Below are 51,468 nucleotides of genomic sequence, written 5' to 3' on the forward strand. Positions count from 1 at the left end.
AAGTATTGTAGTTATTTCTTCGTGGAAAAGGAGGGAAACTGTATGGACAGTTTTATTCAGTTTTTTAGTGAAAATGGGACGGAATTATTAGAAAAAACGTGGGAACACATTTATATATCTTTAATTGCTATTGGTCTTGGGGTAATTGTAGCTGTACCGTTAGGGATTCTCTTAACTAGGGTTCAAAAAATAGCTAATTTTGTAATGGGATTATTGAACATATTACAGACTGTACCAAGTTTTGCAATTTTAGCATTATTTATTCCTTTACTAGGTGTTGGACTTATTCCTGCCATTGTTGCTTTGTTTTTATATTCATTAATGCCGATTTTACGTAATACGTACATTGGTTTACGAGATGTTAAAAGAGATTTAATTGAGGCAGGAAAAGGAATGGGGATGACGGAATGGGAGCGAATTCGACTAGTGGAACTTCCGTTAGCTATCCCGGTAATTATGGCGGGTATTCGTTTAGCAGCCGTATTTTTAATCGGTTGGGCAACATTAGCTTCTTATATTGGAGCAGGTGGTCTAGGAGACTATATTTTTAGTGGGATGAATTTGTATAAGCCTGAATATATTTTAGCCGGTGCAATTCCCGTAACAATTTTAGCACTAATAACTGATTTGTTATTAGGAAAAGTGGAAAATTGGGTTACCCCAAAAGGAATTAGAAGGACGAAAGCTCATGCTTAGGAAGGTGGAACATACATTGAAGAAATTAAAAAGATTAATAGTTATTTTAATGGTGTCTAGTTTTTTAAGTGCGTGTTCACTTCCAGGTTTATCAGGGGCGCCAGAAAATACGATAAAAATAGGTACGTTAAATACGACGGAATCACAAATTATGGGTCAAGTTATTAAACAGTTAATCGAACATTATTCTGATTTGGAAGTGGTAATGATTAGTAACTTAGGTTCTTCGATTGTCCAGCACCAGGCAATGCTTGACAAACAGGTAGACATTACCGCTACCCGTTATACAGGAACAGATTTAGCTGGTGCGTTAGGGATGGAACCGGTAAAGAACCCTGAAGAAGCACTTGCGATAGTTCAGCGAGAGTTTCAAGAGAAGTTTAATCAAAAATGGTTTGATTCGTATGGTTTTGATAATTCATATGCTTTTACGGTAACGAAAGCTTTAGCTGAAAAACACCGTTTGGAGAAAGTGTCTGATTTAGAAGCGCTAGCAGCTGATTTACGATTCGGTGTGGATAATTCATGGATTCATCGGGAAGGCGATGGATATCAAGGATTCGTCGCCACATATGGATTTGAATTTCCAAATATTTATCCGATGCAAATCGGACTTGTTTATCAAGCACTTGCAAATGATGAAATGGATGTAGTGTTAGCTTACACGAGTGATGGTAGAATTGCTGCATTTGATTTAAAAGTGTTAGAGGATGATAAGCAATTTTTTCCGCCATACGATACTTCACTAGTTGCTAGAAATGAAGTGTTGGAGAAACATCCTGAGTTAGATACAATTTTATCAAAGTTAATAGGTACAATTTCCACAGAAAAAATGCAACAGATGAATTATGAGGCAGATGGAAAAATGCAAGAACCAGCTGTTGTAGCACGGGAATTTTTAGAAGAAAACGGTTATTTTGAGGAGGTGGAATGATGGAGCTAATCCAAGATTTATTTAATTATTATGCACAGAATGCGTGGTATGTTTGGGAAATGTTTTATAAACAATTTCTTATGTCTGCATACGGTGTATTATTTGGGGCAATAGTAGGCATACCAATCGGAGTTGTTATTGCTCATCATCATAAGCTTAGCACGTGGGTCATTTCATTGGCAAATGTGATACAAACAATACCAGCTTTAGCGATGCTTGCAGTGTTAATGTTAGTAATGGGGCTAGGGCCTAATACAGTAGTGTTCGCGCTATTTCTTTATTCGTTATTACCAATTATTAAAAACACATATACAGGAATAAGAAACGTTGATCAAGCCATGTTAGAATCTGGAAAAGGTATGGGTATGACAAGATTTCAAGTGTTGCGCATGGTCGAGTTGCCACTATCGTTATCCGTTATTATGGCAGGTTTGCGCACTGCACTTGTTATTACTATCGGTGTAGCAACAATTGGGACGTTTATTGGTGCGGGTGGTCTTGGTGATATCATTTTGCGTGGGACAAATGCATCGGATGGAACAACTATTATTTTAGCAGGCGCAATCCCAACAGCCTTAATGGCCATCATTGCCGACTATGCAATGGGTTGGCTTGAAAAGAAATTTCGCGGCAAAGCGGGATCAAGTGCTTTAGCACGTTAACAGAGCGGGGGACTGACCCCAACAATTGTGAATGTTCGCAATTGTTGGGGTCAGTCCCCCGTGGTTTAACTTGATTTGTTTTCGTTTTATGGTATAGTTAGTTTGTATATTTGAATATTTGAATATACTAATTTAATGGTATAAGGAAGGATAAGCTTGAAAAAATTTATATTCGCGGACCAATTTAATAATTATTCCCTGCAGTCATTTCAAAAGGATTTAGTTTCCGGACTTATTGTCGGTGTCATTGCAATTCCTTTAGGGATGGCTTTTGCTATTGCATCTGGTGTAAATCCAGAATACGGAATTTACACAACTATTGTTGCAGGCATACTCATTTCTATTTTTGGTGGTTCAAAATACCAAATTGGTGGTCCAACTGGTGCATTTATTCCGATCTTATTCGGAATAGTTATGACGTACGGGTTTGAAAATTTATTAATTGCTGGTTTTATGGCAGGTATTATTTTAGTTCTAATGGGAATTTTTAAACTCGGTACATTAATAAAGTTTATTCCACGTCCTGTGACGATCGGTTTTACTACAGGAATAGCTGTCATTATTTTCTTTGGTCAAATCCCCAACTTTCTAGACCTCGAAGGTGTGGAGAGTAAAGAATATTTTATTGAAAATCTTCAAGAAATATGGTTACACATTACTTCTATTAATTTGTATAGCATATTTACCGCATTAATTTGTCTCGCAGTAATTTTAATAACACCAAAAATACTCCCGAAAGTTCCTGGGCCGTTAATTGGGCTAATTGTCTCCACAGTTATCGCTGCAACTTTCTTCCCAGAAAAAATTGCAACGATAGGTTCAACATATGGGGGCATACCTAACAAACTACCAAGTTTTCATTTTCCAGAAATAACAATAGAAAAAATTATCCTACTTCTTCAACCAGCCTTTATCATTGCTATGCTTGGATCAATCGAGTCATTACTATCTGCTGTTGTTGCCGACGGGATGACAAATAGTAAGCACAATAGTAACCGGGAGCTGGTAGGACAAGGAATAGCGAATATCATTACACCATTATTCGGTGGAATACCTGCTACAGGGGCAATTGCACGAACAGCAACAAATATTAAAACTGGCGCAGTATCACCACTATCAGGTGTTATCCACAGTGTAGTTGTGTTAATCGTGTTGTTGTTGTTTGCTCCTTTCGCTTCAAAAATTCCGTTAGCTAGTATGGCACCTATTTTAATGGTCGTTGCTTGGAATATGAGTGAGCGCAAAGTATTTGCCCACTTGTTAAAAACGAAGACAGGGGACACGCTCGTTTTATTGGCAACCTTTTTACTTACTGTATTCGTTAATTTGACAGTGGCAGTTCCCGTTGGGTTAATACTTGCCATTATTATTTTTACAAAGCGAATGAGTGAGGTAATGGTTATCCAACAAGCCTTGCCAAATTTACAACATAAAAATAAGAAGATTGAAAGTTTAGTTGAAAAAGATGGGCGAACTTGTCCACAAATTAGTATTTATAATATAGAAGGGCCTTTATTTTTCGGGGCGGCACAAAGTTTTGAACAAACAATTATGAGTACAATTAATTACCGACCGAAAGTATTACTGTTACGAATGGGGAAAGTACCGTTTATGGATACGACAGGTGCCTCCCATTTTTCTAGTATTATTAAACATTTTTCCCAACAGGGTACGGTTATTATTTCAGGAATTAATGCGCAACCGAAAGAAGTATTAAAAAGATTGGGGTTGTATGCTCTAATTGGTGAGGAAAATTTCTTTGACCATACGGGAAAGGCTATTGATTATGCACTTACAAAATTAGATGAAAATAAATGCATCGGATGTAAATATTTTGCTTTTTCTGAGTGTAACGGTTTATCTAGTGGGAAAAACAGTAAAGAAAAAGAAATTCATAAACCTGTCGTAGGTCACTAAAAAAGGAAGTTAAGTTGTGGTTACAAGGTAATGAGTGGATTTTTATATAAAATAATTGTTATGCTAGAGACAGTAGTGTTGTTTGGCGACATTTGGATTAATGTGTAATAAGGTGTTCATATTTTTGGAGTACTGGTGGAGTGAAAATGGTTGTTTTGGGTGAAAGTGGTGATTTCTTTGAATCTAGATATGCAGCAATTTAAGGCTGACTTTTTTAAAGCTTTAGCACATCCGCTTAGGATAAAAATATTAGAAGTGCTCTCAAATGGTGAGAAAAGTGTTAACGAAATTCAACAATCTATTGGCAGCGAAGGTTCTTCTGTATCACAGCAGTTAATGATCTTAAGAAGTAAAAATATCGTCATTGGTAAAAAAGATGGCAATCGCGTTATATACTCATTAAGTGATCCACTTATTATAGACTTACTAAAAATCGCGAAAGAAATATTCCAAAATCAACTGAAAAATACAATTGAAATACTAAAAGAATCCAACACAACAAAAATGTAATCAAAAGACGTTTAACACTTTAACGCTTTAAAGCGGTGGGGGACTGTCCCCAACAAATTGTAAGGAATTTTTGTATGCGGAGGAAAAATGGAAATGAAAACATTATTAATCGTTTCACATCCAAATATACTGGAATCTGGAAGTCAACAATTTTTTTTAACTGCGGTAAAAGAAAATGAAAATGTAACTATTCATCACTTAGAAGATATTTATCCTGATGGCAAAATAGATGTTGCTAAGGAACAACAATTATTGTGTGAACATGATCGGATTATTTTTCAATTTCCTTTTTATTGGTACAGCTCTCCACCGCTGTTAAAGCATTGGCAGGACGTTGTTTTGGAGGAAGGCTTTGCCTATGGAAAAAGAGGAAGGAAATTAGTAGGAAAAGAGTTTGGGCTTGTCATAATGATTGGAGTTCATGAACGAGAGTATCAAGCAGGTGGTAGTGAATTGTTCACAATAAATGAATTAACAAAACCTTTTCAAGCGATTGCCCATAAAACAGGGATGAAATACTTACGGCCGTTTACAGTATTTCAATTTTTTTACTGGACGGAAGATAAAAAGCTAGATATGGTAATGAAATACCAACAAATGTTAACGATGGAAAATAATTTGAGCCTTGAAACTCGTGAAAATTGGATTATTGAGCAACTTGAACGGGCGAGTAAAACAACAAAGGATGAAGATGCTGCAACAGTATTCCAATTTACCATATCAACAATAAAAGAAAACCGACTCACGTTGGATGAACTCAAAATCGTCCTCGACCAAATGTATGGCAATAACTAGCGGGGGACTGTCCCCTACAATTTTAAATTTTATAACAATTCAGATTAAATAGGGGTGTATGTTTTGGAAAGGAAAGAGTGGATTCTTCAAGAGTTACAGCGAGTATATGATCAAAGTCAAAACTACATGGAGGTTGCTCTCATTAAGGCAACTCAAAGTATATTGTTGGAACAATACAAACGTATAGAACAAATGGAAGGGGAAATGGATGGTACATTGTGGAGTCCAAAGCGTTGGAGTGAATAAGAGTAAATAAGAGTAAATAAGAGTAAATAAGAGTGAAAAGATCATCCAACATGACGGATTTCCCAGTTTTTTGAAAAAAATACGAGTATGGAAAATTTAGGCGAGATAAAAATCCCTTTCTCTTTGTAAAATAAGTCAAAAATTTTAGCGTTTAAAGTGGAGGGGGGCTAGGGCTCTCCTCCGATATTATGTACAGCCTTATTCTATTATTTTACAAAAAATGTTTTTCTTTTAGAAATTAATAGATTAAAATGGAAATTAAGAAATGGAGGGAGTGCATATGAAGTATAATAACACTTGGAATTTAGACAGTATTTTTCCAGGGGGTACAAAGTCAGCACAGTTACAAACAAAGTTGAAAACGTTATCCAGTACTATCGGTAAATATCAACAATTGATTGATGATTGGAATCCGGATATAGAAAAATCTGCTAATCCATTAAAAACAATTTTACAACAGCAGGAACAGATTGGAAAATCTCTAGGCCAGTCAGCAACATTTGTGCAAATGTGGCATGATGCTTATATGGATGATGAACATGCTAATGTCGTAATGGGACAAATTATCGACTTATATAGCGAATTACGTAAAATTTCTACTTCATTCACTAGAAAATTAGTTTCTATTAATAATCAAGACTGGTATTTACTTCTGCAAGATGAACAATTAAAGGAAATGTCGTTTGCGTTAAATGAAGAACGAGAACAAGGGAAGCGTCTCCTATCTGATTCCGAAGAAAAATTAATTGCAGAACTAAATAAGGATGGGCTGAATGCGTGGAGCCGATTATATGATACAACCGTATCCATCATGACCATTCCTTTTACAGACAACGAAGGGAAAACTACTGAACTTTCAGTCGGTCAAGCGATGAATCGGATGTATTCTGACCCAGATCCAGAAGTACGGAAGCAAATCTTTACAAATTGGGAAGAAACTTGGAAGAAATATGCGCCAATTTTTGCCAATACGATTAATCATTTAGTTGGTTACCGTCTAACTATTCAAAAGAAACGTGGGTATGGTCACTTTTTAGAAGAGCCGTTAGAGTATAATCGCATGTCGGAGGAAACTTTACAAGCGATGTGGTCGGCTGTTGCCAATAATAAACAGCCATTTATTGATTTTCTTAATCAAAAGGCAAAAATTTTAGGAATGGAAAAATTAGGGTGGCAAGATGTGGATGCTCCGATAGCGGTAGGATCTGTTAAGCCGACTCGCTTTACTTACGATGAGTCATGTGATTTTATTATTGAAAATTTTGCAACTTTCGGAAGTAAATTAGCAGATTTTGCTCGCACGGCACTAGAAAATCGATGGGTAGAGGCAGAAGATAGGCCAAATAAACGCCCAGGCGGTTATTGTACGGAACTACCGGAATTGGAAGAATCACGTATATTTATGACTTTTACAGGTTCCAATAGTGATACTAGCACGCTCGCTCATGAATTAGGTCATGCTTTCCATAGTTATGTAATGCGAGATTTGCCATCATTAAATCAAAAATATGCGATGAATGTAGCGGAAACAGCGAGTACTTTCGCAGAAACAATTATCGCGAATGCAACAGTTGCCAAGGCTAAATCAGAAGAAGAGAAAATTTCGCTCTTGAATGCAAAACTAGAAAATGCGACAGCAATGTTTTTAAATATACATGCTCGTTATCTATTTGAAAAGTCATTTTATGAAGAACGGAAAAAAGGAATTGTGTCAGAAAAAAGATTAAATGAACTAATGGAGGACGCACAAAAAGAAGCTTATAATAACAATTTAAGTGTATATCACCCGCATTTTTGGTGTAGCAAACTACATTTTTTCATTGATGAAATTTCGTTCTACAATTTCCCATACACATTTGGCTATCTTTTTTGCTTAGGAATCTATGCGGAATACATAAAAAGCCCTATTGGCTTTGAAGACAAGTATATCGCTTTGTTAAGGGACACCGGTACAATGAAAGTTGAAGACTTAGCAATGAAACATCTAGGTGTCGATCTTACGAAACAAGAGTTTTGGGCAGCAGGAATCCAAATTATGGCAAAGGACGTTGAAGAATTCATCCAACTGACTAATGGGTGACTGTCCCCAACAATTCGAAAAATTCAAAACAATTGACGTGTGACCGTCCCCTACGCAATTGCAAGGGATAGGCCCCCTTAAAGATTACTACTTTACTAGATGAAAGTATTAAGGCAGCAGATGTGACAAGTGCCGCTTTTTTTCTCCTGTCTGCTTGCCTTACTAATTGTTATTTGATTTCATCAGGTGTTTGACTTGCGCATTTATCCTCACCTAAAGTATCTTGTTGACTTTGCTAAATATTTGAGGTGTGGTTTTATTACCAGTTAATCAAAGGATAAAGGAGCAGAAGATTGAAGGAAAAAGGTGAAAATAGAAAAATCTCAATTAATGAAATAAGCCAACACGCAAACGATGAAGAAAAAAGTAACCCGATACAAGACAAAAAAAATAGTTGCCAACAACAAATAGATAGTACTAGAGAAAAAGCAGGCAATCAAGAAAAAACACAACTAACCGATTGGGATATGTCAAAATACTTTTTTGAAGATGATGAAGAATGGGAGAAACTGAAGCAGAAAAAAAAGAAACAGCGCGCTTTTATTGTGAAATCAATTAGTATAATCTTAGCACTTTCTTTAGTAGTGAGCGGAATGCAAGTTTGGTTTCACATCTTTAATATTCCTGCAATTGAATTTGTAAAAGTATCGAATCGTCTTTCAAAAAATAGTAACGTAAAAGAGTATAAAAAGGCTGTCGTTTCCGTAGAATGGGATAACACGAAAGGCACCGGCTTTAATATACATCCAGACGGATTAATTATCACGAATGAACATGTAGTCGGCAATTTTAATAAAGTTCAAGTTCATTTTACTGGATTTGGTTCTTATATAGGAGAGGTAATTGGCAAATTTCCAGAATTGGATTTAGCAATAGTTGATATTAATGGAAAAGATTTGCCTACACTTGAGTTAACTTTTGAGAAGGAATGGCAAACACGGATTGGAGAACAAATCCTTTTTATTGGCAATCCATTAGCATTTACACAAATAGCAAATGAAGGTACGATTTCAGGGGAAGTACAATTAAAAAACTGGTCTACCCGAGTTATGCAAATTACCGCACCTGTTTATCGGGGGAATAGCGGTAGTCCTGTAATCAATAAGGAAGGAAAAGTGCTTGGCATAATATTTGGAACCATTCGTCGTGAGGACCGTGCGAATAACGACATATTAGCTGTTGCAGTACCGAGTTATTACCTTGAAGAACGGTTATTGGAATTAGAGCAACAAAAGTGACTGTCCCCAACGATTTTGAATTTTCGCAATTGTTGGGGACAGTCCCCCTAAAGTGGTGCTTTTTGTCTTTCCGGGTCTTTCCAAAACATGGAAAGGACAACTCCAGCTATGATTACAATTGTTGAGAAATAGTATGGATAATTTAAATTGATGTCGAATAAGTACCCGCCAACAATCGGACCGAATACATTACCAATACTTGTAAAAGTAGAATTCATACCACCGATAAAACCTTGTTCACTTCCAGCAATTTTTGATAAATACGTTGTGATAGCAGGACGCATCAAATCGAAGCCAACAAATACAATAATGGTAGTTAAAAGAATCGTAAAATATTGATTAACTTCGGTAATTAAATATACAACTATCGCAGAAAAAATTAAGCAATATCGAATAAGTACAATTTCCCCAATTTTTTTCGTTAAGTAATCGAATAAAAAGATTTGACCAATTGCACCTAAAATACCGCCACCCATAATTATAATCGCAATATCTTTTGGTGAAAAACCGAACTTATGATCAATAAATAAACTAAATAACGACTCAAATGCCGAAAGTCCAAACGATGTAATGAAAATGAGTATTAGTGCAATAAAATAGATTGGTTTAAATACAATAGCCATCCTCGCTTGAAAGTTTAGCTGTACAGTTGTCTTCGTTTCCTCAGACCGGTTAGGCTCTTTTAAAAGAAAAAATGATAAGACTGCTGCTAACAATCCAAGAAATCCTGCTACAAAAAAAGGTAACCTTGTTCCGAATTCTGCTAACAATCCCCCTACACCAGGACCGACAATAAACCCAGTACTAATAGCAGCCGACATATAACCAAGTGCTTTCGAACGCTGTCCAGGAGTTGTAATATCTGCAATAAAAGCTGTTACGGCAGGCATAATGAATGCACTGCTTAACCCACCAAAAATTCTAGATAAAAATAAAACTTCTACTGTCTTACCGATACCGAATAAAAACTCAGAAAAACCAAAAATAACAAGACCAATAACAATCATTAGTTTCCGGCCATATCTGTCAGCCCAACGCCCTGCAAAAGGTGAGGCAATAAGCTGGACAAATGCAAATGCAGCAACCATATAACCAACGACAGTTCCGCTAATACCGAGTTCATTCATGATAGTAGGCAACACAGGAATAACTAATCCAATCCCTAAAAACGCCAAAAACAAATTGGCTAATAATATTGCTAACGTCAATTTTTGCTTATTATTATTCATCTCATTCTTCTCCTTATAGCTCAATATTATATTAAAATAACGTCACTAAGGTCAATCAAATAATTATTTTGCAAAACAAAGGGACATCCACTCATCCAATTCGGAAAATTAACAATTGTTGGGGACAGTCCCCCGCCGCTTTAAAGTGCTAAAGTACTTCGATTGCTGGTTTTGTTGGTGTTTTTGCTTTATAATTATATATAGAGGAAAAATCATAGAAGAAGGTTTTTAGGATGAATATAAGAGCAGCAAAGTATAAGGATGCAACAGAGGTTGCGTTATTAATTCACTTAGCTATTAAAGATATTGCTGAAAAGCTAACAGGAGAGAAAGAAGACCAAAAAATTCAAATTGCACTGGCTGAACTATTTACTACGAAAGGTAATCGACTTAGCTATGAAAATATAGCGGTAGCTGAAGAAGCTGGAAGTGTAGCAGGAATCATCATCGCTTATTCGGGTAGTGACGCCAAGAGGTTGGATCGACCGATTATCAATCAGTTAATAAAAAAAACAGGTAATCACTCGGCTACATTAGATAAAGAGGCCGATGCGGGTGATTTTTACTTAGACACTTTAAGCGTGCACCCAGTGTATCAAGGTCAAGGTATCGGTACGAAGTTATTAAGTTATTTTAGTGAAATAGCAATAAAAAAAGGGCACGAGATAATATCTTTAAACGTAGCGCAAAATAATTATAAAGCAAGGGCACTTTATGAAAAATTAGGCTATCAAAAGAAAAAGCAGATCATTATTAATGAACACCCATACGATTATATGGTTAAAAACCTATCGAACAAACCGATAACATACGGTATTCATTCAAATGGCCATTAATGTAACACAATTAGAAGTCCCAACATCGACAAACTGTTTCAATAATTCGAACAATAAAAGTAATTATAAGTGTATTATTTCACAAAAATCGAAAAAAACCGCAAAAACCGCAAAAACTGCAACAACTGCAACAACCGCAACAACCGCAGAAACTGCAATAACTGCAACAACCGGTAGAAACTGCAATAACTGTTTTGGCAAACCAACTTGCATAAAAATGAGTAAACACATCATAATATTTCTACATACAAATAGTCGAATAGTTACTCTCCAAACATATCTACTTCATTCATTTTATCAATACAGTTTATTGTTAAAATTAGTATAAAAAATTAAAGGAGGAAAGTACAATGGTTTTACCACATGATCCATTCAGACAGTTAGCCAACCTTGGCAAAGAGTTCGATCGATTTTTCTCTGAATTTCCAGCACGTTGGGAAAACGAAAGAAATCTTGGTGGAATTCGTGTAGATGTTTATGAAACAGACAATGAAGTGGTTGCAACATGTGATTTACCGGGCTTAGAGAAAAGAGAAGATGTGGAACTTAATATTGACAATAATATCTTATCCATTAGTGGCAGTACGAAAAAAACAGCTGAAGTTAAAGATGAAAACATGTATCGGAAAGAGCGTTATGTCGGTCGATTTTTTCGTTCTATTCCACTGCCAGTTGCCGTTTCTACAGAAGGAGTGAAAGCAACGTACAAAAATGGTGTACTAGAAGTCAGAATGCCGAAACTGGATAAAGATAATAAGAAAAAAATTGATATCGAATTTGAATAAAGCTTGCTTAAATGGAAGAATAAGTACCGATTATAGCAGAAGGGGATGTCGAATCCACTCCTTTTGCTTTTTTAATGCTTATAATCCGTGGGAATTGACATTACTAATATACAAAAATCCCCAACCACAACCCCAACCCAATGCCAACCCCTCCCCAATGCCAACCCCAACCCAACGCAACCGAACGCAACCCAACGCAACCCAACGCAACCCAATGCAACCCAACGCAACCGAACGCAACTCAACGCAACCGAACGCAACCCAACCTAAAGCCAACTTCAAAAGTATTTATAAGATTATTCTCAAACGGAATAATCGTTAAATATAACGAACTATTGGCCTAGGATAAAGCTCCCGCATGAAACAAGAAAATTACGAAAATTGTTCTTTATAAAAAACCAATAAAATCCTAAAACTCAACGAAAAAGTAAGGTAAAGGGAGAAAACGTAAGAAAATCAGCAGACTATCGTTCTTTATAAAGAATAATCCTTAAATTCAAGGTTTTCACCTTTTCGAAACTTCGATTATACTGTAAATAGAAGTTCTTTATAAAGAACAACCAATTTCTAAATGAAGAACGATTAAATGCCTGGTTGAAACGCTTGATGGGGCAGAGTACCTAGCTTACTCAAACCAGAAAGCTTCAATAATAAAAAAGTTAAAAAGGGAGAGGAATTAAATGAGTTTGAAAAAGAAATTAGGAATGGGAATTGCAGCAGCAGCACTAGGACTTTCATTAATTGGGGGAGGTACATACGCCTATTTTAGCGACACAGAAGTAACGAACAACACATTTACAGCAGGTACGTTAGACTTAGCAGTCAATCCATCGGTGATTATTGATGTTGATAACTTAAAACCTGGCGACGTTATGGTTCGAGAATTCGAATTACAAAATAACGGTTCTTTAGATATTTCATCTATTGACCTTACTACAAGCTATAATGTTATCGATGCAAAAAGTGACAACACAGATGATTTTGGGAAACATATTAAAGTATTATTCTTAGAAAATGCTGATAAAACTGGCGATGGATGGGTAATTGGAGATTTTAATGATGTTATTTCTGAAACGACTTTATATGATTTGCAAAATATGACTCCAGATGCTGTTGAAAATCTACAAAGTTGGATTACTTGGCTATTTGGATTAAATGGTGAAGGAGATGGACTAGAAGCAGGTACTAGTGACCAAATGTATGTTGCATTCGAATTCGTCGATAACGGGAATGACCAAAATGAATTCCAAGGCGATTCATTAGAACTTGAGTGGACATTCACTGCTCACCAAACAGAAGGTGAATTAAGATAATCGCTGAAAAGGGAGGAGACTATTCTCCTTCCTTCTCCTTATTTTTAAGAAATGAATCTAACGAAAATCGCCTAAACGGAGGAGGTCGAGCTGCTATCCTCTTCCATTTATATATATTTATAAAGAACGGCTATAAATAACTTTGTAAATATATATAAATTCCCAAGTTTAGCAATCTTGAAGGGACGGAGATTATTTTGCAAAGAATGAGCAGGACATTACGGACAATTAAAGAACGAAACTTTAAATCATTAGTTATGTTAAAAGCAGCCATTGTCTTTTATTTATTTCTTTTTATCGTTCATTATTTAACAACGACAACTACTGCCTTTTTTAATGCAGAAGAGAAAACAAATATTACTCTCACTGCTGGACAGTGGAAATATTGGGACGGGAGTAATTTAGAAATTATCGACCAAGGGGGATTACAGATTCAAGCTTGTCCCGCTGAACTTACGATTACGATAAAAAATAACGGCAATCCAATGGAAAAACAATCAAAATATGAAGTCTACTATGTGAATAACGGGGACCCGTTAACAGAAGGCGGTCCAGTAAAATTAACAAATAATGAAGCATCTATTCAACCATTACAAGCAGAGGAAACTATTACTATTACTTACAATGCTAAAAGATCTGGAGTTTATGCTTTTCTTATCCATCAAACAGAGGAACACCCGGAATATTCAACCGTAGCGAGTGATTTTATCACTGTTCAATGTGAAGAAAAGCAAGAAAAATCGCCAATAAATGAACAAAACAAAAAGGATGCCAACTACGATGGCGAGCAAGGTTTAGAAAAATCAAAAGAAAATTCATCCGAAGAAACCGACAAATCACGAAATAAAGACAACTCCAATCAAGCGGATGTCATACAAAGCACATCAGAAGAGGAACAATCAAACGAAACGCCGCCAGAACAGCAAGAAAAGGAAGGTAGTGAAACGGAAACGGACAGTGAAAATGTGGAAGAAGATGAAAATACAAATAATGAACAAACACCTTAATTGGCAACAAATTTTTAAAAAATGGGGGATATCAAGTGAAAAAAAACAAAGTATGGGTATGGGTTAATCGAATTGTTACTACACTACTATTCGTATTACTGCTTAGTGTTGCTACACTCGTCATTGCATCGAGAATTTCTGGTGGAGAACCGTCCTTATTTGGTTATCAATTGAAGACCGTATTATCTGGATCAATGGAACCTAGTATTAAAACAGGATCAATTATTGCTGTTAAACCGGGTGGCGATATGACGAGATTCCAGGAAAATGATGTTATTACATATAGAACCGAAGATGGAAAATTAATAACTCACCGCATCATTGAAGTAATAACTAATGAAAGTGGGACGATGTATCGTACAAAAGGTGATAATAACGAAACAGCGGATAATGAATTAGTCTTGTCACCAAACATCGTAGCGGAATACACCGGTTTTACTATACCGTTCGTTGGCTATTTCTCGGAATTTGCCAAATCAAAAAATGGCAACTTATTTCTATTAATCATTCCAGGAATTCTTATATTTGTCGGTGCGATGATATCAATGTGGAGAACAGTTACAAAACTAGAAAAACAGCAAAAAAACTCACAAACACCACCAATAGACGAAGCTAGTTAACATTTTTTTCATTAGTAACTGAAGAAAAATTGGAGGATTACTTCCAAATAATTCGATTCCCTTGGAAAGGGGAGGATTTTATGTGTAAAAAATATAGAGTTCCTATACTGTTTATCATCATCTATTTAATTTTCTTTACGCAAAGTGTGTCAGCAGAAGATAAAGAGATTGATATGATGACAACACCTGACAAGATCCTTTTTTCCATTGACAACTTTAAACCAGGTGACTGGGCGGTCCGAACAATAACAATAACTAATAGCGGGAAAGAAGACTTTCACTACGTAGCATCAGGAAAACTAACTAACGGGTCAAAAAAATTGTATGATGCACTCATTTTAACGATAACAAGCGGAGATGAACAACTTTATAATGGTCAGTTAGGCAATTTTAAAAAGTTACGAGAAAGACCGATTCCAAGTGGTGGCAAGGAAGAACTAACATTTCAAATCCAATTCCCACCATACTTAGGAAATGAATATCAAGGATTAACCTCTGAAGTGCAAATGAAATTTTATGCTGCAGGAACGCTAGGAGGGCTGCTTCCTGTAGATGGTCCAAAATTACCGAATACGAGCACTAATAGCTACACTTTATTATTAGCTGGCACATTGATGCTATTTAGTGGCTCAGGAATTTTTTATTACCGACGGAAAATGATTAGCGAAAAAAATAAGTGATTGACCTTGTTTAACTAATAACAAGGTTATTTTTTTCGAAAAATAGACAACAAGAGCATAAGTATAAATTATATCGGTACAGGAAATGGCTTAACTACTGGTATTCAAAAATAGTATATTAGGTGATGGATGATGAAAAACATTTTTCGCTATTTGGCAGGAGCAAATTTCCTTGACGGGGTATTCACTTACGTCGGACTTCAAAAAGACGCAATAAAAGAAGGAAACCCTTTGATGAATTTCCTTTATGCAATAGATCCGCATATATTTTTGTGGACGAAAATACTGCTTTCTTTTCTTTTACTACTGTTTTTAATTTATGATCATATCCCTACTTCATTATTAATAAAAATCATCTCTTTTTTTGCCGCGGTTGCCTATACAGTGATTTTATGCTTACACGGAGTATGGATTTTTAATTGGTAACGTAACTATTGTAAAAATTTAAAAGGGAATAGTGAGAGCAGTATTTCACCTTTTATTTGGTCTTTCGTAACTGGACCAAATTCTGAACTGCGGCTATCTAGACTTTCACCTACTTCCCGATTATCACCAATTACAAAATATTCATTATCATTTAGTATAACAGGTTCCATATCCATTGCAGTGCCTGCTGAATAATTTTCCTCTACTACATTGCCATTTACGAGTACCGCTCCATTTTGTATTTCAATCGTATCATTTGGAAGTCCAATCACTCGCTTCACTACATCAAATCCATTTCGGTCTTCAATCACTGCAACATCGTGTCTCTCTATCTGATAAAACACGTTATAAGATAAAATGACATGCTTATTTTCTAGCGTCGGGTACATCGAGTTTCCGCTTACAATAATAATCGTGATTGCATAACGGAAAATGAAAAAAATGCTCCCAATCACGAGAAGAAAAATTACCCAACTGCGTATATTAGCGGTCTTATCGGTTGTTTTTCCCTTGTTTATTTCAGCAACTTCTATTGTCATAAAATCATCTGCCTTTTAAAAATATATGTATCGTTATTTTACAGGATTAAAAAAGCTTGTTCCGTATAACATAGACATCCATGAAACCGATTTTTCACCATGGTGAATGAAAATAGCTGTAATTTTACGGTAGCTATGTAAAATAATAGGTCTGCCTGTTTTTATAAATATTATTGGAAGTCAGTACTGTTTTACTAATCCACAGTTATTGTGCATCATCGTCTGTTTTTTCTTCAAGTAATTTTTCCATTTCCATCATTGCTTGTTCCATAATTTTCGTTATTTCGGTTAAAATTTGTTCTTTTTCAGATGAATTATCGGTTGATAGTGCCTGTATCAAATTGTCCGTATAATGTTGTAACTCGACCGTGCGTTTTTCAATTTCTGCTTTCGTAAATTCATCTAACTGTTTTTCCGCTTGTTGGATTTGTGCGTGGATTTCTTGTTTTAGTCGCTCCGTTTGCCTTTGCTGTTCTTCGGTAATTGCTTTATCTATGGCAGTTATTGATTCTTCCTGTTTATTGGCAAACCATTTCGACAATAAACTTGCTATATCTTCCTTTGCAAATGCGACTGAAATGCTACTACTAATAATAGCAACTAATAGAAATGTAGAGAGGAGTATTTTAAATGAAGTTTTTTTTCGATTTTGATTTGATGAATTCATTATAACCCTCCTAGAAAAAGAGAGGCTGTCATCATCAGGGCATAATTATCTCATCAAGCCCATATACATTTGGACAGCCTCTTGTTAAATTTTTTAATAAAATAATAAGGTGTTAGCAAACAATAGTTAAACAGCAGAAACAGTATAGATCGTGAAATCCAATTGACGGGAATTAGTTGTTAATTCCAGAAACTACTTCGTCTAAAGCAGCCTTTGCTTCTGCTTCAAGTTGTGCCGCAGCGTCCGCAATTAATTCTTGTTGTGCTAGTACAAAATCAGCAATAATTCCTTCGACCGTTTCTCTTAAATCCTCAATCGCCCAATCAACTTGATTTTGTAAACTAGTTTTAGTGTATGCTTCTGCTGTTAATAGTTCACTAGTCAACTCGGCTTTTGCGGCTTCAATGGCAGCTTGTAAATCTTGAACAGCAGCATCCTTTGCTGTATTAATTTCGGACGTTAACTTTTGGATAGCAGCTTCCCCTTTTTGACTAGTGAATGCACTTAAATCATTAGTTGCAAAGTTTTCCGCTTCGTTGGCTTTTTGCACAATTTTTAAATACCCTTCTTGGAACAAATTATAAAATTGTAGCCCCATACTGTCCATAATTTCCTGCTTAGCTCCATCCAAAGCCGCTAAATGACTATTCTTTGCATTCTCGATTTCACTTTGAACGCGCCCGGATTCTTCATTTCCTTTTGTGTCAATGTCATTACCTGCATTTGATTTTGCATCATTATATTCGGCTTGTAACTCTCCAGTTCTTTCCTGAATATATTGATCTGTTGCTGCCTCAACCTTTGCCTTCGATTGATTGAATTGTGCTTCATACCAATTTCTTAGTTGCTCCCCAGCATCTGTATTGGCAAATGCAAACCCAACACCGCCTAGTAAACCTACTGTAGCAACCCCTGCAACAATTTTTCCTTTGACCGTTTTTAAAAACATAATTTCATCTCTCCCCTTTGTATTATTCATTATTTTTCAAAATTTCTTCAAGAAATTGTGTTACCTCTGTTGTAATCTCTTCTTCTAGCTGGGCTTTTTTTGCTTCTTCATAATCAGTTAAATTGACATTTGCTAGTTCTGCTTTCGTTTTTTCCAATTGTAGTTCATAATGATGTTTGTAATTTGCAACTTCATTTTTAGATGTTTCTGAACTGGCTTGGATAAAGTTGGATAGTTGATCTTGTTGAAAGTCTTTCAAGTTATCCATTGTTGTTTCAAAAGATGCCTCCATCGTGGAGAGGGCAATATTCATTACTAGTGCTATATTTTTCTCGTAGTTTTGAATAAACTTGCCAAACCAATCAGCTAAATAGAAATTTTCTTTTGCCTTCGCTGTAGAGAATGAAAAAAACAATAGAAAACTAATAAAAAATAGAACAATTACTTGCTTTTTCACTATCACCTATCCTTTCTCTGATAATGTCCCCCAACGTTTTTAGTAGAGTATTAGGTTTAGGTAAAAGTCCCTAGATGTTTTAGAAAAGGCTCTACTATTTATGTAGAGTATTCGTTATAAAAAACGACCTTAAACATATATTACTGAACAATCTAGTGATAATCAATAGAAATATTAGAATTTTTATAAAATAGATATAATTACCTATTTAATATAATATTCAGATAGTATGAAAGGACTATATTCTTGAAAAGTGAAATAATTTACAATCAACCATACTATATATAGATTTATTGGAATATAAAACACTATATGTAGTGGGTTATGGAGTTGGGCTGTAAGTGAAAATGACTATGTCAAAATACCTATTAGAGTGATTGGGGATTATATTCGTTATATTTTAGGATTAATGTCCTACCGGTTTTCTAAGATTAATAAATCCTTCATAGGACTGATCTCTCTAAACGAAGCGAAACTCTCGTCTATTAAACTTTCACTTTATTTGACAGATTATTTTGTAAGCCTTTACAATGAAATCGAGCTAGATTAACATTCATAAGATAAGTTGGTGGAGACGATGGGCAATTTTTCTAGTAATAATCGAACTGAATGTTTAACATTTGGGGTATAACGTGAAGGAACCTTTTCATGTTATACCCCTTTAATTTGATAAAGTGCTAAAGGGGAGAGGGAAATGGTTATTTTAACAGGGAAAAATTTGACGTGGGCAGATGTTAATAAAGTTTTATATAAAAATGAACAAGTGGAAGTTTCTGATGATAGTTTAGCGAATGTTGTGGAGAGTCGTAATTTAGTTGATAAAATTGTAGCAGAAAACCGAACTGTATATGGGATTAACACTGGTTTTGGTAAATTTAGTGATGTAGTAATCGAAGCAGACCAAGTAGAGGAATTACAAATGAATTTAATTCTTTCTCACGCGAGCGGGGTTGGTAAGCCTTTTTCAGAAAAAGTCTCTCGTGCCATGGTGTTATTGAGGACTAATACTTTATTGCAAGGTTTTTCAGGTGTTCGGCCGTTAATTATCGAAAGACTAGTTTATTATATTAATAATAACATTCATCCTGTTATACCAACACAAGGTTCATTAGGGGCAAGCGGAGATCTTGCTCCATTATCACATATTGCGTTAACTTTGTTAGGAGAAGGAGAAGTATATTATAAGGGTGAGAAAGTATGTACTAAAAAAGTGTTGGAAGCGGAAAATTTGGAGCCCATTCGCTTGCAAGCAAAGGAAGGACTAGCTCTTATAAATGGTACACAAGCAATGACGGCAACAGGGATTGTCGCATTGTTAGAAACGGAAAAGTTAGCCTATGTAAGTGAGATGATTGCTGCAATTTCTCTCGAAGGGTTACGAGGGGTGATTGATGCTTTTGATGAAAAGATTCATCAAGTGAGAGGTTTTTCAGAACAAATGGATGTTGCAGCACGAATTCGCAAACTGCTTTCGGATAGTAAGTTAACGACGAAACAAGGGGAATTGCGAATTCAGGATGCTTATTCTTTAAGATGTATTCCTCAAGTACATGGGGCATCGTGGCAAGCAATGAATTATGTAAAAGAAAAATTGATGGTGGAGATGAATGCAGTAACAGATAATCCGTTGATTTTTCCAGAGACTGGGCAAATAATATCCGGAGGGAATTTTCACGGTCAGCCAATCGCATTAGCAATGGATTTTTTAAAAATTGCGGTTGCCGAGCTTGCTAATATTTCTGAACGTCGGATTGAGCGATTAGTCAATCCACAGTTAAATGATTTACCACCCTTTTTAAGCCCTGAACCAGGTTTACAATCAGGTGCGATGATTTTACAATATGTGGCTGCTTCTTTAGTTTCTGAAAATAAAACACTTGCCCACCCAGCAAGTGTGGACTCCATTCCATCTTCTGCCAATCAAGAGGACCATGTAAGTATGGGGACGATAGCGGCAAGGCATGCGTATGAAATAATCCAAAATGTGCGCAGAGTGCTCGCCATTGAATGTATTTGTGCCCTGCAAGCTGTAGAATATCGTGGCATCGAAAAAATGTCTTCCGCAACACGAAAATTTTATGCAGAAGCGCGGAAAATCGTTCCATCCATTACGAAAGATAGAGTATTTTCCATCGATATCGAAAACATGACTCAATGGTTGAAAAACTTAGATATGGAAAATCTTCGCTCATAATGCGAGATGCCCAACTGCCTAGATAGAAAATAGTGTGCATATACACACTTTAGCACTTTAAAGCGGTGGGGGACTGTCCCCACTTAAAAAAATAGCCAAGAATGGATGATTGCCCACTCAAACCTCTGGACTTGTGCATACAAAGTAGTGTAGGCATTTGCTAGTAAAAAGGAGGTAGCTCAATTGCATAGAAATCCATTTTTTGGCGGGCCGTTTTTCTGGGGAGGCCCATTTATTGGCGGTCTATTAGGAGGAGTATTAGGAAGTGCATTAGTCAGACCGCGCCCATTCTATCCATTTCCACCACCATTCTATGGTCCAGGATTCGGCGGCCCATTCTTCTGGTAAAAACACTTTAGTGCTTTAAAGCGGTGGGGGACTGTCCCCCAATAATGAAGACCTCTTGTTGGAGGTCTTTTTTTCATTAATTTAATTCCAGCGCAAGATTAGTTCGAGGCGGCAGCAGTCGATGTTTTGGGATTTGCTGCGAAAGGTTAAGTGGATGCCGTCGGGATTAAAGGTCGCGGATGGAATATGTTTAATATTGGCTGTTTTTAGTAATTCGATCACTTTATTTGTTTGTGAACGTTGGGCAGCATCCATAACATTTGTCGCAAAGTCTTTATCTGTGGCAATTTTTTTTGATATTTTCTTCATGTCTTCAATCACTAAGTCTATCGCCGAGGCAGCACTCATGAACATTTGAGGATTTACTGGAGGAAATTGTGTAACTATACTTTCCCCCTTTACCTCATTAATTTCAATTATAGTCTCTTCATTTTCCATTCTTTCAACCTTATTTTCTTCATCAATTAACATTCTGCGTGTTTTCACGTATTCTCTCGGCCTGAAAAAAATCGTATCGTCTAACGTGTTTCTATCGAGTCTTTCTTCAACGTTAACGTTATTAGTGGAAAGTCTTTCGTATGGAAGTATTTCATCACCATTTGTAAGTGGTAAGTTATTTTCTCTTTTTAGCTCGCTATTTAATAAGTATGCACCTGAAAATAATAGAAAAAATATGGAAAGAACGACTACTATTTTTTTTCTCACAAAAATCACCACCTGTAATACAGCAATTATCTTTTAATTATTCTTTACATTTTTTGAAAAGCTATTCATTTTTACTTTGATCAAATTGAATAGAGTCGAAAAAAATACTGCCTATCGTGTAAAAAAGTGAATTTTTTTTGACAGATCATTCTCTTTCTACTTATTTAATAGTGGAGCTTATTTCCTATAAAACAAGCCTTTTATACATGAATTTTAGAAAAACATACGGTATAATGTTTTCTAAACATACAAATAGCTATCTTTGAAGAGAATCTTGATTTGTTACTTATAGAAATGACCCGAGAATGTAAGTCCTATTTTGGATTGTTCTTCACTTATAGAAGGATAAACTTGTATAATTGAATAGGTATAAACTATATGTAGCAAATATCAAGTTGTCTATAGCTTTTTTTACTATTTAGAAGGAGGGTAAAACTTGTCGGCATTACATTTTGCGATTATTTCGCCATTTATTTTTGCGATTTTCGTTCCATTTCTTTATAAGCTATTTAGAAAAATACATACAGGTTGGTTTGTTCTTCTACTCCCATCCATACTTTTCATCTATTTTCTCCAATTTATTTCAGTAACGAGAGATGGAGATACCTTTATTCGAACCGTTTCCTGGATTCCTTCGCTTCATATTGACTTCATAGCAAAAGTTGATGGATTAAGTCTCATTTTTGCTTTATTAATAACAGGAATTGGAGCATTAGTTGTTTTATATTCGATATATTATTTATCGAAAAATAAAGAGAAGCTTAATACTTTTTATGTGTATTTACTATTGTTTATGGGTGCGATGCTAGGTGTTGTACTATCTGACAACTTAATTGTTTTATATATGTTTTGGGAGTTTACCAGCTTTTCGTCATTTTTCCTGATTGGTTATTGGCATGAACGGGAAAAATCTCGTTACGGTGCACAAAAATCGATGTTAATTACCGTTTTTGGTGGTTTGTCGTTGCTTGGTGGAATTATTTTACTGTACATTATGACAGGCACTTTTAGTATTCAAGAAATGGTAGCTAATGTCGGGGTAATTACTGGGCATGCTTTATTTATTCCAGCAATGATTTTCGTCCTACTAGGTGCATTTACTAAATCTGCACAATTTCCATTTCATATTTGGTTACCAGATGCGATGGAAGCACCAACACCAGTTAGTGCTTATTTGCATTCGGCAACGATGGTTAAAGCAGGTATTTATTTAGTAGCTAGAATGACTCCGATATTCGCTTATGACCAAAGTGGTACTTGGATTTGGCTTGTAGCTGGTTTCGGTATAATAACGTTATTCTGGGGTTCATTTAATGCGGTGAAACAGACAGACTTAAAAGCTATATTAGCTTTTTCCACTATTAGCCAGCTCGGTTTAATTATGAGCCTCCTCGGTGTTGGTGCTGCTGCCCTTCACTTTAATGAATTATCGGAAAACATTTATACGATGGCGATTGTTGCTGCTGTTTTTCATTTGATTAACCATTCTACCTTTAAAGGCAGTTTGTTTATGATGGCAGGGATAGTTGACCATGAAACAGGCACTCGTGATATTAGAAAGCTCGGTGGTTTAATGACATTGATGCCGATAACATTTACGATCGCACTAATTGGGACTTTTTCGATGGCAGGTATTCCGCCGTTTAACGGTTTTTTAAGTAAAGAAATGTTTTTTACAGCGATGAAACATATTGCCAGTTTTGATTTGTTTAATTTCTCTTCATTAGGGATTTTGTTCCCAATTATTGCTTGGATTGCAAGTGTGTTCACATTTATTTATAGCATGATGTTAGTTTGGAAAACATTCACAGGTCCTTACAAGCCGGAAAAATTAGCTAAAAAGCCGCATGAAGCACCAATTGGTATGCTTATTTCGCCAATTATTTTAGTTTCATTAGTAATCATTATCGGTCTATTTCCAAACATTCTTTCTGCCACGGTTTTACCAGCTGCGGCGAATGCCATTATGCCAGAATTTATTTTTGATGTGCATATTAAAATGTGGCACGGTGTCAATTTGGAACTATTTATGACTATTGGTGTTATTGCAATTGGAACGTTACTTTATTTATCACTTTCAAAGTGGAGTCGAGTATATAGCCTATTTCCAGAGAAATTAACATTAAATAAATTATATGACGCCTTCATTCCGTCATTAGAGTCGAGTTCCAATGTCTTTATTCGCTCCCATATGACAGGATATATTCGAGCCTACTTAGCATACATTTTTATCTTCTTTATAGGAATTTTAGGAATCACGATATGGGGGAAAGATGCTTTTGTACTTAATACAGAAAACACCGCGAGTATTGGAGTTTATGAAGCTATTCTTGCCTTGTTAATAGTAATCGGTACAGTAACAATTTTAGCGTCCAAATCGCGATTAACATCCATTTTAGCGCTCGGGGCTGTTGGATATACAGTATCTCTTTATTACATTTTATTCCGTGCACCAGACTTAGCTTTGACACAATTAGTAATTGAGACTATTTCCGTTGCATTATTTTTAGTTTGTTTTTACTTTTTACCGAAAAAATTCCATCTCGAAAAAACACGGTTTAAATTAACGAACGCAATAATTTCAATCGGAGTAGGCCTTGTTGTAACGTTAATTGCTATAGCAAGTTCCAGCACAAAACTGTTCCCGTCCATTTCTAAGTATTATGAAGAGCATACGTATGATCCTGCGGGCGGTGAAAATATGGTTAACGTTATATTAGTTGACTTCCGTGGCTTTGATACGTTATTTGAAATATGTGTTTTAGCTGTGGCCGGGCTAGGTATTTATAGTTTAATTAAGCTTAGAATGACAAGGAGGAAAGAAGGATGAAAAACAAAGATATTATTTTACAAACGATTGCGAAAGTAGTATTTTTCATAATTATCCTTTTTTCCATCCACATTTTTTTTGAAGGGCATTATCGTCCAGGAGGCGGTTTTGTAGGCGGGTTAGTAACTGCTGGAGGACTTGTTTTATTACTTTTAGCCTATGATTTAAAAACGGTTAAGAAGTTAATGCCGATTAATTTTCGGATTTTAATTGGTATCGGTTTAGCAGTCGCATTATTAACTGCAAGTGCAGCGATGCTTTTCGATGTACCGTTTTTTACTCACGCATTTGACTATTTTGATTTACCACTTTTAGGTGAAACATCACTTCATAGTGCAGCATTATTTGATTTAGGTGTTTATTTGGTCGTTGTAGGAACTACCATGACCATTATTCAGACGATAGGGGAGAGTGAATAATGGAAATATTAGTAGCGATACTTGCAGGTTTTTTAATTGCAAGTGCAACTTATTTATTACTTTCCAAAAGTATTTTGCGGATGATTGTTGGAACAGGACTATTAAGCCACGGGGCACATTTGCTTATTCTTACGATGGGCGGTTTGAAAAAAGGAGCGGTACCGTTAGTAAATAAGGAAGGCCTTCCAGTATCGGATCCCCTTCCACAAGCACTGATTTTAACAGCGATTGTTATTAGCTTTGGAGTAACAGCACTTTTTTTAGTTGTTGCTTATCGCGGTTATCAGGAACTTGGTACGGACAATATGGACGAATTGAAAGGAACAGAAGGAAATGAATAATTTAGTAATACTGCCAATTGCAATTCCGCTTCTTACAGCAATCATCCTAATATTCTTTGCTAGAAAAATTGTTGTGCAAAGATATATATCCGCAATATCTATGTTATTAAATGTGATAGTTGCTTTTATGCTTATTCAACAAGTTTATGAAAATGGTGTGCAAACGTTGAATGTCGGAAATTGGCCTGCGCCATTCGGCATTACCCTCGTTTCCGATATGTTGTCGGCTTTATTAGTATTAACTACGACAATCGTCGGTTTTGCGGTCACACTTTATTCTTTTCAGTCTATTGGTGAGGATAGAGAAAAATATTATTACTATACATTTGTCCAATTTTTGTTGGCAGGGGTCATCGGTGCCTTTACAACAGGTGATATTTTCAACTTATTTGTATTTTTTGAAATTATGTTGATGGCTTCCTACGTATTACTCGTTTTAGGAGGTAGTAAAATTCAATTACGTGAAACAATCAAATACTTAACGGTGAATGTTGTTTCATCTGCGTTTTTTGTTATCGGAATTGCCTTCTTATACTCTATCGTAGGAACATTGAATATGGCACATATTTCTCAGCGTATTGCCGAATTAACGGAATTTCCAGGGATATTGACAGTGATTGCCGTCCTGTTTTTAATTGTATTTGGTTTAAAAGGAGCAATCTTCCCTTTATACTTCTGGCTTCCAGGTTCTTATTATGCTCCACCAGTTCCAGTTATGGCGTTATTCGGAGCATTGTTAACGAAGGTTGGGGTGTATTCGATTATTCGGACCTTTACTTTATTTTTCTATCATGATAAAGGTTATACACATGATATATTGCTCGTATTAGCAATAATTACTGTCTTAATCGGAGTCGTTGGTTCAATTGCTTATTGGGATATAAAGAAAATTATTATATATAACATTATTACAGCAATTGGTGTCATTTTGTATGGTGTATCTATTGCAACTGATACTGGTTTTTCTGGCTCTCTATATTATTTAATACACGATATGGTCATTAAAGCAGCGTTGTTTTTGTTAATAGGAATCATTATAAAAGTTACAGGCACTGCTAACTTAAAGCAGTTTAGTGGCTTAATTAAGACGTATCCTGTTCTTGCTTGGACGTATTTTATTGCTGCCATATCTTTAGCTGGTATTCCACCGTTTAGTGGCTTTTTTGGAAAACTGTTAGTTATTCAAAGCGGCTTTGAGGCAAATGAATTTATTGGAGCCGTCATTATTTTAATCACTAGCTTAATCACTTTATATTCTGTAATGAAAATATTTATTTACGGATTTTGGGGAGAGGCAAAGGGATATAATTCGGAACAAAAAATATCCTACAAAGCTCTGTTATTCCCAGCAATTTTATTAGTGGCCGTTTCAGTTATTTATGGGTTTGGTACCGAAGTGGTTTATCCATATATTTCCAACGCAGCGGAGACATTAACAAACCCGGATATTTATATTGAAGCGGTTTTAAAGGAGTAATGTCCGATGGCTTTTCAAATTTTATTAAATTTATTTATTGCATTTGTTTGGATGTTTTTGAAGGTAAGTTATGATCCAGCCACCTTTATTATTGGTTACTTAATAGGATTAGTGTTAATTTATTTGATGCACAAATCTTTTGCAGCAAGATTTTATTTAAGCAGTATATGGGCGGTTATTTACTTAATCTTACTATTTTTGAAAGAGTTAATTGTTGCTAACTTTAGTGTGTTAAAAATTGTATTAAAACCTAATATGGATTTCCAACCAGGAATTTTTGCTTATAAAACCATTTTAGAGAAGGACTGGGAAATTACATTATTATCTAACTTAATTACGTTAACTCCTGGAACTTTAGTTGTTGATGTTCATGAAGAGAATAATGAAAAAATCTTATATATTCACGCCATTCACGTTCCAGATGTAGACGATGCGATAGAAGGAATAAAAAGTTCCTTTGAAAAAGCAATCTTGGAGGTGAGCCGATAATGTTTCAGACAATTTTAATCATCGTTTTGGCGACTTTAACGGGTGCAATGGTCGGTTTTATTTATCGGCTCATTAAAGGTCCGACAACTCCTGATCGGGTTGTTGCATTGGACGCCATCGGAGTAACATTGATTAGCGTTACAGCGGTATTTTCGATTTTATTGGAAACAAGTGCTTTTCTTGATGTCATTTTATTGTTAGGAATTTTATCATTTATTGGAACGACGGCATTTTCGAAGTTTTTAGCGAAGGGGGTTATTTTTGACCGTGACAGAGACCGTTAAAATTATTGTAGTTGTTTTTTTACTGATCGGTGCATTTTTTAGTTTAGTGGCTGCACTTGGCGTTGTTCGATTACCTGACGTTTATACGCGTAATCATGCAGCATCGAAAAGTGCAACTTTAGGGGTTATGGTTATTTTAATTGGTACGTTCATTTATTTTTACGCTGCCGGTCATAGTAATACCCGACTGCTTTTAGCTCTTGTCTTTATTTTCCTAACTTCACCAGTTGGTGGGCACCTTATTAACCGAGCTGCATACTATTCCGGTGTGAAACTTTGGGATAAAAGTATTCGCGATGATTTAAAGGGAAAAGTGAAAATAAGAAATTTTGAAAAATAAGTAGCAAAAAAATGGCGATCTAAAAATAGAGAAGATCGCCATTTTTACATAAGTATTAGCTAGATTTTTAGAACAATCATACTTTGTTATTCTTTTTGTAGAAGTGTATAACTGATAATGGATCATCCGCTAGTTTTATCCTTTTGCACAACTGCTACTGTACATCGGGAAACGCAAATTAAGCGTTCTTCTTCATCTTTAATTTTTATATCCCAAACTTGAGTTGTCCGTCCTCTATGAAGGATGTTCGCCTCTGCTGTTACAACTCCATCTTTTTTCGCTCGAATATGATTGGCGTTAATTTCCATACCAAAACATATTTCTTTCTCTTTATCAAGTAAATGATAGGCACCGACACTGGCGACTGTTTCTGCCAATGCAACAGATGCCCCACCGTGCAAATACCCAAAAGGCTGACGTGTTCTTTCATCTACAGGCATTTTTGCCCGAACATACCCATCTTCTAAAATTTCTAATTCAATTCCGAGTGCATCTGATAAATTTTTTTCCACCCATTTATACCCCTTTCTTGTTTAGTCGTGATCGTATCGTCAATATATTACAGGCATTTATTAATTACTTCGCTACAAAGGTGAAAAATCCTTTTATGAAAAGGCATGTATTAACTTTTATACTCTGGAAGTTATTTAGGAGTTCGTTACAAGAGAAATTTTACGGTTGCTGAGAGAGCTGGATTTATGAAGGAACCGTATTTCTACGATGAGTTACTTTTAATTACTCCTTATTTTTAAAAGGTTAAAAAAAGAGCTGTCAGGAAAGATATGATCATATTCTCAGACGAACTTTTCGTTCTGATCAATCTTACGGACAGCTCGATATAAAGAATTTAATTATCTTGCTTTAGTTAACTGGCCAATTTTGGATTGGCTTGATGATGCTTCACTATCTTTTTTCGTACTCCACCAAAGCAGTAAGAACGCCGAGAATAGTATAGCACTTGTGACGAAGAATACAGATGAAATTCCGATATATCCAGAAATGATACCACCGATTGCTGGTCCAATGACATTTCCAAGAAAACGGAAACTAACATTATACCCCTGTACTTCTCCTTGAATAGATATCGGTGCGACTTGTCTTATATAAGCTGCCATACATGGGATAATACCCCCTGCAGCCATACCGAACAAGAATCGTAATAAAACAAGTTGCCAAAGGGAAGTGACTAGACCTTGAGGAATAAATAGAATTGCTCCTCCAATAAGTAACATCATAATTACTTTATCATGCCCAATTCGATCACCAAGTTTTCCCCAATTTCTTGTTGCGAGTAAATTACCAAAACCGGTTGCGGAAAAGGCTAAGCCTGCTAAAAATGCAACAGATTCTGTTTTTGTTAATTCATTCACATACAGCGCGAGTAACGGCTGAATGGTGAAGTTAGCTACTTGCACAAGTAAGGAAATGATCATAATTGTTAGCAAAACTCTTTTATGGAAGATGAATGACAAAACTTCTTTTCTAGTAAACTCTTTTTCTTGTGCTTTTTTACTCGTTTGTCTAACTTCTTTTACACCAAAAAAGACGACTAAAGTGGCTACACCAATAGCAATGGATGTGTAAATAAATGTATATTGGAAGCCGAATGTGTCTGCCAACATACCACCGATGATTGGCCCGAATAAACTTCCGGTAACATTACCAGTTTGTAATGTACCGAGTACTTGGCCAGCGATAGCTTTTGGTGTTTGTTTTGAGATCATAGCTAGAGAAGTTGGAATAAAACCTGTTACAGCGCCCATTATTAACCGTAGTATAAAAAGTTCATGAACGGTATCCATGAACCCCATTAAAAATATACTTGTAGCAATTCCTGATCCAGTTATTAAAAGGATTGGTTTATACCCGTATTTATCGCCTACTCTACCCCAAATTGGAGAAAAAATAAATGCTGTTATAAAGGTTACACCAAAAATAAAACCTGCCCAACGCTGGACATATTCCGTACTATAGTTTCCCATTGTCTCAATATACAAAGAGAGAAATGGCATAATCATCGTGGTACTTGAGGCTACCAAAAAGTTGGCAATCCACATTATGAGTACGTTCCTCTTTTCCACTTTGATTAGAATCACCTTCTTAATATTTCGTTTCTCTAAATATTATACAATAATCTACGTTAGAAAGAAAGCCTTTCGCAAACCTAAATTTAAGATTACCTAAATAATTCCGCTTATTACATCACATTTTTAAAACGCATTCTATAAAAGAAATATGAACGAAAGACGACATAGATGGCAGTTGGTGGAGATACTAACGTTTTTTCATCCGTTTATATAAAATTCATCAAAAGGTTGCATTGAATAGTATATTTGTTTTACTATCTTAAGAGGAGTTCTGTAAAAAAGTGTTAAGTATATACATATTCTTATTTTTAAAAAAATATGAGGAGCTGAAGTAATGGAAACAATTTATCCACAATTAACAGAATCTGTACAGGAAAATGAAATAGTAGCGGAAATGGAAACAAGCCAAGGTACAATTAAAATCAAGCTTTTTCCGGAGTATGCTCCGAAAACTGTAGAAAACTTTGTTACTCACGCAAAAAATGGTTACTATGAAGGAATTATTTTTCACCGTGTTATCAAAGATTTTATGATTCAAGGAGGAGACCCAACTGGAACAGGAATGGGTGGAGAAAGTATTTATGGTCAATCTTTTGAAGATGAATTTACTCCACAATTATTCAACTTCCGTGGAGCATTAAGTATGGCAAATGCAGGTCCGAATACGAATGGCAGCCAATTTTTCATCGTTCAAAATAGTGAACTAAGTTCTGGATTTCGCGAACAAATGGAAAAAGCTGGCTACCCAGCAGATGTAGTGAATTACTACGTAGAAAATGGCGGTACTCCATGGCTCGATTTCCGTCATACTGTTTTTGGTCAAGTAATCGAAGGGATGGATATTGTAGACAAAATCGCCTCCGTCCAAACAAATTCCCAAGATAAGCCATTGGAAGATGTTGTTATTCAAAAAATAATTATCATCGATTAATTTTGTAAAATTAGCCTCGGATGGAATTCGGATCAATGTGCCATTCGAGGCAATTTTTTATAAAAAAGAGAATTCCATTGCAACCGGTGCAAATTCCTTTGTTGATTTATTTTTCTGTTGTTATAATGAAAACAGTGATAATGTTTCGATGAAAGGACGGCTATTATGATCAATTGGGTATTGGGAGCAATGTTTCTGTATTTTCCAGAAGATAAAACGGAATATATACCTGCAGCAATCTCCTTTTCTATTTTTTTAATCGCTTGTATTTTCACATTTCGGTGGATTATAAAATATTCTAGAAAAGAAGAAGAAAAGACGAAGATTTTAGAAGAACAGGCGAAACTGGAGAATAAAAAGCTTTAAATGTTCGTACAGTAAAATGAAAAAAATCATTTTTTAAATCTGTTGTCATTATTCATGTTAACAAGCGGTGAATCATTGGTGTATTTGGGGGATATCGTCGTTTATTTAGGAAACGGGGCGTTTAGTTACGTTCTAAGCGCCCGTTCTGAGTTCGATTCGGACCAATGGGTTCATCCTAAATGATACAACAGCTTTGTTTGTTAAGTACGCTTTAGCTACGTCTATATGGAGTCAAAAACTTTATGTCATACCTTCAACTTCTAGTAAAGATTACAATTCATTATTAGGCTATTCATTGCAATGCTTTTTTCAACCGTTGCAATCCTTCAAGCAATGTTTCACGTGGGCATCCGATATTCATTCGGACAAACCCTTCGCCGCCGTCACCATATTTTATGCCAGGTTCTAAAGCAAGTCTGCCGATATTTATTAGGCGATCCTTTAATTGCTCATCTGTAAAGCCTAATTTGCGGCAATTAATCCATAATAGATAAGTTCCTTCTAAAGGTAACACTTCTAATGCCGGCAATTCATCTTTAAGGAATTGCTTTACATAATCTGCATTTGCCTTTACATAATCGAGCAGTTCTTCCAACCATTCTTCACCATGAGCATAGGCTGCTTCTAAAGCAACATTTCCGAATATGTTTAGCCCGTGGGAGCCAACTTTTTGCTGTTCTTTCATAACCTTTTCACGCATTTCATTGTTAGGAATAATCATGACTGATGACTGTATTCCAGGTATATTAAAAGTTTTGCTTGGTGCAATACATGTTACACTATTTTGTGCCCATCCCTCTTTTATTGAAGCAATCGGTATATGTACATGCGGTTTAAATACTAAATCACCATGAATTTCATCTGATAGGATTTGCACACCGTACTGTTCACAAAGACTGCCCATCTTATCTAACTCTTCTTTCGTCCAAACTCTGCCAACTGGGTTATGGGGATTACATAAAATGAACAGTTTTACTCCCGTTTTAAGTTTTTCTTCAAAATCAGCAAAATCTATTTCGTACTTGCCGTTTTCATATTTTAAAGGATTTTTAACAATTTCTCGGTTATTCATTTCAATCATAGAATAAAAAGGCGGATATACAGGCGTTTGTATTAGTACTTTACCGTTTTCCTTCGTTAACGCCCGGATAGTTAATGCAATGGATGTTACCACCCCAGAACTTAAAACAAACCAATTTTCATGAACTGTCCAATGATATCGGTTTTGTACCCAGTTTTTCACCGCTTGATGCAACGAGTTTGTAGGGACTGCGTAGCCGAAAACCCCATGTGCTACTCGACTCATAAGTGCCTCAGTAACTTCTGTCGGTGCTTGAAAGTCCATATCAGCAACCCACATCGGTAATAAGTCATTCGTTCCATAAATATTATCCATCATATTCCACTTAATAGAGTCGGTTTCTTTCCGATTCGTTATTGCATCAAAATTAAATTTTCCCAACCTCGTTCCCTCCTTAACAAATACTCATGAATATATTATCATAAACTATTGTAACCAGGTCATAATTTAGTCGGATTTTTCATTTCTAGCAGTGTTTTTTCTAGAATTGCCATCTAAGTACTGCCTTACAAGTAACGTTTTAGAAGAATTAAACGAGTAATAGAGGCGAAGTTCCCTCGATTAGTCTGCATTTTTGATAAACTGTTTTATATGTTTCGCTGTTGCTTCTGGCTTTTCCTCAGGAACTAAGTGGCCAGTATTTTTTAACACGATTAGTTTCGCATTTGGCAATTCCTGTGCCATCCTTTTTCCAGATGATAATGGAATGATTTTGTCAAATTCTCCCCAAATTAATAAGCAATGACTTTGTATTTTTTGCAATACATCACTGGATAAATCTCCTTCGCGATCACGAATAAATTTTGTCAGCCCTTGAAAAATTTCATTACTTTCAATGAAAGGTTGTAAATATCCCTTTACCATTTCATCGTTAATTAACTGCTGATCATATACTACCGATTCTAAATTTTTTTGTAATCCGGATCGTTTCAATAATTGTTTAACTAGTAAATAGGAAAAAGGCAAGTAACAACTCATTCGCAAACTTTGTTTCGCTTTTTTTAAGTAAGCTGAACAGGAAAGAAGGATGAGTGTTGGAAACTGTTGTGGCCAATTTTTTGCCATATATAAACAAATTTGTCCACCCATTGAGTGTCCGACTAAAATAGGGGAGTTGATTTGCAAAAAATGTAAAGCATCCTTCACCGTTCTTGCTAAATTTTCATAGGAGTATAGAAATTTCCTACCCTTCCCGCTCTTTCCAAAAGGTGGTAAATCGATAGTTACTATTTCGTAATCGTCCTTCAATAAAGGTATAAGAAACCGAAAACTAAATGAGGATGCTAGAAATCCGTGTAATAGGACGATTGTTTTAGTGGCGGTCGCGTGTGGATAAATTTCATAAAAAAGATCCATTCCATTTACATTTAAAGGTTCGTTCTTTTTCTTTAATGTGTCATTTATTTGATATTTGGACATTTTCTCCCCCCGTTGCAAAAATAACATGATCAATCTATTCCTACCTATATATGATATTTCCTTCATTGACGTTATTTTATGTGAAAAAAGAATTTTTTACGAGTAAAAGTGTAGCAGGGAAATGGTAAATGAAGGTTAATAGTAGATATTCTTTTCCTATTAGCTGAGAGACAATTAAAAAAGGACAAACACGATTGCTGTTTGTCCACTTCAAAAAGGGGGGAATACTAGAAAGCCTTGTATCAACATATTGTCCTATATCACTAAAGTTTATACATGGAATAATAAAAAAATAGAGGCTTTCATTCTATTGTTGGTTTAGGAGATACTAGGGTGTTTAATTAGAACACTAATAACTTCCCAATCATAGTTCGTCTGATTATTTAAATTTCACCAGATTACTTCTTAATCCATGTAATGCCTACCTTAGATATTTTTGATTAAACAAGTTGATTGTGATATAATTTCTCAATGTTAATAATAGACGTAGTACTGTAGATAAATTTTAGGAGTGTTTTCATGAGTGATAAAATTGAAGTGGGGATGGTTGTTAAAGGCCTAGTTACTGGCATTCAACCTTATGGTGCTTTTATCGCCCTTTCTGACAACAAGCAGGGGTTGATTCACATCTCGGAAATTACGAATGGGTACGTAAAGAATATTCATGACTTTATTAAGGTGGGTGAGGAAATTACTGTTAAAGTTTTGGCTGTCGATGAAGCAGAGGGAAAGATTAGCTTATCGTTAAAAGCTTTAAATAATCAAAGTAGTGTTAGTGAAAGAGAACGGAATAAATCAAAACTGGACAGCCTAACCGATTCATCTAACCAAGGATTTAATACGCTAAAAGAAAAACTTTCCGAATGGATTGAGCAGTCCAAAAAAGAAGGATTAATTAACAAGTAATGGACTTGCGTTCAAAACGTATTCTTCAAAAATTCAAGATAGTCTTTAACATCACAATTAAAGTATTGATTTTAGAAGAGGCTGGGACATAAGCATTTCAGATAAAGAAAAAACCGAACTATCATACGAAAATCTAGTTAAGTGCTTCGTAATAGTTCGGTTTTTTATTATTATTTATTAAAAGGCTACCCTGAAAATTCGGCTATTATCATTCACCATGGTCTATGTTAATGATGGTGTTGATTTCCGTCAATAAAATAACCATAAAAAAATGACTCTACTTTAACAACAGACAATTTAGTTTGCCCCATCTTTTTTTAATAATATAGTTTTTTCAAAAATGGATTGAGCACAACGGTCACTGCTAAATGTTTGCTTAGAACATACAAAGCGCTTTCATCATTTCCAACCCTTTGCTACAATAAATGTAAAAGCTCAATTGGGCTCGCATTTTGTATTCACCACTTACACTTTTTGGCCACTCGTTCATTTAACTTGGTAATGAACTCAATATAAGAAGGGGGAAATAGAATGAATACGACAAACAAAATCATTGAACAAACAGAAAAATTTGGTGCGAAAAACTATCATCCACTACCAATTGTCATTTCTAAAGCAGAAGGAGTATGGGTAGAGGATCCGGAAGGAAATACATATTTAGACATGTTAAGTGCTTATTCTGCGGTGAATCAAGGCCATCGCCATCCGAAAATCATTAACGCATTAAAAGCACAAGCGGAAAAAGTAACCCTTACCTCTAGAGCATTTCATAATGATCAATTAGCACCATGGTATGAGATGGTAGCAAAACTAACGAACAAAGAAATGGTGTTACCGATGAATACAGGGGCTGAAGCTGTAGAGACAGCATTAAAAGCAGCACGCCGCTGGGGATATGATGTTAAAGGTGTGGAAGAAAATCAAGCAGAAATCATCGTATGCGAAGGAAATTTTCATGGAAGAACGATTGCGGCAGTTTCCCTTTCTTCAGAAGCAGAATATAAAAGAGGTTTTGGACCACTCCTTCCTGGCATTAAGCTAATTCCATATGGAGATTTAGAAGCGCTCGAGCAGGCAATTACACCAAATACGGTTGGCTTTTTACTTGAACCGATTCAAGGAGAAGCAGGTATTATCATTCCACCAGAAGGTTATTTAAAAGGCGCCTATGATCTTTGCCAAACGAACAACGTACTATTTATTGCTGATGAAATACAAGCCGGACTAGGCCGAAGCGGGAAAATGTTTGCTTGTGACTGGGAAGGGGTAGAACCAGATATGTATATATTAGGAAAGGCCTTAGGTGGAGGAGTATTTCCGATTTCCTGTGTTGCAGCTAACAAAAATATTTTAGGAGTCTTTAATCCAGGTTCCCACGGGTCTACATTTGGCGGAAATCCGCTTGCATGTGCTGTATCCATCGCAGCCCTAAATGTTATTCTTGATGAAAACCTATCAGAACGATCTTTAGAGTTAGGTGAATATTTTACGGAAAAATTGCAAATGTTAAAAAACCCAATAATTAAAGAAGTGCGTGGCAAGGGGTTATTTATTGGTGTTGAACTATTTGAATCGGCACGTCCATATTGTGAGCAATTAAAAGAACTTGGACTGCTTTGTAAAGAAACACATGAAAATGTCATTCGCTTTGCCCCGCCATTAGTCATTACGAAGGAACAATTAGATTGGGCATTTGAAAAAATTGTCAAAGTATTAGGGTAAAAGATATACAATTATAGGAACTATTTTTCTATAAGCATTCCATTAACAATATGCCTTTAAATTTTAACAAGGAAGTTTTTATATGAAAATATTAATAGTAGAAGACGATCATACAATTGCCCTCGGCTTAGAGTATTCCTTGCAACAAGAGGGGTATTCTACCATCACATTTCATAATGTACAAGAGTCGAAGCAATTCATTGAAGCAAATATAGATGAAATTGACTTATGCTTATTTGATTTATCACTACCAGATGGGAGCGGCTATGAATTATGTAAGCTCGTTAAAAGTCTCCGTGACATCCCGGTAATTTTTTTAACTGTCATCGATGATGAAGTAAATGTTGTTATGGGGCTCGATATGGGGGCAGATGATTATATTACGAAACCATTTCGAATTCGTGAACTTATCTCCCGAATCAAAACGATTTTAAGAAGGTATAGCAAGCAGTCAATGAATCATTCGCTTAAGCAAATTGCAGGCGGAAACATTCAAATTAGTACGTTAGAAGGGAAAGTTTTTAAAAAATCTATAGAAGTCCCACTTACAGCAATGGAATATCGTCTCTTACTCATTTTAGCGAACCATCTCGGTCAAATTTTATCGCGAGCGCAATTACTGGAACAGCTTTGGGACGTGGCGGGGGACTTTGTTAATGATAATACGCTCACGGTTTATATTAAAAGATTACGGGAAAAATTAGAAGATGACCCGCAAAATCCAGTTGTAATCAAAACGATTCGTGGTTTAGGGTATAAAATGGAGAGATAGTTACATCAAAAAAGAAAATTTGTGAGGTTGCGCACCTCATTGTTAAATATATTTTTTTCAAAAGTTGGTGAATCTATGTTTCGCAACCGAGAATTAGTTCGATTTACGAGCATTTCAAGTTTAATTAGTTTAGCGGCTGCTATGGTGGCCGTCTTTTTTTCTTTTCAAATTGCAATTATTATTTTACTAATGTCAATTGTTCTTATATGTGCATTCCTCCTTTTTACATTTATCCGGTATCGAGAAATCGAGAAATTGACGAACTACTTGCGAAAAATTATGAGTGGAGAATTTCAACTAGACGTTCGAGATAACAAAGAAGGAGAATTAAGTATTTTAAAAAATGAGATTTACAAAATGACGATAATGTTATCAAAACAAACTGATGATTTAAAAGAAGAGAAAATGAAATTAACGGACGCTATTTCTGATATTTCTCATCAATTAAAGACCCCACTCACATCGATGGTCGTTATGACAGATTTATTAAGTAACGAAAATTTGCCAAAGGACAAGCGAAAAGAATTTACGAAGAAGATTCAACTTCAGTTGGAACGAATAGATTGGCTCGTCAGCTCCTTGTTAAAATTATCAAAAATTGACGCGAAAACAGCGGTATTTAAACGGGAAACGATTTATGTAAAAAAACTAATGGAAAAAGCAATAGAGCCGCTGTTAATTCCACTTGAAATAAAAAATCAAACACTCGACATTCGTGGACAAGACGACGTCGTTTTTACAGGTGATTTTCATTGGACAATGGAAGCAGTCATCAATATATTAAAAAATTGTATAGAACATACTCCAGAACATGGGATAATTAGTATTTCATTTGCCAAAAATGCCCTTTATACAGAAATAGTTGTAGAAGATAATGGGAAAGGGATTGCAAAAGAGGATTTGCCTTATATTTTTAAGCGATTTTATAAAGGTAAAAATGCCGGCGAAGATAGTGTTGGCATCGGGCTGGCAATGGCTTATAGCATTATAACTAGTCAAAATGGGGATATCGAAGTGCGCAGTGAGGAGGGTCAGGGAACCACGTTTTTCATAAAATTTTATAATAGAATTATTTAACCAATGCTCATTTAATTGGGCAAGCGAGAAAATTCCCGAAACAGGACGATAGGTTTAATTTAAATGGATCTAATGTTTCGTAATAAGACCGAAACAATATCGTATCTATTGTGATCCATCCCATTCCACCTTTTGAGAAAAGGAAAAAAATATTAAGTTTTACAAAACATTCTAAAAGCATTTAATGGGAATATGACAAAATTGTCACTGAAAAATTCACTTCGCAGTCATTTTAGACAGATAGACTGTAAATAACAATGAAATTCGGAGGTTGTTATAATGGAAATTTTAAAAATAGAACATCTGTCTAAAATTTATGGGAAAGGTGAGACAGCCGTAACTGCATTGAATGACGTATCTTTTACGGTAAAAAAGGGAGAATTTATTGCAATTATTGGTCCATCGGGATCGGGAAAGTCAACATTATTACACTTGTTAGGTGGTGTCGATCGTCCGACAAGGGGAAAAGTTTTCGTCGATAAAACGGATATATACGATTTAAATGAAACTCAACTAGCCGTTTTTCGTCGCAGACAAATCGGCTTAATTTATCAATTTTACAACTTAATTCCAGTCCTTACAGTTAAAGAAAATATGACATTACCTCTTTTATTAGATGGTCATCAAGTAAATCAAGAACATTTCAACAAAGTTGTTCAAGTTCTCGGCTTACAAGATCGGCTCGGTCATTTGCCGAACCAACTGTCAGGCGGTCAACAACAGCGCGTTTCGATTGGACGAGCATTAATGAACCAACCAGCCCTGATGCTTGCTGATGAACCAACCGGAAACTTGGATAGTAAGAACAGTAAAGAGATAGTAGATTTATTGAAACTCTTCAATAAAACATATAATCAAACATTAATTATCATTACACATGATGAGCGGATTGCACTGCAAGCGGACCGAATTATTACTATTGAAGACGGACGAATTCAAAAGGATGAGGTGATTCGTCCGTGAACATTGTTAATAAAGTAACGTTAAGAAATTTACAGCAAAACAAGCGGCGAACGTTAGTAACGATTATAGGAGTTATTATTTCAGTTGCCATGATAACAGCCGTATCAACGCTTGTCGCCTCTTTTATGGACTTAATGCAAAGACAGGCTATCGAGAATAATGGTAATTGGCATGTACTATATAAAAATGTCAATCACGATCAACTTGAAGCAATCAAAAAGGATAAAAATACAAAAGCGGTTATTATCTCCAGAGATATAGGTTATGCAGTTCTGGAAGGAAGTAAGAATGAATATAAGCCGTATTTATTTTTTAAAGAATATGACCATGCCGGATTCTCCCATTATCCGATCAACTTAATAGAGGGAAGGTTACCACTATCAGCAGATGAAGTTGTAATCTCCGAACATATTAAATCAAATGGCGGAGTTCTGTTGAAAGTTGGTGATGCATTAAACATTGAAATTGGCGAAAGGATTATGAAGGAAAATGGGGAAACGATCAATTTAGACCAATCGTGGAATTTGCAAGTAAATGATGGGAAGAGCATAGAAGAAATTATTAACAAGCGTAAACGAACTCTTACTATCGTGGGTGTTATCGAACGACCAAATTTTGAAGCCTTCTGGTCACCTGGATATACAGTGCTTTCCTTTGTTGATGAGTCTTCTTTAACAAAAGAGGATAGCTTTAACGTAGCAGTCGAGTGGAATAAAGTGAAACGTTCACTATTTGATCAAACAGAAATATTTGCCGAACAGAATAACATTGCTGAATTTAGTTTCAATCATGAACTATTACGCTATTACGGTGTCATCCGTGATGATAATCTAAACGGAGTACTTCTATCAATTGGAGCAATCTTAATGCTCGTTATTATGATTGGTTCCATATCTTTAATATATAACGCCTTTGCAATTTCTGTTTCTGAGCGGTCGAGGTATTTAGGGATGCTTTCGAGTATTGGAGCAACGAAAAAGCAAAAACGAGATTCTGTATTCTTTGAAGGATTTGTCATTGGAGGAATAAGTATTCCATTAGGCGTTATTGCTGGAATTACAGGGATTGGTATTACTTTAACGTATATTAACCACTTTTTCCAAAATGCGATGGATACGGAGTTAAGACTGAAACTAACGATAACACCAGTTTCCATTATTATTGCGGTCTTATTATCCGCCTTAACAATCTTTATCTCAACATATATTCCAGCAAAACGGGCTTCAAAAATTACGGCTATTGATGCCATTCGCCAATCTAAAGATGTAAAACTAACAAGTAGGGCAGTTAAAACATCTAAACTTGTAAGAAAAATTTTTGGTATTGAAGCTGAAATTGGGTTGAAAAACTTAAAAAGGAATAAAAGACGTTACCAAACGACCGTTTTTTCTCTCGTCATTAGTATCGTACTATTTTTAACAGTATCTTATTTTACCAATAGCTTACAGAAATCTTTTGAGCTTACTCAGTTTGGTGAAGACCAAGATATAACAGTTCGCTTTGATAAAGTAGAGGATGGTAAAATTCGTAACAATAACGAAAACATAGAGAAAATTGTCTCCTTACAGGAAATAACCGAGTATAGTCTGATGGAAGATGGATCATTTCAAACAGAAATCGATGAAAGTCTTATTCCAAAAACATACGATGGCCAAATCCATCAGCTAGAAAATGGGAAATTTGAGTTTTATATTAATTTGCATGGTTTAGACGATAAGACGCTTCATAATTACGCTAAACAAATAGGCATGGATATGGGAAAACTAAATGGACAAGGGCAAGATTCATATCCAGCAATTCTTATCAATGTGAATAAATATCAAGATAGTAATAGAGGGAAATATATTGAAGAAAAGTCGTTGATGAATATAGAGGAAGGTCACAAACTAATCATACGTAAGCAAAATTACGAGACGAATGAGACTAAAGAAATAGGTACTTTAAAGATTGCACAAATAACGGATCAATATCTCATGGGAATTTACCAACAAAACTATCCAGGTAATATTCATATGATTGTATCGGAAAAAACATTCAATGAGCTAATTGAAAAGAACAATCTGGAAAGACACTCTGATTTTCTTTACTTAAAGAGTTCTGATCCAATGAAAACAGAAGATGACATTAAAGCGTTGGGACTTACCGGATATAGTGTCTATAATTCCTATAAATCAAAGGAGTCGGATAGAAATTTTGCCATGATGTTATCAGTTTTTATTTACGGATTTATAGCATTGATTACAGCAATTACAATTTCTAATATTTTCAACACAATTTCTACTAGTATTGCTTTAAGGAAACGGGAATTTGCAATGTTAAAGTCTGTTGGAATGACTCCTAAAGGCTTTAATAAAATGATTAATTATGAAAGTATTTTCTATGGCTTAAAATCACTCATTTATGGACTACCAATTAGTATCATTGTTATCTATTTAGAATACCGTTCGTTCCAAGGAAGTTTCGTTTATCAATTTGAGCTACCATGGCTAAGTCTTGCTATAGTGATAATTGGAGTATTCCTTATCGTCGGAACCGCGATGGCCTACTCCAGTGCAAAAATCAAAAAAGAAAACATCATCGATGCACTAAAAGAAGAAAACATTTAAAAAAACGGAGACTGTCCCCATTGATTGGGGACAGACCCCTTTTAACGGGTTGTTCTTGGTTCAGGTGAACGACTAACTGCCTCGCTCGGTTTAAAGAGGAGACCAAGGTTAATTAGTCCGGCAAGTCCAACTAAACCGTAAATGATTCTTGAAAGTGCTGATGCTTGACCGCCAAATATCGCTGCTACTAAATCATATTGAAAAAATCCAATTAATCCCCAGTTAAGAGCACCAATAATGGTAAGGACAAGCGCAATTCGTTGTAACCCGCTCATTTAAATCCCTCCTTAACAATAAAAATTAATGCAAGTATAGATTGTGAAAAAATAATATTTTCTATGCATCGACAAATTTTATTATTAATAGTAAAAAAAGTGTATGATATTATATAAATGGAGGTGAACAATGTGAAAAATTTTACATATTACAATCCTACAAAGTTAATCTTTGGAAGAGGACAAGTAGAACAATTAAAAACTGAGCTTGCCCAATACGGAAAGAAACTATTGCTTGTGTATGGCGGTGGCAGTATTAAACGGAGCGGTCTATATGATGAAGTAACGAAGCTGCTCGAAGAAATGAACATAGAAGTATTTGAACTACCAGGAGTAGAACCAAATCCGCGAATTAGTAGTGTTCGAAAAGGGGTAGACATTTGCAAAAAAGAAGGAATCGAATTTTTACTAGCAGTTGGTGGCGGTAGTGTTATTGATTGTACAAAAGCGATTGCAGCTGGCGCTAAATATGATGGCGATCCTTGGGATATTGTTACAAAAAAAGCGGAAGTTAAAGCAGCCCTTCCATTTGGAACAATCCTTACATTAGCAGCTACTGGTTCAGAAATGAATTCTGGTTCTGTAATTACAAATTGGGAAACGAATGAAAAATATGGGTGGGGCAGTCCACTAACTTTCCCGAGATTTTCAATTTTAGATCCTGTGAATACATTCACGGTTCCAAAAGATCAAACAATTAATGGAATAGTAGACATGATGGCCCATGTGTTTGAACATTATTTTCACTTAGAAACAAATACACCGCTACAAGATCGACTTTGTGAGTCTATTTTACAAACAGTAATGGAAACAGCACCGAAACTGTTAAATGACTTACAAAATTATGAATATCGGGAAACAATTTTGTATTGTGGGACAATGGCATTAAATGGAATGGTACAAATGGGCTTCACCGGTGATTGGGCAACCCATAACATCGAACATGCCGTCTCTGCTATCCACGATATACCACATGGTGGTGGCTTAGCAATTCTTTTTCCAAATTGGATGAAACATAACTTGTCCGTTAATCCAGCAAGATTTAAACAACTTGCTGTACGAGTATTCCAAGTCGATCCGACAGGAAAAACCGATGAAGAAGCAGGACTTGAAGGGATTGAAAAACTTCGTGAATTTTGGAACAGTATCGGTGCTCCAAGCAGATTAGCGGAGTACAATATTGATGAAAGTTCACTAGATCTTCTCGTCGACAGGGCAATGCGCCAAGGTGAATTTGGTGTGTTCAAAAAATTAACAACCGAAGATGTGTTAGCTATTTATAAAGCGTCTCTTTAACGCCATTAATTAAAAAATCATCAGTCGCAATCATTTTTTAGCGATAATTTATCGTTATGATAAAATCAATGATTGTATGTGAAAAAATTAAAAAGCTAGTGGTAATAAAATTTAAAATAGCGCATAATGAAAAGGAAAAATCAAATTAGAAGTGGTTTAGCTACTTTAAGTTTTTGCAGTAAACTGGAGGTAAAGTAATGACACATATTACATTCGATTATTCAAAAGCACTTACTTTTTTCAACGAACACGAAATTACTCAAATGAAAGACTTAGTCAAAGTAAGCCACCATGCCCTTCACGAAGGAACTGGTGCAGGCAGTGATTTTCTTGGCTGGATAGACTTACCGGTGAATTATGATAAAGAGGAGTTCTCTCGGATTCAAAAAGCAAGTGAAAAAATTAAAAACGATTCCGATGTTTTACTCGTTATCGGTATTGGTGGTTCTTATTTAGGTGCACGTGCGGCAATTGAAATGTTGAATCACAGCTTTTACAATGCCTTATCAAAAGAACAGCGCCAAACACCACAAGTAATCTTTGTGGGGAATAATATTAGCTCTTCCTATATGGTTGATGTAATGGACTTGTTGCAAGACAAAGATTGGTCAATTAACGTCATTTCCAAATCAGGTACAACAACAGAACCAGCACTAGCCTTCCGTGTTTTCAGAAAACTTTTAGAGGAGAAATATGGTTCTGAAGAGGCGAGAAAACGAATTTATGCAACAACAGATAAAGCACGTGGAGCGCTTCGAACATTAGCAACGGAAGAAGGCTATGAAACATTCGTTATTCCTGATGATGTTGGTGGTCGTTACTCTGTTTTAACAGCAGTAGGATTACTTCCAATTGCAGTAAGTGGAGTAAATATTGAGGAAATGATGAATGGAGCGGCACAAGCAAGGGAAGACTTCGGAAAATCAGAACTTGAAGAAAATGCAGCTTATCAATACGCTGCTATCCGTAATATTTTATACAACAAAGGTAAAACAATTGAAATGCTCATTAACTATGAACCAGGCTTACAATATTTTGCTGAATGGTGGAAACAATTGTTTGGCGAGAGTGAAGGAAAAGATCAAAAAGGTATATATCCGTCATCTGCCAATTTCTCCACCGACCTTCACTCATTAGGACAATATGTTCAAGAAGGGCGGAGAGACTTATTCGAAACAGTTATAAAAGTAAATCAACCACGTCATGAATTAACTATCGAAGCAGAAGCAAATGATTTAGATGGCTTAAATTATTTAGCTGGTAAAACTGTAGATTTCGTCAACAATAAAGCATTTGAAGGAACATTACTTGCTCACACAGACGGCAATGTACCTAACTTAGTTGTTGAAATTCCAGCAATGGACGCCTATACATTCGGTTATCTCGTCTATTTCTTTGAAAAAGCATGTGCAATGAGCGGATACTTATTAGGAGTCAATCCATTTGACCAACCTGGAGTAGAAGCATACAAAGTGAATATGTTTGCACTTTTAGGCAAACCAGGCTTTGAAGAGAAGAAAGCAGAATTAGAAAAACGCTTAAAATAAAATGAATAAAACACCAGTGCCAATAACAATGGTTCTGGTGTTTTTTCAATTTCTCAAGTCTTCACCAATAACTAATAAACGATCTTTATGCTGAATGATGTACTCACCATTTGGATTTATTAAAGTGTTATTCTCATCCTGTTTAACGCCAATTAAAATAATATGTTTTTTCAGTAAATTCGTACTTACTTGCTGAAAACTTTCACCGACAAATTCATTATCGGTAAGGAGCTGCACTTTTACCCCTTTTAAAATATTAAAAATGTCTAATAGTGAATCGGATATACCGTGCGATAGCATTGTGTGCAACATCACAAAGCTTGATAATGTATTCGTTTGAATAATTTCATCAGCACCGGCACGTTTTGCATTAATAATTTGTTCTTTCGTTAAAATTTCTGCAATACAATAAATAGAAGGTGCTAGTCCTTTAACAGCGACGATATTCAATATCGTATTCATATCTGCCTCGAGCTCGTTTTTTCTTGGGTCGGCAGTAATAATGACTAACTCTGCATCACGGACATTTGCTTTTTCCAAAGTCGCATCCAAAGAAGGTGCGCCTTTTACGAAAAATAAATTGTTCTTATTGATGAACGGACTGTTATCCAAAGTAGAATCAATTAAAACAATTTGTCGATCACGATTGACTTTCACAAAATCTTGGACTATTTCTTTAGATCGCTCATTCCAGCCGATAACGATAAAATGATTCGTAATTTTCAATTCGAGTGTTCCTTTCATAATTGCATTTTGTTTCTGAACAGCAGAAGTTGCTAAAGATACGAAAAAAGTTGCAACAAACCCAGCTCCAAACAGTACTAATAAAATTCCAATAATCCTTCCAGGTATTGTAATGGGGACAAAATCCCCGTAACCAATTGTTGAAGTCGTAATAATCGCCCACCAAATGCCATCAAATACTGTTGGAAATTGTTCAGGTTCAACAAAATGAATGGATGTTCCGAATAAAAATAAAATGAATGCGACAACTAGTAAAAGTCGGATTAAATATGGTAACCGTAAAAATTGTTGATAAATATTCCAATTCATAGTTTTCCCCTCAAAAGTGAAAGAGTACAATAAAATTAGGCTCCAATAAAAATGATATTCCATGCTTTTGGAGTACGCAGAAAGTATTATGATTTCACTCTCCGCTGTAATCAAAAAATTGTTTGTTGAATGTTTCTTTTCATTGGGAACAGGTGGAAAAATCTTTACATAGGTGGCTACAATGGAAATAATGGCATTGCCTGTTATCGGAGTTCACCCAATGTCAATATTATTAGTATTAGCAATAATTCGGTGTTTCATAACTTGAACGATTGTCATACATAGCAAAGGTAATTAAATATAAATATTGGAGGTTATTAAATGAATGTGATTGACCTACATTGTGATGCATTGTTAAAACTATCTGAGGCAAAAGGAAAACTTCGCTTTGCTGATGCATCTGAATTAGATACAAATAAAGAACGATTGCAAAAAGGAAAAGTAAAAGTGCAAGCATTTGCTATTTTTGTTGAACCATATATCCAATCAGATCAAAAGTTTCAAGAAGTACTCACTCAAATTGACTACTTCTACTCCGAAGTATTAGGGAAAAATCAAGAAATGAAACATATTCGGTGTTGGTCAGATTTAAATACACTAAAGGATGGAGAAATTGGTGCCTTTTTAACTTTAGAAGGTGTGGATCCAATTGGAAATGATTTAACCAAACTTAGAATACTTTATCAACTCGGTGTATTGTCCGTCGGATTAACGTGGAATCAAGCAAACTTAGCAGCTGATGGTGTAGGCGAGCCACGCGCTGGCGGATTGACAGAGCTTGGTAAAGAAATTGTAAAACTTAACAATCAATATAAAGTTTTTACTGATGTATCGCATTTATCAGAAAAAGGATTTTGGGATGTTATGGAACTTGCCGATTTTCCAATTGCTAGCCATTCCAATTCAAAGACAATTTGCAATCATCGTCGAAATTTAACAGATGAACAAGCAAAAGCTTTATTCCAAAAAGGTGGTTTAATTCATGTCGTCTATAATCCACCTTTCATAAAAGAACAAGGGAAAGCGTCGATTGATGATTTAATTAAGCATATTGATCATTTTTGTTTGTTAGGTGGAATCAAGCAAATTGGTCTTGGCTCTGACTTTGATGGAATTTACGATAAAGTAAAGGGGCTAGAAGATGCATCACAATCGCAAAATTTAATCATTAAACTGTTAAAGTATTATAATGAAGCAGAAGTTCGCGGTTTTGCTTCTGAAAACTTTTTAAGCCACTTGCCGAAATAATGGCAGTGGCTTTTTATTAGAAGTTACAAGTGAAATTTTTTTACAAGCACAGCTGTCGTGAATATTTAATCTTCATATTTGTCAACATATAATTTCTTATTTCCGTCAATAGTCCCAATGAATACCTCTTCTAACTGGACATCCTTTTTTTTTAACTCATTTAGCAACCATTCTTTCGTAAGATTTGCCTCTTGCAAAGAATCATAAATGATATTTCCTTCCATAATGACAGTTTGAGGTAAGCCACTCTTTTTTTTCACAGATGAATTGATATCCTTTTGTGTTAAAGGTTGGTTCTCTTTTTTTAAAAACACACTTAAATCCCCAGTAGGTTCAAGTACTGCAAATTCAACGTCCGCTACGTTGAATACATTTTTCTTGCGTAATAAGGAATTTAAATCATCAATAGTGTATCGCTCTTTTTTTAAACTATCTTCAGAACCTTGCCGTTTTTTATAAAAATGCTTGCTCTACCATCAACAAAGTTTCGCAGTTTTTTACTTTTTAAAACTGCAAAATCAGCCAACATAGTAACAATTCCAAAAACAGATATTCCTAATAATCCGTGAAAAATATTTCGTTCCAATCCTGTAATTAACTCAGCTGCAATACTTCCAATTGTAATTCCTGAAATATAGTCGAAAAATGTCATTTGCACGATCTGTTTTTTCCCAACTAACTTTGTAATGATGAATAGGAAAATGATAAATAATAATGCACGCAAAACAATCTGTAACCACTCCGGCACAATTTTCCCTCCAGTTACTAAATAATTAGTGCAACAAAATTCTATCTATTGTACTCAATATACGGAACTAACGGTTGCTTTAGAAATATCCACCTCTACTGCTATGGTTTTAAGACCATGTTCACGAAAAGATTGTTCAAGAGTAGTTTGCGTGCTTTAAAAATAATTAGTCATTTAAAAAGCCTTTGCCGGAATGTTGTCCGTTATTGTTGGAGTTGTCATTTTCTTTGTCAATAAAACAATCGAAAAACAACCATTTAATGACAGTGGACTTGATTTTCGTGCAATTAAAATTAAAATCAAAGAAATCAAAAACTCTTGTTCTAGTTGTTGTACAACATCTTCGAAAAGAGCTTCGAATGTAGAAATATCAACTTTCTACGAACCTTCTTTTCTTGTTTCAAGAAAAATAAAATCCTCTTTTTTCTAGTCTATATCTCTTGTAAAAATCGAACCTACATTTTTCAATGATGAGTATTATTGGGTTCATATTCATCCAAATCTCTCTTAAAGTCGTTCAATTATAACTTCCCTCTGAAAGGAGGAAATACCAAAAGAATACTATTATTTAACCGTAATCTAATAGAATAAGCAATTTAAGCAATTAGAACTATTTTGTCGCATGTAGGAATACCTTTAAAAGTCCCAATAATTTCCAAAACGCAACTAAAGTCAAAAATACATAGTACATTCAAACTATTTTAAAATAGAAAATACAATAGTTATTGTAAGTTTTCAAAAAAATGGTACACTAATAATTGTTAGGATTCTTCGTTTCACTTCAACTAGATTTTTATCAAAGGTAATCTTAATTTAAAGAATAGATTAATCAGAAGAATAATCGTAGTAAATTAATTAATAATAATTTCTCATATTAATTAAAAGTTTCACTTTTTTAAACTAATATTCATTTATTCTAGAAGGTGAATTTAATGCTGGAAATAAAAAATTTAACAATAAAATATGGTGAAACTGAGATTTTATCTAATGTAAATGTTGAGTTTGCAAGGGGAACTGTTACAGTTATAAAGGGTCCGTCTGGGTCAGGGAAATCCTCTTTATTGAATATCTTAGGATTAATTCAAAACCCAAATAAAGATTGCACATACTATCTAGATGGTAATCAAATTAGATTTGATGATGATGAGTCAAAGGCACTTTTTAGATTAAATCATATCGGCTTTGTTTTCCAACAAAATAATTTATTACAGGAATTAACTGCGAAGGAAAATATAATGATTCCTTTGAGAATGGTAAGTAAAAATCATTCATATATTTACCAGAAGGCTAATGAACTAGTGGATTATGTTAATTTGAATCACGTAGCAGATAATTATCCTTCTGACTTATCTGGAGGAGAAGAGCAACGGGTAGCCATATCAAGAGCGCTAATCAATGATGCAGATATTATTCTTGCTGATGAACCTACAGCATCCTTGGACTCGGAAAACACACAGAACATATTAAATATTTTAAGGAACTTAGCGCGTGAAAAGAATAAAATTGTTATTATCGTTTCTCATGATGAAACTGTTGCAAATATTGCTGATACAATATATGAAATAAAAGAAAGAAAATTAAATGCCCTAAAAAGTACTAAAGATAATTTGGAAAGTAGAGTAGAAAAAATAGAGGGGAAGAAGAAAAACCTTTTTCATTTTATCAAATATTATAAAAGGAAGAGAAAAGACGAAAAAAAGTTAAACAGATTTCTAATTATTATTACAGCAATTACTGCCGCGATTGCTACTCTCTTTGTGAATTTTGGAGATTCGTTTAGTGATCATCAAAAAGATTTTATCGATGCTATATCTGATAGGGGTATTTTTATCATTAATGATACTCTAGGTATTAATTCCCAAACGGATTATGTTGAAGCATTTCAATTTACCGATGAGGAAATAGAATCTATTAACAACCTCCCAACAATACAAAAGTTGTATCCATATTATGAATTCCTATCCTTTGGAATATCAACTAATCAGTCAGATATTGCAAAATTAATCGTCAAAGATGGTTCCAAAGTGGTAAAGGAAAATACATATGAAAATATTATGGAGAATATGACTGATGATCAATTTCGAGTAACTCCATTATATCCAGAGGAAAATCTACAATCTATTCTTGAGTACAAAGCAGAAGATATAGAAGATGGTATTATCCTTACAGCTTCATTGGCTTCTTCTCTAGTAGAAAACCCAAAAGATTTAATAGGGAAGACCTTAGAAATTCAAAGTTTTGTACCTGTTAAGCTTTATACAAGTGAGGCGACTAAACCTCAAGAAGGGAGCGATAGAGGTTCACTTGAAAATGCAGAAACAGTTAAAATTGATGCACCTATTTATAAATTAGTTTCATTTAGTAAAATAATAAAGGGCATTTTGCCTAATTCATATATTTATCAAAAGTCTGAAGAAAGCAGAAATCTGATTTTTTTAAATTATAGTGAATTGATAGAGATTATTTCAGAGAATAAAGACAGCAATCTAGGTGAAACATTTCCGGGTTTTCCTGAGAAAGAATTAGCTCCGAGTGCACTATATGCTCAGGTTACTAGTTTTGAAGATGTGGCAAATACTAGCTCAAAAATAGAATTATTTTCACCAACTATTCAGGTGGTAAGTAAGGCTACAGATGTGAAGAAAATTCAAACAAATTTAAAGATGATTCAAGACACGATGCAAGGAGTTTCTCTCGTACTAATTTTAATCGTCATGCTATTGTTTGGATTCACATACTTTTTAAAAACAAGGACCAGAAAAAAGGAAATAGGGATTTTAAAAGCAATAGGGTTTACGACGAAGAATGTTTTCATGTTAATAGGGTATGAAATGTTATTTGTTGCTATAAAAACATTTGTTTTATCCATCGTAATATCCTATCTACTGTTATTTATAGCAAATAATGTAATTGGTTTTGCTAGTTTATTTGTAATAACAATGGAGTCCATCTTGTTCTGTTTCATGATATCATTTTTAATTGTTATTTTATCGGGAATAATTGCTATTTGGAATACGGGCAAAGTGGATATTATTGATTCGATAAGGAAAAATAAGTAATAATCGAGGTACATTAAATGTCAAAAATAGTGAGAGTTTTAATTACCCTTTTTATAGGTTTGATTTTTATTTTTTTGTTAATATATTTACTGCTTGGAACGACTTCGTATAAGTAACTTTTCTTGTTTCCGATTTATCGGATTTCCGACAGAAGACTCCCACTTCAAGGAAGGAGAAGGGCGTAGCCCAGTGAGTAAGTGGGAGATGAATGTCGGTAGGCGTTAGCCTAAGCTTGCTTTTTAAGATATTCTGCTACTAATTTTTCAATAATCTTACTTGCGTCTGTACCTTCTTTAACA

52 protein-coding genes are annotated in these 51,468 nt (G+C 35.1%); 37 read left to right on the forward strand and 15 right to left on the reverse strand.

Annotation, left to right across the window (positions count from 1 at the left end; translation table 11 throughout):
* Positions 1-42: 42 nt before the first annotated feature.
* The 9 genes from BN1242_RS01300 (at position 43) to BN1242_RS01340 (ending at position 9,078) form a co-directional block, all read left to right on the forward strand.
* Positions 43-696, forward strand: a complete 654-nt coding sequence (locus BN1242_RS01300; protein ID WP_062350232.1) for an ABC transporter permease — start codon at positions 43-45, stop codon at positions 694-696.
* A gap of 49 nt (positions 697-745) precedes the next feature.
* The gene (locus BN1242_RS01305; protein WP_238985060.1) at positions 746-1,630 is read left to right on the forward strand and encodes an osmoprotectant ABC transporter substrate-binding protein; all 885 of its coding nucleotides are present in this window, start codon (positions 746-748) and stop codon (positions 1,628-1,630) included.
* Positions 1,630-2,292, forward strand: coding sequence for an ABC transporter permease (locus BN1242_RS01310; RefSeq protein ID WP_062350239.1), 663 nt, complete (start codon positions 1,630-1,632; stop codon positions 2,290-2,292). The genes BN1242_RS01305 and BN1242_RS01310 overlap by 1 nt, the downstream gene beginning before the upstream one ends.
* 156 nt (positions 2,293-2,448) lie before the next feature.
* Entirely contained in the window at positions 2,449-4,209 is a 1,761-nt protein-coding gene (locus BN1242_RS01315; protein ID WP_062350243.1) for a SulP family inorganic anion transporter, read from the forward strand.
* A gap of 177 nt (positions 4,210-4,386) precedes the next feature.
* Positions 4,387-4,719: an ArsR/SmtB family transcription factor gene (locus BN1242_RS01320; RefSeq protein ID WP_062350373.1), complete on the forward strand. Its 333-nt coding sequence runs from the start codon at positions 4,387-4,389 to the stop codon at positions 4,717-4,719.
* Positions 4,720-4,812: 93 nt separating this feature from the next.
* The gene (locus BN1242_RS01325) at positions 4,813-5,514 is read left to right on the forward strand and encodes an NAD(P)H-dependent oxidoreductase (protein ID WP_062350376.1); all 702 of its coding nucleotides are present in this window, start codon (positions 4,813-4,815) and stop codon (positions 5,512-5,514) included.
* Between the two features lie 54 nt (positions 5,515-5,568).
* Complete coding sequence (locus BN1242_RS01330) at positions 5,569-5,760, forward strand: hypothetical protein (RefSeq protein ID WP_238985057.1); 192 nt, start codon at positions 5,569-5,571, stop codon at positions 5,758-5,760.
* A gap of 280 nt (positions 5,761-6,040) precedes the next feature.
* Positions 6,041-7,840, forward strand: coding sequence for a M3 family oligoendopeptidase (locus BN1242_RS01335; protein WP_062350249.1), 1,800 nt, complete (start codon positions 6,041-6,043; stop codon positions 7,838-7,840).
* Positions 7,841-8,133: 293 nt separating this feature from the next.
* Positions 8,134-9,078 (forward strand): S1C family serine protease, encoded by a 945-nt coding sequence (locus BN1242_RS01340; RefSeq protein ID WP_238985058.1) that lies wholly within the window; start codon positions 8,134-8,136, stop codon positions 9,076-9,078.
* 47 nt (positions 9,079-9,125) lie between these two features.
* On the opposite strand, the gene norA is transcribed toward BN1242_RS01340, so the two are convergent.
* Complete coding sequence (norA, locus tag BN1242_RS01345) at positions 9,126-10,307, reverse strand: multidrug efflux MFS transporter NorA (protein WP_062350252.1); 1,182 nt, start codon at positions 10,305-10,307, stop codon at positions 9,126-9,128.
* Positions 10,308-10,540: 233 nt separating this feature from the next.
* Here norA and BN1242_RS01350 point away from each other — a divergent pair, with 233 nt between their 5' ends.
* Entirely contained in the window at positions 10,541-11,143 is a 603-nt protein-coding gene (locus tag BN1242_RS01350; RefSeq protein WP_062350255.1) for a GNAT family N-acetyltransferase, read from the forward strand.
* Positions 11,144-11,206: 63 nt separating this feature from the next.
* On the opposite strand, the gene BN1242_RS13575 is transcribed toward BN1242_RS01350, so the two are convergent.
* Positions 11,207-11,377 carry a hypothetical protein gene (locus BN1242_RS13575; protein WP_158661028.1) on the reverse strand — a complete coding sequence of 57 codons (171 nt, stop codon included), beginning with the start codon at positions 11,375-11,377 and terminating at the stop codon, positions 11,207-11,209.
* Positions 11,378-11,493: 116 nt separating this feature from the next.
* Between BN1242_RS13575 and BN1242_RS01355 the strand changes: the two genes are divergently transcribed.
* From BN1242_RS01355 to BN1242_RS01380, 6 genes are all read left to right on the forward strand, one after another.
* Positions 11,494-11,928 (forward strand): Hsp20/alpha crystallin family protein, encoded by a 435-nt coding sequence (locus BN1242_RS01355; RefSeq protein WP_062350257.1) that lies wholly within the window; start codon positions 11,494-11,496, stop codon positions 11,926-11,928.
* 680 nt (positions 11,929-12,608) lie between these two features.
* A complete protein-coding gene (locus BN1242_RS01360; RefSeq protein ID WP_062350260.1) occupies positions 12,609-13,241 on the forward strand; it encodes a CalY family protein in 633 nt (210 codons plus the stop codon).
* A gap of 206 nt (positions 13,242-13,447) precedes the next feature.
* Positions 13,448-14,248, forward strand: coding sequence for an amyloid fiber anchoring/assembly protein TapA (gene tapA, locus BN1242_RS01365; protein ID WP_238985061.1), 801 nt, complete (start codon positions 13,448-13,450; stop codon positions 14,246-14,248).
* A gap of 35 nt (positions 14,249-14,283) precedes the next feature.
* On the forward strand, positions 14,284-14,868 hold the full coding sequence (gene sipW / locus BN1242_RS01370) for a signal peptidase I SipW (RefSeq protein ID WP_062350266.1): 585 nt from the start codon (positions 14,284-14,286) through the stop codon (positions 14,866-14,868).
* A gap of 80 nt (positions 14,869-14,948) precedes the next feature.
* Positions 14,949-15,548, forward strand: coding sequence for an LPXTG cell wall anchor domain-containing protein (locus tag BN1242_RS01375; RefSeq protein ID WP_062350268.1), 600 nt, complete (start codon positions 14,949-14,951; stop codon positions 15,546-15,548).
* A gap of 132 nt (positions 15,549-15,680) precedes the next feature.
* On the forward strand, positions 15,681-15,974 hold the full coding sequence (locus tag BN1242_RS01380) for a DUF5658 family protein (RefSeq protein ID WP_062350272.1): 294 nt from the start codon (positions 15,681-15,683) through the stop codon (positions 15,972-15,974).
* Between the two features lie 5 nt (positions 15,975-15,979).
* On the opposite strand, the gene lepB is transcribed toward BN1242_RS01380, so the two are convergent.
* The 4 genes from lepB to BN1242_RS01400 form a co-directional block, all read right to left on the reverse strand.
* Positions 15,980-16,513: a signal peptidase I gene (lepB, locus tag BN1242_RS01385; RefSeq protein ID WP_062350275.1), complete on the reverse strand. Its 534-nt coding sequence runs from the start codon at positions 16,511-16,513 to the stop codon at positions 15,980-15,982.
* A 205-nt stretch (positions 16,514-16,718) separates the two neighbouring features.
* Entirely contained in the window at positions 16,719-17,180 is a 462-nt protein-coding gene (locus BN1242_RS01390; RefSeq protein ID WP_062350277.1) for a hypothetical protein, read from the reverse strand.
* Between the two features lie 172 nt (positions 17,181-17,352).
* The gene (locus BN1242_RS01395; protein ID WP_062350280.1) at positions 17,353-18,129 is read right to left on the reverse strand and encodes a hypothetical protein; all 777 of its coding nucleotides are present in this window, start codon (positions 18,127-18,129) and stop codon (positions 17,353-17,355) included.
* Between the two features lie 22 nt (positions 18,130-18,151).
* Positions 18,152-18,586, reverse strand: a complete 435-nt coding sequence (locus tag BN1242_RS01400; protein WP_062350283.1) for a hypothetical protein — start codon at positions 18,584-18,586, stop codon at positions 18,152-18,154.
* Positions 18,587-19,280: 694 nt separating this feature from the next.
* Between BN1242_RS01400 and hutH the strand changes: the two genes are divergently transcribed.
* Both hutH and BN1242_RS13680 read left to right on the forward strand, forming a co-directional pair.
* Positions 19,281-20,780, forward strand: coding sequence for a histidine ammonia-lyase (gene hutH / locus BN1242_RS01405; RefSeq protein WP_062350286.1), 1,500 nt, complete (start codon positions 19,281-19,283; stop codon positions 20,778-20,780).
* A gap of 183 nt (positions 20,781-20,963) precedes the next feature.
* Positions 20,964-21,128 carry a hypothetical protein gene (locus tag BN1242_RS13680; RefSeq protein ID WP_203226025.1) on the forward strand — a complete coding sequence of 55 codons (165 nt, stop codon included), beginning with the start codon at positions 20,964-20,966 and terminating at the stop codon, positions 21,126-21,128.
* 81 nt (positions 21,129-21,209) lie between these two features.
* Here the strand turns inward: BN1242_RS13680 and BN1242_RS13310 are convergent, their stop codons facing one another.
* The gene (locus BN1242_RS13310) at positions 21,210-21,833 is read right to left on the reverse strand and encodes a YuzC family spore coat inner layer protein (RefSeq protein ID WP_062350289.1); all 624 of its coding nucleotides are present in this window, start codon (positions 21,831-21,833) and stop codon (positions 21,210-21,212) included.
* A 436-nt stretch (positions 21,834-22,269) separates the two neighbouring features.
* On the opposite strand from BN1242_RS13310, the gene BN1242_RS01415 reads away from it, so the two are divergent.
* From BN1242_RS01415 to mnhG, 7 genes are read left to right on the forward strand one after another with little or no spacing between them, the layout of a single operon-like run.
* Complete coding sequence (locus BN1242_RS01415) at positions 22,270-24,663, forward strand: Na+/H+ antiporter subunit A (protein ID WP_062350292.1); 2,394 nt, start codon at positions 22,270-22,272, stop codon at positions 24,661-24,663.
* The gene (locus BN1242_RS01420) at positions 24,660-25,082 is read left to right on the forward strand and encodes a Na(+)/H(+) antiporter subunit B (RefSeq protein ID WP_062350295.1); all 423 of its coding nucleotides are present in this window, start codon (positions 24,660-24,662) and stop codon (positions 25,080-25,082) included. The genes BN1242_RS01415 and BN1242_RS01420 overlap by 4 nt, the downstream gene beginning before the upstream one ends.
* Complete coding sequence (locus tag BN1242_RS01425; RefSeq protein ID WP_062350297.1) at positions 25,082-25,423, forward strand: Na(+)/H(+) antiporter subunit C; 342 nt, start codon at positions 25,082-25,084, stop codon at positions 25,421-25,423. Before BN1242_RS01420 ends, BN1242_RS01425 begins: the two co-directional genes overlap by 1 nt.
* The gene (locus tag BN1242_RS01430; RefSeq protein ID WP_062350300.1) at positions 25,416-26,900 is read left to right on the forward strand and encodes a Na+/H+ antiporter subunit D; all 1,485 of its coding nucleotides are present in this window, start codon (positions 25,416-25,418) and stop codon (positions 26,898-26,900) included. Before BN1242_RS01425 ends, BN1242_RS01430 begins: the two co-directional genes overlap by 8 nt.
* A 6-nt stretch (positions 26,901-26,906) precedes the next feature.
* A complete protein-coding gene (locus BN1242_RS01435; RefSeq protein ID WP_062350303.1) occupies positions 26,907-27,389 on the forward strand; it encodes a Na+/H+ antiporter subunit E in 483 nt (160 codons plus the stop codon).
* Positions 27,389-27,673, forward strand: coding sequence for a Na(+)/H(+) antiporter subunit F1 (locus tag BN1242_RS01440; RefSeq protein ID WP_062350306.1), 285 nt, complete (start codon positions 27,389-27,391; stop codon positions 27,671-27,673). Before BN1242_RS01435 ends, BN1242_RS01440 begins: the two co-directional genes overlap by 1 nt.
* Positions 27,657-28,013, forward strand: a complete 357-nt coding sequence (gene mnhG / locus BN1242_RS01445) for a monovalent cation/H(+) antiporter subunit G (RefSeq protein ID WP_062350308.1) — start codon at positions 27,657-27,659, stop codon at positions 28,011-28,013. The genes BN1242_RS01440 and mnhG overlap by 17 nt, the downstream gene beginning before the upstream one ends.
* A gap of 122 nt (positions 28,014-28,135) precedes the next feature.
* Here the strand turns inward: mnhG and BN1242_RS01450 are convergent, their stop codons facing one another.
* Positions 28,136-28,525, reverse strand: coding sequence for a hotdog fold thioesterase (locus BN1242_RS01450; protein WP_062350311.1), 390 nt, complete (start codon positions 28,523-28,525; stop codon positions 28,136-28,138).
* Positions 28,526-28,864: 339 nt separating this feature from the next.
* The gene (locus tag BN1242_RS01455) at positions 28,865-30,100 is read right to left on the reverse strand and encodes an MFS transporter (protein ID WP_238985063.1); all 1,236 of its coding nucleotides are present in this window, start codon (positions 30,098-30,100) and stop codon (positions 28,865-28,867) included.
* 334 nt (positions 30,101-30,434) lie between these two features.
* On the opposite strand from BN1242_RS01455, the gene BN1242_RS01460 reads away from it, so the two are divergent.
* Both BN1242_RS01460 and BN1242_RS01465 read left to right on the forward strand, forming a co-directional pair.
* Positions 30,435-31,031 carry a peptidylprolyl isomerase gene (locus BN1242_RS01460; RefSeq protein WP_071435387.1) on the forward strand — a complete coding sequence of 199 codons (597 nt, stop codon included), beginning with the start codon at positions 30,435-30,437 and terminating at the stop codon, positions 31,029-31,031.
* Positions 31,032-31,196: 165 nt separating this feature from the next.
* The gene (locus BN1242_RS01465; RefSeq protein WP_062350317.1) at positions 31,197-31,397 is read left to right on the forward strand and encodes a hypothetical protein; all 201 of its coding nucleotides are present in this window, start codon (positions 31,197-31,199) and stop codon (positions 31,395-31,397) included.
* 292 nt (positions 31,398-31,689) lie between these two features.
* Here the strand turns inward: BN1242_RS01465 and BN1242_RS01470 are convergent, their stop codons facing one another.
* Together BN1242_RS01470 and BN1242_RS01475 are read right to left on the reverse strand one after the other, a co-directional pair.
* The gene (locus BN1242_RS01470; RefSeq protein WP_062350320.1) at positions 31,690-32,859 is read right to left on the reverse strand and encodes a MalY/PatB family protein; all 1,170 of its coding nucleotides are present in this window, start codon (positions 32,857-32,859) and stop codon (positions 31,690-31,692) included.
* 180 nt (positions 32,860-33,039) lie between these two features.
* Complete coding sequence (locus BN1242_RS01475; RefSeq protein WP_062350323.1) at positions 33,040-33,897, reverse strand: alpha/beta fold hydrolase; 858 nt, start codon at positions 33,895-33,897, stop codon at positions 33,040-33,042.
* A 519-nt stretch (positions 33,898-34,416) separates the two neighbouring features.
* On the opposite strand from BN1242_RS01475, the gene yugI reads away from it, so the two are divergent.
* The 6 genes from yugI (at position 34,417) to BN1242_RS01505 (ending at position 41,943) form a co-directional block, all read left to right on the forward strand.
* Positions 34,417-34,803 carry a S1 domain-containing post-transcriptional regulator GSP13 gene (gene yugI / locus BN1242_RS01480; protein ID WP_062350326.1) on the forward strand — a complete coding sequence of 129 codons (387 nt, stop codon included), beginning with the start codon at positions 34,417-34,419 and terminating at the stop codon, positions 34,801-34,803.
* Between the two features lie 531 nt (positions 34,804-35,334).
* Complete coding sequence (locus tag BN1242_RS01485) at positions 35,335-36,525, forward strand: ornithine--oxo-acid transaminase (RefSeq protein ID WP_062350329.1); 1,191 nt, start codon at positions 35,335-35,337, stop codon at positions 36,523-36,525.
* An 82-nt stretch (positions 36,526-36,607) separates the two neighbouring features.
* The gene (locus BN1242_RS01490; protein WP_062350332.1) at positions 36,608-37,297 is read left to right on the forward strand and encodes a response regulator transcription factor; all 690 of its coding nucleotides are present in this window, start codon (positions 36,608-36,610) and stop codon (positions 37,295-37,297) included.
* A 75-nt stretch (positions 37,298-37,372) separates the two neighbouring features.
* On the forward strand, positions 37,373-38,374 hold the full coding sequence (locus tag BN1242_RS01495; RefSeq protein ID WP_062350384.1) for a sensor histidine kinase: 1,002 nt from the start codon (positions 37,373-37,375) through the stop codon (positions 38,372-38,374).
* Between the two features lie 279 nt (positions 38,375-38,653).
* Positions 38,654-39,337: an ABC transporter ATP-binding protein gene (locus BN1242_RS01500; RefSeq protein ID WP_062350335.1), complete on the forward strand. Its 684-nt coding sequence runs from the start codon at positions 38,654-38,656 to the stop codon at positions 39,335-39,337.
* On the forward strand, positions 39,334-41,943 hold the full coding sequence (locus BN1242_RS01505) for an ABC transporter permease (RefSeq protein ID WP_062350338.1): 2,610 nt from the start codon (positions 39,334-39,336) through the stop codon (positions 41,941-41,943). Before BN1242_RS01500 ends, BN1242_RS01505 begins: the two co-directional genes overlap by 4 nt.
* 41 nt (positions 41,944-41,984) lie before the next feature.
* Here BN1242_RS01505 and BN1242_RS01510 read toward each other — a convergent pair whose 3' ends face one another.
* Positions 41,985-42,218: a DUF378 domain-containing protein gene (locus BN1242_RS01510; protein WP_062350340.1), complete on the reverse strand. Its 234-nt coding sequence runs from the start codon at positions 42,216-42,218 to the stop codon at positions 41,985-41,987.
* A gap of 132 nt (positions 42,219-42,350) precedes the next feature.
* On the opposite strand from BN1242_RS01510, the gene BN1242_RS01515 reads away from it, so the two are divergent.
* Positions 42,351-43,514 carry an iron-containing alcohol dehydrogenase gene (locus tag BN1242_RS01515; protein WP_062350343.1) on the forward strand — a complete coding sequence of 388 codons (1,164 nt, stop codon included), beginning with the start codon at positions 42,351-42,353 and terminating at the stop codon, positions 43,512-43,514.
* Positions 43,515-43,711: 197 nt separating this feature from the next.
* Positions 43,712-45,061, forward strand: coding sequence for a glucose-6-phosphate isomerase (locus BN1242_RS01520; protein WP_062350347.1), 1,350 nt, complete (start codon positions 43,712-43,714; stop codon positions 45,059-45,061).
* A gap of 45 nt (positions 45,062-45,106) precedes the next feature.
* Here the strand turns inward: BN1242_RS01520 and BN1242_RS01525 are convergent, their stop codons facing one another.
* The gene (locus tag BN1242_RS01525; RefSeq protein ID WP_062350350.1) at positions 45,107-46,114 is read right to left on the reverse strand and encodes a potassium channel family protein; all 1,008 of its coding nucleotides are present in this window, start codon (positions 46,112-46,114) and stop codon (positions 45,107-45,109) included.
* A 321-nt stretch (positions 46,115-46,435) separates the two neighbouring features.
* Between BN1242_RS01525 and BN1242_RS01530 the strand changes: the two genes are divergently transcribed.
* Positions 46,436-47,362 carry a dipeptidase gene (locus BN1242_RS01530; RefSeq protein ID WP_062350353.1) on the forward strand — a complete coding sequence of 309 codons (927 nt, stop codon included), beginning with the start codon at positions 46,436-46,438 and terminating at the stop codon, positions 47,360-47,362.
* Positions 47,363-47,427: 65 nt separating this feature from the next.
* Here the strand turns inward: BN1242_RS01530 and BN1242_RS13065 are convergent, their stop codons facing one another.
* Positions 47,428-47,769: a DUF421 domain-containing protein gene (locus BN1242_RS13065; protein WP_077216069.1), complete on the reverse strand. Its 342-nt coding sequence runs from the start codon at positions 47,767-47,769 to the stop codon at positions 47,428-47,430.
* Positions 47,770-47,786: 17 nt separating this feature from the next.
* Positions 47,787-48,110, reverse strand: a complete 324-nt coding sequence (locus BN1242_RS13070; protein ID WP_062350359.1) for a DUF421 domain-containing protein — start codon at positions 48,108-48,110, stop codon at positions 47,787-47,789.
* Positions 48,111-49,042: 932 nt separating this feature from the next.
* Here BN1242_RS13070 and BN1242_RS01545 point away from each other — a divergent pair.
* Entirely contained in the window at positions 49,043-51,169 is a 2,127-nt protein-coding gene (locus BN1242_RS01545; protein WP_062350361.1) for an ABC transporter ATP-binding protein/permease, read from the forward strand.
* Positions 51,170-51,468 lie beyond the last annotated feature (299 nt).

The organism is Bacillus kwashiorkori (genome assembly GCF_001375515.1).
Classification (GTDB): Bacteria; Bacillota; Bacilli; order Bacillales; family Caldibacillaceae; genus Bacillus_BK; species Bacillus_BK kwashiorkori.

Coding starts and splice junctions, on each gene's coding strand:
- BN1242_RS01300 (WP_062350232.1), top strand. CDS start 43: ATGGACAGTTTTATTCAGTTTTTTAGTGAAAATGGGACGGAATTATTA.
- BN1242_RS01305 (WP_238985060.1), top strand. CDS start 746: ATGGTGTCTAGTTTTTTAAGTGCGTGTTCACTTCCAGGTTTATCAGGG.
- BN1242_RS01310 (WP_062350239.1), top strand. CDS start 1,630: ATGGAGCTAATCCAAGATTTATTTAATTATTATGCACAGAATGCGTGG.
- BN1242_RS01325 (WP_062350376.1), top strand. CDS start 4,813: ATGAAAACATTATTAATCGTTTCACATCCAAATATACTGGAATCTGGA.
- BN1242_RS01335 (WP_062350249.1), top strand. CDS start 6,041: ATGAAGTATAATAACACTTGGAATTTAGACAGTATTTTTCCAGGGGGT.
- norA (WP_062350252.1), bottom strand. CDS start 10,307: ATGAATAATAATAAGCAAAAATTGACGTTAGCAATATTATTAGCCAAT.
- BN1242_RS01350 (WP_062350255.1), top strand. CDS start 10,541: ATGAATATAAGAGCAGCAAAGTATAAGGATGCAACAGAGGTTGCGTTA.
- BN1242_RS13575 (WP_158661028.1), bottom strand. CDS start 11,377: ATGATGTGTTTACTCATTTTTATGCAAGTTGGTTTGCCAAAACAGTTA.
- BN1242_RS01355 (WP_062350257.1), top strand. CDS start 11,494: ATGGTTTTACCACATGATCCATTCAGACAGTTAGCCAACCTTGGCAAA.
- BN1242_RS01360 (WP_062350260.1), top strand. CDS start 12,609: ATGAGTTTGAAAAAGAAATTAGGAATGGGAATTGCAGCAGCAGCACTA.
- tapA (WP_238985061.1), top strand. CDS start 13,448: ATGAGCAGGACATTACGGACAATTAAAGAACGAAACTTTAAATCATTA.
- BN1242_RS01375 (WP_062350268.1), top strand. CDS start 14,949: ATGTGTAAAAAATATAGAGTTCCTATACTGTTTATCATCATCTATTTA.
- BN1242_RS01380 (WP_062350272.1), top strand. CDS start 15,681: ATGAAAAACATTTTTCGCTATTTGGCAGGAGCAAATTTCCTTGACGGG.
- lepB (WP_062350275.1), bottom strand. CDS start 16,513: ATGACAATAGAAGTTGCTGAAATAAACAAGGGAAAAACAACCGATAAG.
- BN1242_RS01390 (WP_062350277.1), bottom strand. CDS start 17,180: ATGAATTCATCAAATCAAAATCGAAAAAAAACTTCATTTAAAATACTC.
- BN1242_RS01395 (WP_062350280.1), bottom strand. CDS start 18,129: ATGTTTTTAAAAACGGTCAAAGGAAAAATTGTTGCAGGGGTTGCTACA.
- hutH (WP_062350286.1), top strand. CDS start 19,281: ATGGTTATTTTAACAGGGAAAAATTTGACGTGGGCAGATGTTAATAAA.
- BN1242_RS01420 (WP_062350295.1), top strand. CDS start 24,660: ATGAAAAACAAAGATATTATTTTACAAACGATTGCGAAAGTAGTATTT.
- BN1242_RS01425 (WP_062350297.1), top strand. CDS start 25,082: ATGGAAATATTAGTAGCGATACTTGCAGGTTTTTTAATTGCAAGTGCA.
- BN1242_RS01430 (WP_062350300.1), top strand. CDS start 25,416: ATGAATAATTTAGTAATACTGCCAATTGCAATTCCGCTTCTTACAGCA.
- BN1242_RS01435 (WP_062350303.1), top strand. CDS start 26,907: ATGGCTTTTCAAATTTTATTAAATTTATTTATTGCATTTGTTTGGATG.
- BN1242_RS01440 (WP_062350306.1), top strand. CDS start 27,389: ATGTTTCAGACAATTTTAATCATCGTTTTGGCGACTTTAACGGGTGCA.
- BN1242_RS01460 (WP_071435387.1), top strand. CDS start 30,435: ATGGAAACAATTTATCCACAATTAACAGAATCTGTACAGGAAAATGAA.
- BN1242_RS01465 (WP_062350317.1), top strand. CDS start 31,197: ATGATCAATTGGGTATTGGGAGCAATGTTTCTGTATTTTCCAGAAGAT.
- BN1242_RS01475 (WP_062350323.1), bottom strand. CDS start 33,897: ATGTCCAAATATCAAATAAATGACACATTAAAGAAAAAGAACGAACCT.
- yugI (WP_062350326.1), top strand. CDS start 34,417: ATGAGTGATAAAATTGAAGTGGGGATGGTTGTTAAAGGCCTAGTTACT.
- BN1242_RS01485 (WP_062350329.1), top strand. CDS start 35,335: ATGAATACGACAAACAAAATCATTGAACAAACAGAAAAATTTGGTGCG.
- BN1242_RS01490 (WP_062350332.1), top strand. CDS start 36,608: ATGAAAATATTAATAGTAGAAGACGATCATACAATTGCCCTCGGCTTA.
- BN1242_RS01495 (WP_062350384.1), top strand. CDS start 37,373: ATGTTTCGCAACCGAGAATTAGTTCGATTTACGAGCATTTCAAGTTTA.
- BN1242_RS01500 (WP_062350335.1), top strand. CDS start 38,654: ATGGAAATTTTAAAAATAGAACATCTGTCTAAAATTTATGGGAAAGGT.
- BN1242_RS01510 (WP_062350340.1), bottom strand. CDS start 42,218: ATGAGCGGGTTACAACGAATTGCGCTTGTCCTTACCATTATTGGTGCT.
- BN1242_RS01520 (WP_062350347.1), top strand. CDS start 43,712: ATGACACATATTACATTCGATTATTCAAAAGCACTTACTTTTTTCAAC.
- BN1242_RS01525 (WP_062350350.1), bottom strand. CDS start 46,114: ATGAATTGGAATATTTATCAACAATTTTTACGGTTACCATATTTAATC.
- BN1242_RS01530 (WP_062350353.1), top strand. CDS start 46,436: ATGAATGTGATTGACCTACATTGTGATGCATTGTTAAAACTATCTGAG.
- BN1242_RS01545 (WP_062350361.1), top strand. CDS start 49,043: ATGCTGGAAATAAAAAATTTAACAATAAAATATGGTGAAACTGAGATT.